Annotated in this window: 58 protein-coding genes (1 of these 58 only partly in view); 25 read left to right on the top strand and 33 right to left on the bottom strand. The window is 64.9% G+C overall.

Annotated features, from left to right (window positions below):
- Positions 1-164, top strand: the 3' end of a protein-coding gene (locus tag Q0996_RS13535; RefSeq protein ID WP_299620458.1) for a surface-adhesin E family protein. 247 nt of this gene lie to the left of the window's left edge; 164 of the gene's 411 nt are visible here — the last part of the coding sequence; its start codon lies off the left edge, out of view; it ends in the stop codon at positions 162-164.
- A gap of 126 nt (positions 165-290) precedes the next feature.
- Here Q0996_RS13535 and Q0996_RS13530 read toward each other — a convergent pair whose 3' ends face one another.
- From Q0996_RS13530 to Q0996_RS13470, 13 genes are all read right to left on the bottom strand, one after another.
- The gene (locus tag Q0996_RS13530) at positions 291-1,607 is read right to left on the bottom strand and encodes a sorbosone dehydrogenase family protein (RefSeq protein ID WP_299620455.1); all 1,317 of its coding nucleotides are present in this window, start codon (positions 1,605-1,607) and stop codon (positions 291-293) included.
- A 311-nt stretch (positions 1,608-1,918) separates the two neighbouring features.
- A complete protein-coding gene (locus Q0996_RS13525) occupies positions 1,919-2,236 on the bottom strand; it encodes a c-type cytochrome (RefSeq protein WP_299620452.1) in 318 nt (105 codons plus the stop codon).
- Between the two features lie 446 nt (positions 2,237-2,682).
- Positions 2,683-3,303, bottom strand: coding sequence for a hypothetical protein (locus Q0996_RS13520; RefSeq protein ID WP_299620449.1), 621 nt, complete (start codon positions 3,301-3,303; stop codon positions 2,683-2,685).
- 71 nt (positions 3,304-3,374) lie between these two features.
- Positions 3,375-4,508, bottom strand: a complete 1,134-nt coding sequence (locus Q0996_RS13515) for a hypothetical protein (protein WP_299620446.1) — start codon at positions 4,506-4,508, stop codon at positions 3,375-3,377.
- A 97-nt stretch (positions 4,509-4,605) separates the two neighbouring features.
- On the bottom strand, positions 4,606-6,546 hold the full coding sequence (locus tag Q0996_RS13510; protein ID WP_299620443.1) for a hypothetical protein: 1,941 nt from the start codon (positions 6,544-6,546) through the stop codon (positions 4,606-4,608).
- The gene (locus tag Q0996_RS13505) at positions 6,543-7,178 is read right to left on the bottom strand and encodes a hypothetical protein (RefSeq protein WP_299620440.1); all 636 of its coding nucleotides are present in this window, start codon (positions 7,176-7,178) and stop codon (positions 6,543-6,545) included. Before Q0996_RS13505 ends, Q0996_RS13510 begins: the two co-directional genes overlap by 4 nt.
- 427 nt (positions 7,179-7,605) lie before the next feature.
- Positions 7,606-8,241: a NapC/NirT family cytochrome c gene (locus Q0996_RS13500; RefSeq protein ID WP_299620437.1), complete on the bottom strand. Its 636-nt coding sequence runs from the start codon at positions 8,239-8,241 to the stop codon at positions 7,606-7,608.
- 12 nt (positions 8,242-8,253) lie between these two features.
- Complete coding sequence (locus Q0996_RS13495; RefSeq protein WP_299620435.1) at positions 8,254-8,730, bottom strand: nitrate reductase cytochrome c-type subunit; 477 nt, start codon at positions 8,728-8,730, stop codon at positions 8,254-8,256.
- Positions 8,703-11,198: a nitrate reductase catalytic subunit NapA gene (napA, locus tag Q0996_RS13490; protein WP_299620432.1), complete on the bottom strand. Its 2,496-nt coding sequence runs from the start codon at positions 11,196-11,198 to the stop codon at positions 8,703-8,705. The genes Q0996_RS13495 and napA overlap by 28 nt, the downstream gene beginning before the upstream one ends.
- Positions 11,195-11,515, bottom strand: coding sequence for a chaperone NapD (locus Q0996_RS13485; protein ID WP_299620429.1), 321 nt, complete (start codon positions 11,513-11,515; stop codon positions 11,195-11,197). The genes napA and Q0996_RS13485 overlap by 4 nt, the downstream gene beginning before the upstream one ends.
- Positions 11,508-11,855 carry a 4Fe-4S dicluster domain-containing protein gene (locus Q0996_RS13480; RefSeq protein ID WP_299620426.1) on the bottom strand — a complete coding sequence of 116 codons (348 nt, stop codon included), beginning with the start codon at positions 11,853-11,855 and terminating at the stop codon, positions 11,508-11,510. The genes Q0996_RS13485 and Q0996_RS13480 overlap by 8 nt, the downstream gene beginning before the upstream one ends.
- 13 nt (positions 11,856-11,868) lie before the next feature.
- On the bottom strand, positions 11,869-12,045 hold the full coding sequence (locus tag Q0996_RS13475) for a periplasmic nitrate reductase, NapE protein (protein WP_299620423.1): 177 nt from the start codon (positions 12,043-12,045) through the stop codon (positions 11,869-11,871).
- 137 nt (positions 12,046-12,182) lie between these two features.
- Positions 12,183-13,082 (bottom strand): LysR family transcriptional regulator, encoded by a 900-nt coding sequence (locus tag Q0996_RS13470; RefSeq protein WP_299620420.1) that lies wholly within the window; start codon positions 13,080-13,082, stop codon positions 12,183-12,185.
- Between the two features lie 103 nt (positions 13,083-13,185).
- Between Q0996_RS13470 and Q0996_RS13465 the strand changes: the two genes are divergently transcribed.
- The 3 genes from Q0996_RS13465 (at position 13,186) to Q0996_RS13455 (ending at position 14,799) form a co-directional block, all read left to right on the top strand.
- Positions 13,186-13,479 carry a DUF1330 domain-containing protein gene (locus Q0996_RS13465; RefSeq protein WP_299620417.1) on the top strand — a complete coding sequence of 98 codons (294 nt, stop codon included), beginning with the start codon at positions 13,186-13,188 and terminating at the stop codon, positions 13,477-13,479.
- A 107-nt stretch (positions 13,480-13,586) separates the two neighbouring features.
- Positions 13,587-14,168: a TetR/AcrR family transcriptional regulator gene (locus Q0996_RS13460; protein ID WP_299620414.1), complete on the top strand. Its 582-nt coding sequence runs from the start codon at positions 13,587-13,589 to the stop codon at positions 14,166-14,168.
- A 106-nt stretch (positions 14,169-14,274) separates the two neighbouring features.
- The gene (locus Q0996_RS13455) at positions 14,275-14,799 is read left to right on the top strand and encodes a peroxiredoxin-like family protein (RefSeq protein WP_299620411.1); all 525 of its coding nucleotides are present in this window, start codon (positions 14,275-14,277) and stop codon (positions 14,797-14,799) included.
- Positions 14,800-14,997: 198 nt separating this feature from the next.
- Here Q0996_RS13455 and Q0996_RS13450 read toward each other — a convergent pair whose 3' ends face one another.
- On the bottom strand, positions 14,998-16,068 hold the full coding sequence (locus Q0996_RS13450) for a TRAP transporter substrate-binding protein (protein ID WP_299620408.1): 1,071 nt from the start codon (positions 16,066-16,068) through the stop codon (positions 14,998-15,000).
- A 237-nt stretch (positions 16,069-16,305) separates the two neighbouring features.
- Between Q0996_RS13450 and maiA the strand changes: the two genes are divergently transcribed.
- Both maiA and bfr read left to right on the top strand, forming a co-directional pair.
- The gene (gene maiA / locus Q0996_RS13445; RefSeq protein WP_299620405.1) at positions 16,306-16,950 is read left to right on the top strand and encodes a maleylacetoacetate isomerase; all 645 of its coding nucleotides are present in this window, start codon (positions 16,306-16,308) and stop codon (positions 16,948-16,950) included.
- A gap of 86 nt (positions 16,951-17,036) precedes the next feature.
- Entirely contained in the window at positions 17,037-17,519 is a 483-nt protein-coding gene (gene bfr, locus Q0996_RS13440; RefSeq protein ID WP_299620403.1) for a bacterioferritin, read from the top strand.
- Between the two features lie 220 nt (positions 17,520-17,739).
- Here the strand turns inward: bfr and Q0996_RS13435 are convergent, their stop codons facing one another.
- The gene (locus Q0996_RS13435) at positions 17,740-17,970 is read right to left on the bottom strand and encodes a bacterioferritin-associated ferredoxin (RefSeq protein WP_299620400.1); all 231 of its coding nucleotides are present in this window, start codon (positions 17,968-17,970) and stop codon (positions 17,740-17,742) included.
- Between the two features lie 247 nt (positions 17,971-18,217).
- Here Q0996_RS13435 and Q0996_RS13430 point away from each other — a divergent pair, with 247 nt between their 5' ends.
- The 5 genes from Q0996_RS13430 (at position 18,218) to Q0996_RS13410 (ending at position 24,012) form a co-directional block, all read left to right on the top strand.
- The gene (locus tag Q0996_RS13430) at positions 18,218-19,471 is read left to right on the top strand and encodes an imelysin family protein (RefSeq protein WP_322096708.1); all 1,254 of its coding nucleotides are present in this window, start codon (positions 18,218-18,220) and stop codon (positions 19,469-19,471) included.
- A gap of 61 nt (positions 19,472-19,532) precedes the next feature.
- Entirely contained in the window at positions 19,533-21,041 is a 1,509-nt protein-coding gene (locus Q0996_RS13425) for a di-heme oxidoredictase family protein (RefSeq protein ID WP_299620397.1), read from the top strand.
- Between the two features lie 16 nt (positions 21,042-21,057).
- Positions 21,058-22,161, top strand: coding sequence for an imelysin family protein (locus Q0996_RS13420; protein ID WP_299620394.1), 1,104 nt, complete (start codon positions 21,058-21,060; stop codon positions 22,159-22,161).
- On the top strand, positions 22,148-23,269 hold the full coding sequence (locus Q0996_RS13415) for a DUF1513 domain-containing protein (RefSeq protein ID WP_299620391.1): 1,122 nt from the start codon (positions 22,148-22,150) through the stop codon (positions 23,267-23,269). Before Q0996_RS13420 ends, Q0996_RS13415 begins: the two co-directional genes overlap by 14 nt.
- Positions 23,270-23,352: 83 nt before the next feature.
- Positions 23,353-24,012, top strand: coding sequence for a Fe2+-dependent dioxygenase (locus tag Q0996_RS13410; RefSeq protein ID WP_299620388.1), 660 nt, complete (start codon positions 23,353-23,355; stop codon positions 24,010-24,012).
- Between the two features lie 27 nt (positions 24,013-24,039).
- Here Q0996_RS13410 and Q0996_RS13405 read toward each other — a convergent pair whose 3' ends face one another.
- Both Q0996_RS13405 and Q0996_RS13400 read right to left on the bottom strand, forming a co-directional pair.
- Entirely contained in the window at positions 24,040-24,792 is a 753-nt protein-coding gene (locus tag Q0996_RS13405) for an anti-sigma factor (RefSeq protein ID WP_299620385.1), read from the bottom strand.
- The gene (locus Q0996_RS13400; protein WP_299620383.1) at positions 24,789-25,355 is read right to left on the bottom strand and encodes a sigma-70 family RNA polymerase sigma factor; all 567 of its coding nucleotides are present in this window, start codon (positions 25,353-25,355) and stop codon (positions 24,789-24,791) included. The genes Q0996_RS13405 and Q0996_RS13400 overlap by 4 nt, the downstream gene beginning before the upstream one ends.
- Positions 25,356-25,958: 603 nt before the next feature.
- On the opposite strand from Q0996_RS13400, the gene Q0996_RS13395 reads away from it, so the two are divergent.
- The 9 genes from Q0996_RS13395 (at position 25,959) to Q0996_RS13355 (ending at position 35,199) form a co-directional block, all read left to right on the top strand.
- Entirely contained in the window at positions 25,959-27,614 is a 1,656-nt protein-coding gene (locus Q0996_RS13395) for an ATP-binding protein (protein ID WP_299620380.1), read from the top strand.
- Between the two features lie 398 nt (positions 27,615-28,012).
- Entirely contained in the window at positions 28,013-28,459 is a 447-nt protein-coding gene (locus Q0996_RS13390) for a helix-turn-helix domain-containing protein (protein WP_299620377.1), read from the top strand.
- A 224-nt stretch (positions 28,460-28,683) separates the two neighbouring features.
- Complete coding sequence (locus tag Q0996_RS13385; protein WP_299620374.1) at positions 28,684-29,454, top strand: LuxR family transcriptional regulator; 771 nt, start codon at positions 28,684-28,686, stop codon at positions 29,452-29,454.
- A gap of 145 nt (positions 29,455-29,599) precedes the next feature.
- Positions 29,600-30,220 carry an acyl-homoserine-lactone synthase gene (locus tag Q0996_RS13380; RefSeq protein WP_299620371.1) on the top strand — a complete coding sequence of 207 codons (621 nt, stop codon included), beginning with the start codon at positions 29,600-29,602 and terminating at the stop codon, positions 30,218-30,220.
- 38 nt (positions 30,221-30,258) lie between these two features.
- Positions 30,259-30,519, top strand: a complete 261-nt coding sequence (locus Q0996_RS13375) for a hypothetical protein (RefSeq protein WP_299620368.1) — start codon at positions 30,259-30,261, stop codon at positions 30,517-30,519.
- Between the two features lie 75 nt (positions 30,520-30,594).
- Entirely contained in the window at positions 30,595-31,995 is a 1,401-nt protein-coding gene (locus Q0996_RS13370; protein WP_299620365.1) for a cytochrome P450, read from the top strand.
- Positions 31,996-31,999: 4 nt separating this feature from the next.
- Entirely contained in the window at positions 32,000-33,160 is a 1,161-nt protein-coding gene (locus Q0996_RS13365) for an MFS transporter (protein WP_299620362.1), read from the top strand.
- A gap of 35 nt (positions 33,161-33,195) precedes the next feature.
- Complete coding sequence (locus Q0996_RS13360; RefSeq protein WP_299620359.1) at positions 33,196-34,734, top strand: class I adenylate-forming enzyme family protein; 1,539 nt, start codon at positions 33,196-33,198, stop codon at positions 34,732-34,734.
- Between the two features lie 117 nt (positions 34,735-34,851).
- Positions 34,852-35,199, top strand: coding sequence for a hypothetical protein (locus Q0996_RS13355; protein ID WP_299620356.1), 348 nt, complete (start codon positions 34,852-34,854; stop codon positions 35,197-35,199).
- Between the two features lie 84 nt (positions 35,200-35,283).
- Here the strand turns inward: Q0996_RS13355 and Q0996_RS13350 are convergent, their stop codons facing one another.
- From Q0996_RS13350 to cysG, 6 genes are all read right to left on the bottom strand, one after another.
- Positions 35,284-36,039, bottom strand: coding sequence for a cell wall hydrolase (locus tag Q0996_RS13350; RefSeq protein WP_299620353.1), 756 nt, complete (start codon positions 36,037-36,039; stop codon positions 35,284-35,286).
- A 603-nt stretch (positions 36,040-36,642) separates the two neighbouring features.
- A complete protein-coding gene (locus Q0996_RS13345; RefSeq protein ID WP_299620350.1) occupies positions 36,643-37,440 on the bottom strand; it encodes a phosphoadenylyl-sulfate reductase in 798 nt (265 codons plus the stop codon).
- A 12-nt stretch (positions 37,441-37,452) separates the two neighbouring features.
- Positions 37,453-37,992, bottom strand: a complete 540-nt coding sequence (locus tag Q0996_RS13340; RefSeq protein ID WP_299620347.1) for a DUF934 domain-containing protein — start codon at positions 37,990-37,992, stop codon at positions 37,453-37,455.
- On the bottom strand, positions 37,979-39,634 hold the full coding sequence (locus Q0996_RS13335; RefSeq protein WP_299620344.1) for a nitrite/sulfite reductase: 1,656 nt from the start codon (positions 39,632-39,634) through the stop codon (positions 37,979-37,981). The genes Q0996_RS13340 and Q0996_RS13335 overlap by 14 nt, the downstream gene beginning before the upstream one ends.
- 25 nt (positions 39,635-39,659) lie before the next feature.
- Positions 39,660-39,989 carry a DUF2849 domain-containing protein gene (locus tag Q0996_RS13330; protein ID WP_299620342.1) on the bottom strand — a complete coding sequence of 110 codons (330 nt, stop codon included), beginning with the start codon at positions 39,987-39,989 and terminating at the stop codon, positions 39,660-39,662.
- A 14-nt stretch (positions 39,990-40,003) separates the two neighbouring features.
- Positions 40,004-41,440, bottom strand: a complete 1,437-nt coding sequence (gene cysG / locus Q0996_RS13325) for a siroheme synthase CysG (RefSeq protein ID WP_299620339.1) — start codon at positions 41,438-41,440, stop codon at positions 40,004-40,006.
- 307 nt (positions 41,441-41,747) lie between these two features.
- Between cysG and Q0996_RS13320 the strand changes: the two genes are divergently transcribed.
- Complete coding sequence (locus Q0996_RS13320; protein WP_299620336.1) at positions 41,748-42,104, top strand: hypothetical protein; 357 nt, start codon at positions 41,748-41,750, stop codon at positions 42,102-42,104.
- A 39-nt stretch (positions 42,105-42,143) separates the two neighbouring features.
- Here the strand turns inward: Q0996_RS13320 and queG are convergent, their stop codons facing one another.
- From queG to Q0996_RS13280, 8 genes are all read right to left on the bottom strand, one after another.
- Complete coding sequence (queG, locus tag Q0996_RS13315; protein WP_299620333.1) at positions 42,144-43,277, bottom strand: tRNA epoxyqueuosine(34) reductase QueG; 1,134 nt, start codon at positions 43,275-43,277, stop codon at positions 42,144-42,146.
- Positions 43,278-43,406: 129 nt separating this feature from the next.
- A complete protein-coding gene (gene tgt, locus Q0996_RS13310; protein ID WP_299620330.1) occupies positions 43,407-44,564 on the bottom strand; it encodes a tRNA guanosine(34) transglycosylase Tgt in 1,158 nt (385 codons plus the stop codon).
- On the bottom strand, positions 44,561-45,598 hold the full coding sequence (queA, locus tag Q0996_RS13305; RefSeq protein WP_299620327.1) for a tRNA preQ1(34) S-adenosylmethionine ribosyltransferase-isomerase QueA: 1,038 nt from the start codon (positions 45,596-45,598) through the stop codon (positions 44,561-44,563). Before queA ends, tgt begins: the two co-directional genes overlap by 4 nt.
- Positions 45,599-45,676: 78 nt before the next feature.
- Positions 45,677-46,300 (bottom strand): hypothetical protein, encoded by a 624-nt coding sequence (locus Q0996_RS13300; protein ID WP_299620324.1) that lies wholly within the window; start codon positions 46,298-46,300, stop codon positions 45,677-45,679.
- A gap of 40 nt (positions 46,301-46,340) precedes the next feature.
- Positions 46,341-46,793: a hypothetical protein gene (locus Q0996_RS13295; RefSeq protein WP_299620321.1), complete on the bottom strand. Its 453-nt coding sequence runs from the start codon at positions 46,791-46,793 to the stop codon at positions 46,341-46,343.
- A gap of 124 nt (positions 46,794-46,917) precedes the next feature.
- Positions 46,918-47,460: a thermonuclease family protein gene (locus Q0996_RS13290; RefSeq protein ID WP_299620318.1), complete on the bottom strand. Its 543-nt coding sequence runs from the start codon at positions 47,458-47,460 to the stop codon at positions 46,918-46,920.
- 19 nt (positions 47,461-47,479) lie between these two features.
- Entirely contained in the window at positions 47,480-47,968 is a 489-nt protein-coding gene (locus tag Q0996_RS13285; protein ID WP_299620315.1) for a helix-turn-helix domain-containing protein, read from the bottom strand.
- 310 nt (positions 47,969-48,278) lie between these two features.
- A complete protein-coding gene (locus tag Q0996_RS13280; RefSeq protein ID WP_299620312.1) occupies positions 48,279-48,674 on the bottom strand; it encodes a metalloregulator ArsR/SmtB family transcription factor in 396 nt (131 codons plus the stop codon).
- Between the two features lie 91 nt (positions 48,675-48,765).
- On the opposite strand from Q0996_RS13280, the gene Q0996_RS13275 reads away from it, so the two are divergent.
- Positions 48,766-49,005, top strand: a complete 240-nt coding sequence (locus Q0996_RS13275) for a sulfurtransferase TusA family protein (RefSeq protein WP_299620309.1) — start codon at positions 48,766-48,768, stop codon at positions 49,003-49,005.
- 21 nt (positions 49,006-49,026) lie between these two features.
- Here Q0996_RS13275 and Q0996_RS13270 read toward each other — a convergent pair whose 3' ends face one another.
- Positions 49,027-52,230 (bottom strand): efflux RND transporter permease subunit, encoded by a 3,204-nt coding sequence (locus tag Q0996_RS13270; RefSeq protein ID WP_299620306.1) that lies wholly within the window; start codon positions 52,228-52,230, stop codon positions 49,027-49,029.
- Entirely contained in the window at positions 52,230-53,366 is a 1,137-nt protein-coding gene (locus Q0996_RS13265; RefSeq protein WP_299620303.1) for an efflux RND transporter periplasmic adaptor subunit, read from the bottom strand. Before Q0996_RS13265 ends, Q0996_RS13270 begins: the two co-directional genes overlap by 1 nt.
- Positions 53,367-53,622: 256 nt before the next feature.
- On the opposite strand from Q0996_RS13265, the gene Q0996_RS13260 reads away from it, so the two are divergent.
- The 3 genes from Q0996_RS13260 to Q0996_RS13250 form a co-directional block, all read left to right on the top strand.
- Positions 53,623-54,552 carry a histone deacetylase family protein gene (locus Q0996_RS13260; RefSeq protein WP_299620301.1) on the top strand — a complete coding sequence of 310 codons (930 nt, stop codon included), beginning with the start codon at positions 53,623-53,625 and terminating at the stop codon, positions 54,550-54,552.
- An 86-nt stretch (positions 54,553-54,638) separates the two neighbouring features.
- Entirely contained in the window at positions 54,639-54,890 is a 252-nt protein-coding gene (locus Q0996_RS13255) for an exodeoxyribonuclease VII small subunit (RefSeq protein ID WP_299620298.1), read from the top strand.
- A gap of 28 nt (positions 54,891-54,918) precedes the next feature.
- Positions 54,919-55,512 (top strand): polyprenyl synthetase family protein (locus Q0996_RS13250; protein WP_322096707.1); only part of this gene is annotated, 594 nt, incomplete at its 3' end.

Below are 55,512 nucleotides of genomic sequence, written 5' to 3'. Positions count from 1 at the left end.
AGATCGACTGCTCCGAGCGCACGGAGAGAGTATTGCAGAGTACGTTTTTCACAGACAGGCACTGGAAGAAGCCTGCGATGATGACGGACACGACGGAAAGGCCGAAGCGCCGGATCGCGGCGGGATCAGAGACGGAGCGCCTTGTTGAAATCCTGTGCGATTAGAAAAGCGTCTATTCGCTGATCCGTCTTTATCGGGTTTTGTCACCGAAGGTGTTTGCAAGAAAGTGCCCGCACTACCTTTGTAGCACGGGCACTTGATCCTGGAGAACTGCCTCGGACGTTGGAGGCTTACTTCATGCTTTCGGCTGTCACTTTGTAGATCTCGCCTGAATCAACGGCAACGTAAAGCGCGCTATCCGGTCCCATGACGAGACCGCGGAACCTCTTCGAAAATCCAAGAGGCATGCGCGTGATTCCATTGATTCCCAAGCCATCGGGCGTGATGCTGATCATGTCAATTCTTTGGCCCGGCGGTGTGCCACCAAAACCAATACCCATGATGCCGACCGCCAAACGACCCTCGTAGATGCCCCAGTTGCTGCCTTTGAGGAACGCGGCAGAGCCAGTTCCTTGGGAGTAGCCATTGTTGTTCCACGTTGCCGGCATCAAATCTGCGAAGCGGGTGTCACTCATCGGGGTGTAAGCAGCACGAAGTGCCGGGTCCATCCCGTCCATCTGATTTGGCTCGTAGCCGCAGTACTTGTCCGGGCATGCCCCTCGACCGCCTGTGTTCTCTGCGGGGTCCCACCCGGCATTGCCGCCGTTGACAAGCGCGGTGATCTCATCGTTGTGCCATGGGCCATGTTCTGCCGTGAACGCCTTGCCGTCGCTGGGGCGGAAATCGATGCCCTGCACGTTTCTGTGCCCATAGGTGTAAATGCGCTTGTCAAAGCCTTCGGGAGGACTGTTGTCCGGGTGAGCATTCCCGTCGCCATCGATCCGCAGAACCTTGCCACAGAGGAGCGTTCCGTCCTGAGGGCAGACTCCCCTGTGACGATCGCCACCGGCAACCCAGAGGTAACCCCCGGGCCCAACGCGGAGCCGGCCGCCATTGTGGGCACCCGGACCGCCGAACGGCTGATTGGATTCGAACGGCTTGTACTGAATATCCGTGACGATATCGGTCCGGTCCGAGACGCTCTGAAGGTCTTCGCTGACCGTGAACCTCATCACGATGTTGCCGTCGCACTTTTCAAAGTTGGTCTTGCAGCCAGAGCCGTGATACTTGGTTGAAGACGAGTAGACGTAGAGGGTGCGGTTCTTTGCGAAGTGCCTATCTGGAACGACCCCAAGCATACCTGCTTGTCCTTCACAGAAGAGATCATCGCCGCTATCAGCGAAGCCCGTGGACCCCTTCATTCCATACAAGGCATGCACGGTTCCATCACTGGTTCTTACCGAGAGCCCTTTGCACTTTTCAGTGAAGAACATTGTGCCGTCGGCCAAGAAAGCCATGTCCCAAGGGTTCTCGAGGCCTTCCAGGACAACCGATGCCGCGATCTTGGGCACGTCCATGCCTTCGTGACCATCCGCAAGAGCGGGCGTATAGAGCACGGCGGAGGCCATGACGGCACCGAGCGACCATAGAGTCAGATTTCTTCTCACTTCAGAGTCCTCCCATAGTCTTTATGCTTTTTTCCCATTTGAGTCTGGGGGGAGAAGATCGTAACTCAGACGGAATACACTTCAACTGCTTTCGTCGGCGAGGATCGACATCACCGGCTCAAGATTGCGAGACAGAGTTGAAAGTCAGGCCGCTGAGGAAACGGATGGCGCGCGCGCTGGTGCCCTGCGATCCATCTTGTTCACCGATGACGGCGGCATCCGGCAACGCGCAGCGTTGCTCGTCGACCCGGACCACATGGCGGTCGCCCGCCAGGCGCCCGTCGATGTCGAAACCCGTGCCGGACCGCGGTCTACTGAAAGGTTTTCGAGATGTAGGCGGCCAGATTGGCGATCTCTTCGTCGGACAGCTTTTCGGCCCAGGACATCATGATGGCGGAATTGGGCCCCACCTTTTCCCGGGCGCGGTACTTCATCAGCCGCCCCGCGACGTAGTCTGCATCCCTGCCGACAATCGACGGGAAGCTCGCCATGCCCTTTCCTGCCTTACCGTGGCAGTTGATACAGGTTTCCGCATAGCGCGCCTCTCCGGCGGCGGCGTCCCCGGCCGCGGCCTCCGGCGCTGTGAGCGCGAGGGCCGCGCAGACAGTGAGCAGGTGCAGCGTCTTCATTCAGGTCCCCTTCCGATCCGCTTTGATTTTTTTGTTTTGGACGTAACGGGGAGACTACGGCTGGTTCACGGCTTGTCAATTGCGCTCCATGGCCGAACCGGATTGCGTCGTCCCGGTGTGCGGAGCCAGAGGATGCCGCAACGCTGTCCTGGGAGCGGCAGGGGAGGGGCCAACGCCGCGAGGGCGCCCTCACCCGTTCGCAAGCGTGGTCGCCCAGGTGCTTTGCCGATGAATGCATGTAATTCTTCGAGAGTCACGATCCACCAATCGGACGGTTGCACTGACCGCTTCGATCTCGATGCTGACGTTAAAGCCAGCGTAGGGACGGGAGATCTCGGCTCACTCCAAACACAGGTGAGATTTCATGATAACGAGCCGCAGCATTATTCAAGCACTGATGTGCCGTACGAGTACCGCCAAACCACAAGCGAGCCGGTCAAAATTTCTTACTTCGAATCTGATGGTGTTCGCACATTACCTGGCACCCGCATTACGAGCGTCGTTCGATCCTCTTCACCCTCAATTTGGCGGCTGGTAACTTCGAAACACTTGTCTATGTGTGGGACACCAGGGGGGCGATCAGAAAGATCGAGCACACCGAGCACCCCCAAGCGTATGTCCGCTTGGCTGTATGCGACGGTTTGGGTGAGAAAAGGTTTCAGAGTTTCATCATTCCACTTAAACACCCTTTTCAATTCAATGATCAATCTAAAAGAAGTTCGTGGAATGTAGATGTCGGCGCGACCCGAACTTATGTCTACTTTCTCTACCTCTGAGGCCAAAATAGAAAGCAAATAGTTATGGAGATCGTCCTGAAGCGCGCTCTCCTTTGGTGCCTTCGAGCTGTTTGAGATCCGCTTCAAATAGGGAAATCTCTTACTCTCACCGTCGATCCTCTCGGTCAGAAATTTGACTAACAAAAGGACCAGTCGATCAAACTCGGCCTTGACTTCACTTTCGTAGTCCGGCGCATTTTCGAGCTTCTCGACGATCTTGCGAAAGAGTTTTTGTTGAACAGCTGTAATGTCAGTACGTATCCAGAAGGTATTCTCAACCGATGCAACCAAATGTCTGCCATTAGATGAGAGCCCCTCCAGCAACGTCTTGGGGGTGGACGTAGGACCAGCTGGACCACCCCTCAGAGCTTTTTTGGCGGGTCATGATCCTTCGAATACCTTTCGACATTTGCTTGGAGGCGTTCGGCGTCTTGTCGTCGTATGTGATCTGGTGGGGCTGCATCCAGCCAGTCTCTCAAATGCGCCGCAAGTCCGAATTCCCGGACAAAGGCGGATTCTATGATCGGCTTAAAGTACATCCCTAGACTAGGGGATCCGGGCCGCACAGACCGACTAACACTGTAGAGATGATGTACATGCTCAAGAACACCAGACGCATCAAGCCAGCTTGGTTTGCTGAGCTGATTTGCTATATGGCCAAGACTCTCAACAACTGGTACCCACGCCGACAATGAGTAAGACGGCGAAACGAGCCACTCCATACCTGGCGATGGTCGGTCCCAGAGGTCGCCCACGAAAGCTTCAGTTCGGAGTTCATCGACCAACTGGCTCAAATCAGATTTCTCGGAGCTTTGTAGGCTCAGAATAGACTTGACCAACAAGTGATAACTACGTGTGTCGCGCCGCTCATCATCGGCTTCGACCGCCCGCGCCAACCATCTTTCCGCTTCGGCTAATCGCTGCTCAATATCTGGTAAGGAAGCACTCGACAAAGCGAGCGAAACCTCAACAAGTCCGCGTTCAAGTTTTGCTTGTGCCGCAGAGGTTTGAAGCTTTGCAAATTCTTCAAGAAGCGAAACGGCATACGTGAAGTCGAAGAAGTCGTGAGCCACTGACACCAAACGGCAATACATCGGATCAGCAAGGGGATCGGTCCCAGGTTCGTAGGCCTGCAGAGCGGCGCACGCGTTAACACTCCAACGATGATCTACCAAAGCAAAGCGGACAAGCCCTGCAGATGCTTCCGCCTGCATAAGAGGGTGCTCAGATGCATCACGTGTTCGGCCCTCAAGTGCTAAGACGAACATACGAAACGTATCTTGAGGCAAAGACTGAAGGGCTTGAACGCTTTCGCGCAAGACCAAACGATCAGCATTGAGTTTGAGGCCGTCTGCAAGGCGCTCCAGCATGGGTCCGTGATCGCTAATTGTACTCCATTCATTGCTTATAGCCGCAGAAACGACTCCAAATGTAGATGTCGTGTGAAAATCAGACTTCAGCAGGCTATCAATTCCACCTAAGGCAGTAATCGTCACGGGTTGCCCTGCCGCTTCCAAGTCTATAATGGCTTGGCCTAGCTCGCTCACAATGACGAACCGCACCTTGGGTGCCGACGTCTAACTAAACCGGCCTCTACCATAGGGAGCTGCCCTTTTCTGCATAACGAATGCGACTACTCGGAACTCCATCCAGATCAGACGGAACTCCTGTCATGGATATGAACATCTGATAATCGGGATAGTCGGCAGTTAGCTTTACAAGCTCGGAAATGATCTCGTGAAGATGCTCGGGTTGAATTTCTTCGCGTCCGGGCGAGTCAATCAGAAGAAGCCCGGGGTGGCGCCCCATACCGAGCGATTGGGCACCGCGCGATAGGGCGATGACCGTTGCGATGCGAAGGCGTAGCTTTTCGCCGGGAGAGAGGTCTTTCCACTTCGACAGGCTTCCACCCTTGACAACATCAACATGAGCGTTTCGCTTTAGAGTCACGGACTCCACATCACGTATTCCGAGCCCCTTGCACAGTCGCGTAACCTCGGAGGAAACCTCAGCCATGATTTCGATGGAAGCTTGCTTTACGCGGTGCTCTGCTTCGTCTCGAGCTGCACGGACGACCAACAAATCATTGGCCGAGTCGTTCTCAGCTTCAAGGATGGCAGTAGCTGCCTGGATCATTCCCTCTAGGTGGTCTCTTTCGGACTGGAGAATACCAGCATCTGCTGCAGTGCCCGCTGCAGCGAGCTGATTGAGTGTGAGGCCGACGTCATTAAGTCGATTGCGACTCTCTTGAAGCTTCGTCTCAAGTCTCTTCACGAAACGCTCCGCATCGCGATCAGTCTTTTTCGCATCCTTTAGCCGCTCTTCAGCTTGCGCTCGTTCAGCCTCCAGCTCTTTTGGATCCACTTTCACGAGTTTTTCGGCACAAACCGAACACTCGTTGTCTTCCTGCTCTTTTTTGAACCGTACGGCCTCAATCTTCGCGCTGCAGCGCGGACATGAGTGCGGCTTGAGAAGTCCGAAGAAGTGCGATGCTGCGCTTTCTTCTGCAAGTGCGTTGACCACTTGCTCTGCGACAATTCGGGATTGCCGGCAAGTCGCTGCCGTGTCCTTCGCATCTGTCAGTGAGTTTGAAAGCGCCTGAACACGCGTTGTCAGATCATCCCGTTCGGTGCGAGCGGAATTTAGTTGTTGTGAGGCGAGATTGTTCGCACCCTCTTCTTGTAATTTGGCGTTGATCTCCATGAGTTCAGCTTCGAGATCATCGAGGGACCTTCCACCAAGACCTTGCAGTTTACGTCGGCGGGCAGCGCTATCTTGCTCCAGTAGGCGTGTATGCCTCTTAGCCTGAAAATAGGTTCTTACCCAGGGAATTCCAATGTAGACTTGGAGTAACCGTTGGATAAGATCTCCGCCTACATTTTCCCCAATTATGGCATCACTCTCCGCATCGGTTAGAAAAGCACCGGTGTAGGCAGCCCATCCATCATCGTAGGGCACAATGCGACCAGCTGCGACTTGGCTTGCCGGAATCGGCTCCAAGCCCAAGGCGGACAACATGATCTCTTGCATTACATCTTGAAACTCTTCGGTACCGTCAAACACGCGATCAGTCGCAGTATCAGGTGAGCTACCATAGCGAACTACTCCCAGCGGCTCCCCGTCTTCGACATCAAACTCTACACGAAGGAACCGGCCGTCGACGCGAAACGTGACGTCTACGTGTTCGATCCAGTTTCTAACTGTTGCGGTTAAGCTCTTGTACCGACCGCGCAAAGCCCAAAGGACAATCTGAAGAATGGAGGACTTGCCGACAAGATTTTCTGCAGCAAGAATTCCCCACACGCCATTTCGATCAACCTCCCATTCAAACGAAAACGGTTCGAACTCGCTGTTGATTTCTTTTTGGCCAGAAAATGCAATCCGTACGACACGAAGAGGGCGCGCTGAAGGCGCTGTACCGGCAGGCTCAATCGAATACTGTGCAAGTATTTCGTTGACTTCCTTCACCGAGCAGCCTGTAGCTGCGGAAACGGCCTTTGGAAACGGCAGTTCTTTAGCTCTCCTATCGGTCATGCCGACACTTGCAGCTTTGCGAGGCGTTCTTCAACTTCGGCGCGGATGGGTGCGATGAGCGACCCGTGCCTTGCATCGTTATACTGTGCGACTTGATATTGCAGTGATTTCAGCTGATTCCCTGTACGAGTGCCGGCTATCTCTGCGACGACTTCTGCGCGTTTGGCATACCAATCGAGTGGTTCGACCTTCTCCAACTCTGCCGCTTTCGTTTTGCCTTCGACCGTAAGATAATAACTAGTCTGCCGGATCTTAGATCCATCGGCCGAGTACTTTCGTTCCATCTTTACCAGACCAGGAAGTGACAGCGTGGCTATGGCGTCATCAAGTGCTTCCCAAGCACCGAACAGAAAGCGTTGCATAGCCAATCTGCGAATATCGGGTTCATCCCCGTCCATCACGGTTTCGGCAATCTTCAGAAGCTTTTTCTGGGTCGGATCGGCATCGAACTGGTTTAGGATTTCAGATGCAAGATAATCAGGATTGCGCATCCAAAAGTCTAGCGCTTGCAACCTTTTCTCGGCATGCACAACAAGACATGTATCCGCGGGCGCCGATCGCTTGACTGGCTCGCCAGCCTTAGCAAGGATAAACAGAATGCGTACCGCATTGCGCTTTCCCTGAATGTGCAATTCTATGAGATCCTTCAGAATTCGTTCGATTGGAACGTATGAACTTATTTTGGTGCCTAACGGCGATGCGCGTATTTATGGCGAATCTTTTCACCAAGTAAGAGTGTAACAGATTTGCGTCGGGAGCGAATGCCCGCTTTTCGCCCCTTCGAGGCCTTCAGCCAACGTTTGCGCAGTCCGATTCCCGGTCATATCCGGCTGCGAGATCTATCCTTGCTGACCGCGTGACTCAAGCGCTGCGAGGAGTTTTCCCCTTCGGAGCGACGCTGGCGCGGAGAGGCCCGTTTTGCGAGCATCACATCCAATGCTTCACAGTCGCGTGGCGTCCCCTGGTGAACAGCGGGGCGGAAGGGAGGCATGTCGAAACTTGGATGGTCGATGCCATGCTGAGTTGCTGGCGACGGCGTAAGCCCAGATTCAATACGCGCTACTGGCTCAGGTAGGTCTTGAGGTCCGCTGCCTGATCGCCGCGGTCTTGCGGATAGGTCGTCGCCACGCCCTTGGGCAGTTGGTGGGCGATGCCTTTGTGGCAGTCGATGCAGGTCTTCTCTCCGGTCACCAGAAAGCGCTGATGGGCTTCGGCGGCGCGCAGGCTTTGCCGCGTGAAGTCCATGGACTGTTCGCTGTGGCAGTTGCGGCACTCCAGGGAGTCGTTGGCCTTGAAACGGGCCCATTCGTGCTGGGCCATGGTGAGGCGATGGGCGTTGAACTTCTCCGGGGTGTTGATGGTGCCGAAGATCTTGCCCCAGACCTCCTTGCTCGCCGCCACCTTGCGGCCGATCTTGTCGGTCCAGCCGTGGGGCACGTGACAGTCGGGGCAGGTGGCGCGCACGCCGGAGCGGTTGGCGTAGTGGATGGTGGTCTTCAACTCGGCGAAGACGTTCTCCCGCATCTCGTGGCAGCCGACGCAGAAGGTCTCGGTGTTGGTCAGTTCCATGGCGGTGTTGAAGCCGCCCCAGAAGATGATGCCGGCGACAAAACTGCCGATGGTGAGGAACCCCAGACTGAAATAGGCGCTGGGGCGGCGCAGGGTCGTCCAGATCCGTTTCGCGAAGCTCCACATGGCGCCGGGCTCCTACTGTCCGTCTTGCAGGAGGGAATCGACGTCGACGAAGGTGTTCTCCACCGGGTCCCTCACCTCGTGCTGGGGCACGTGGCATTGATTGCAGAAGTAGCGCCGCGGCGAGATCGAGGCCAGGAACTGGCCGTCGCGGTCCATGAAGTGGGTGATGGAGATCATCGGCGCCTGGGATTCCTCGATCGCCGTGCGGCTGTGGCAGGTCAGGCACTTATTGAAGCTGGCGTCGACCTGATAGCCCTCGATCTTATGGGGGATGACCGGCGGCTGCTCCGGGTAGTTGCGCACCTGGCGCAGGTCGGTGTTGCCCTGGGGGCGCATGACAGGCGGCTCGGGATTGTCGACCACCGCCGTTTTGCGCAGGGTCGCCAGGTCGTCCTCGGTGATGCCCTGCCCGACGGCCGCCGTCGCCACCCCGGTCAGGGCGGCGAAGGCAAGCGCCAGGGCTAGGCGGCTTCGATCGTAACCGCGCATTTCTTGAAGTCCGTCTGTTTGGAGATGGGATCGGTGGCGTCCAGGGTCACCTTGTTGATGAGCTGGCTGGCGTCGAACCAGGGCACGAAGACCAGGCCCCGGGGCACGCGGTTGCGCCCGCGCGTTTCAACCCGGGTGACGATTTCCCCGCGGCGCGACTTCACCCGAACACTTGAGCCGCGGCGCAGGTTCAGCGCCTCCGCGTCGTCGGGATGCATGAAGCAGACCGCGTCGGGGAAGGCCTTGTAGAGTTCCGGCACGCGCTGGGTCATGGAGCCGGAATGCCAGTGCTCCAGCACCCGCCCGGTGACCAGCCAGAAGGGATAGTCCTCGTCGGGCGATTCCGCCGGCGGCTCGTAGGGCAGGGCGAAGATGCGCGCCTTCTTGTCCTTATGGCCGTAGAACTGGATCTCGCTGCCTGCCTCGACATAGGGGTCGTGGCCTTCGCGGAAACGCCAGCGGGTCTCCTTGCCGTCGACCACCGGCCAGCGTAGGCCGCGGGTTTCGTGATAGACGGCAAAGGGCGCGAGGTCGTGGGCGTGGCCTCGGCCGAAAGAGGCGTATTCCTCGAACAGGCCCTTCTGGATGTAGAAGCCGAAGTCCTCGGACTCGTGGTTGGCGTAGTCGGGGCTCGACTCCTCCAGCGGGAAGGCGTCGACCTGGCCATTCCTGAACAGCACCTCGTAGAGCGACTTGCCCTTGTAGCTCGGGTTGGCGTCCAGCAATTCCGGCGGCCAGACCTCGTCGGTGGTGAAGCGCTTGGAGAACTCCACCGTCTGCCAGAGATCGGAGCGGGACTCGCCCGGCGCATCGATGAGCTGGTGCCAGAACTGGGTGCGCCGCTCGGCGTTGCCGTAGGCGCCTTCCTTTTCCACCCACATGGCCGTCGGCAGGATCAGGTCGGCGGCCTGGGCCGTCACCGTGGGATAGGCGTCGGAGACGACGATGAAGTTCTCCGGATTGCGGTAGCCCGGGAAACCCTCTTCCATCAGGTTGGCCGCCGCCTGCAGGTTGTTGTTCACCTGGATCCAATAGGCGTTGAGCTTACCGTCCTTCAGCATGCGGTTCTGCAGCACGGCGTGATAGCCGGGCTTCGGCGGGATGGTGCCTTCAGGCAGCTTCCAGATCTTTTCCGCGGTCTTGCGGTGCTCCGGATTGGCAACCACCATATCCGCCGGCAGGCGGTGGGCGAAGGTCCCCACCTCCCGCGCCGTGCCGCAGGCCGAGGGCTGGCCGGTCAGCGAGAAGGGGCTGTTGCCCGGCTCCGAGATCTTCCCGGTCAGCAGGTGGATGTTGTAGACGAGGTTGTTGCACCAGACGCCGCGGGTGTGCTGGTTGAAGCCCATGGTCCAGAGCGACATGACCTTGGTGTCCGGGTCGGCATAGAGCTCGGCCAGGGCCTCCAGCCGGTTGGCCGGTACACCGGAGAGATCGGAGGCATACTCGAGCGTGTAGCGGTCGACGAACTTGGCGTAGTCCTCGAAGCTCATCTCGCTGGAGCCGCCGGCTTTCGTTGCATTGGCCGCCGTCTTCTCCAAGGGATGCTCGGGGCGCAGGCCGTAGCCGATGTCCGCGTTGCCGAGACGGATGTTGACGTGCTTGCGGAGGAAATCCTCGTTCACCCGGCCGGTGGTGATGATGTGGCGGGCGATGTAGTTGAGGATCGCCAGATCGGTCTGCGGCGTGAACACCATGGGGATGTCGGCCAGATCGAAGCAGCGATGCTCGAAGGTCGACAGCACGGCGACTTTCACGTGGGGCGCCGAAAGCCGGCGGTCGGTGAGGCGCGTCCAGAGGATCGGATGCATCTCCGCCATGTTGGAGCCCCAGAGCACGAAGGCATCGGCATGCTCGAAGTCGTCGTAGCAGCCCATGGGCTCGTCGATGCCGAAGGTGCGGATGAAGCCGGCGACGGCGGAGGCCATGCAGTGGCGCGCATTGGGCTCGATGTTGTTGGAGCGGAAGCCGGCCTTGTAGAGCTTGGAGGCGGCATAGCCCTCCCAGACCGTCCATTGGCCGGAGCCGAACATGCCGACCGCCGTGGGGCCTTTCTCGCGCAGGGCCTTTTTGAACTTCTCTGCCATGACGTCGAAGGCTTCGTCCCAGCTCACCGGTTCGAAGGCGCCCTCCTTGTGGTAGGCGCCGTCCTTCTTGCGCAGGAGCGGCTGGGTCAGCCGGTCCTTGCCGTACATGATCTTGGAGAGGAAGTAGCCCTTCACGCAGTTCAGGCCGCGGTTGACTTCGGATTTGACGTCGCCGTGGGAGGCCACGACGCGGCCGTCCTTGGTCGCCACCATGACGCTGCAGCCGGTGCCGCAGAAGCGGCAGGGCGCCTTTGACCAGGTCAACTGGGTCAAGGCCGAGTCGGTGACCAGGTTCTGGGCGGCGGCGGGGGTTGCCATGCCGGCTGCGGCGGCCGCTGCGGCGACGGCATTGGCCTTCATGTATTCGCGTCTGCTCAGCTTCATGGCGCTGCGTCCTTTGCGGGTTCGGACCTGGAGGCGGACTCCCCTTCCGATCGGGCGACGCTGTCGTGTGCGCCCGTGTCGTCCACCTCGTGGTAGACGAGCGCGGCGGAGAGAACCCCCGGCAGGCTCTGAATGGCGTTCAATCGGTCGGTAATGGTCTGTTCGTTGCCGGCTTCGACGACGACGATGATCTTGCCTTCCGGACTGCGGCCGTGCAGTTCACTCGCCGGCATGCGTTCGATCGCTGTCGCCACCGCCGCTGCTTTCTCCGGCAGCGCATGGACGAGGAGGCTCGCGACGTGGAATTCGTCAGCCATGGCCGCCCTCCGCGGGTGCATGCGCAGGCTCTGCCGGCCGGCTCGCGGCAGTCAGTGCGATAGCGCCGGCCGGGCAGATGTCGAGGCAGTCCCCGCAAGCGGTGCAGCGGCTCTCCTCCACCGTCACCTCGGCCCTTCCGCCCAGCAGCGGGCGGAAGCGAAAGGCGCCAGTGTCGCAGGTATCCTCGCAGAGCCGACAGGCGATCCCCCGGGCCATGAAGCAGGCCGAACCGACGCTGGCGACGTCCTCTCGCGGCGCATCGGCAGCGCGCCCCAACAGCAACCGGCGCCGGGAGAGCAGTTCTGCTCCGGCTTTCGGTTCCCTGGCGTCCTGGCCCATGGCGCGCGCCCCCTCAGCTCGTTGGAGGACCGAAGATCATGTGATGGATCCAGACCAGCAGGCCGTAGCCCCCGACGATAATGACGGAAAGCAGGGGAGCGAGAAAAACCGTTAGGAGAATGAAAGCCGAGGTCTCGTCGCGCTTGCGCGAGGGAGTCTCTTCTTCCTGCTTCGACACACTTGCGGACATTGTCCTGCTCCTGATCCATCGACCGGCCGTTCTAAGCGGCGGCTTTGTTCGTACAGGTACAAGATGTCGCGACAACGATCCTTGATCTTTATCAGTTGTAATCAAAACGATAAAGAGAATGTTCGATTGCAGCAGTGTCAGGCCTGGGGCAATTGGCCCATGAACAGCGGACGCATGGGCTTGATGGCCTCTGCCGCAAAGCGCATGAACAGGCGCACGCGCTCGACCTTCGCCAGATCCGGATGGGTGAGCACCCACTTGTCGGGATAGGGAACCAGGGGAAAGCCCGGCACGCGGCGCAGCTCCGGCTCGCTGTCGCCCTGGAAGCAGGGCAGGCGGCAGAGCCCGAGCCCCGCCCGCACGGCGGCCATGGCCGCCAGCTTGTCGTCCATGCAGACCGAAGTGCGCGCCTTGGGGAAGACGGCCGTCACCTCCGGGGGCGGGCGTTCCTGGTCGTTGCGGCCGATCCAGTCGATCGGCAGGTCGCCGGGGGCCTCGGCGATGGCCGCCGCACGGCGCTCCAGATAGCCGCGGGACGCATAGAGTGCGGCGCGTTGCTCACAGAGGCGCAGGCCGAAGAGGCTCTCGTCCGGTGCGTCGGTGGCGCGAAGGGCCACGTCCGCCTCCCGGCGGTGCAGGTTCAGAAGGTCGGTGGTGGCCAGCACCCGCACCTCGATCTCTGGGTAGGTCTCGCGAAAGCCGGCGAGTGCCTTGGCGAAGGGCCCCATGACGATCATCAGCGGCGCGGTCACCGTCACCACGCCACTGGGCCGGCGGTCCCGTGAGGCGACGGCCCGCCCGAAAAGAGCCGCGGAGCGCTCCATCTCTTCCGCTGCGATGAACGCGTCCTCACCGGCCGCCGTCGGGCGGTAGCCGGTGGGCAGGCGGTCGAACAGCCGGGCGCCCAGGCGCTCCTCCAGCGCCGTGATGCGGCGCGACACGGTGGAATGGTTCACACCAAGGGCTCGGGCCGCCCCGGTGACGCCGCCGCCACGGCACACCGCCAGCACGTAGCGCAGGTCGTCCCAATCGTGCATCCGTGCAGATTTGCACGAGAGTTGTGCAGCATTCAACAATTCTCGCACAGCCTTCCGGCACCCATATGCCGGTCATCGCAACCGCAGAAAGGACACCCAACCGATGACCACTTACGCTGTCGCCTACCTGAACGTTCAGGACAGAGAGACGTTCCAGGCCTACCGCGAGAAAGCTGGCGCGGCGCTGGCCAAGCACGGCGGCCGGATCGCCGCGGTGGCGCCCCAGCCGCTGCGCCTGGAAGGCTCCCTCGTCGCCCCGGACAGTCTGGTGCTGCTGGCCTTCGAGACCGCCGAGGGGGCCGAGCAGTGGCACGCCGATCCCAGCCTGGCGGAGACCCACAAGCTGCGCCGCGACGGCGCCGACGTCTCGATCTTCGTGATGAAGGAGGCGGCGTAGAGAGCGCGACGCGCGGGCGGTTGGACACGAGACCGTGACAACCGCCCGCCGCTTGACGGACGGGGCTTCATCGATTATAGAACGTTCGTTCAAAAATGGAGAAGGCGGTGGCACGGCCGCGCGAGTTCGAAGAGGAAGAGGTGGTGAAGGCGGCGCTGGCCGTCTTCTGGCGTCAGGGCTATCAGGCCACCTCGATCCAGGACCTTGTGGAGGCGACCGGGATCAACCGTGGGTCGCTCTACGACACCTTCGGCGACAAGCACGGCTTGTTTCTGGAGGTGGTCGCCTACTATCGCCGGCAGGTGACGGCCCGCCGTCTCGCCCTCCTGGAGGGGCCGGGTAGCGTGCGCGAGCGCTTGGCGCGGTTCTTCGACGAAGTGATCGAGTTCTCGGTTGGCGAGGGCCGCCTGCTGGGCTGCCTGATGACCAATGCCGCCGTCGAGCTGGCACCCCACGACCGGGATACCGCGCTGGCGGTGGCCGCCAACATGGGCGCCATGGAGAAGACTTTCCGCCGCCTGCTGACCGCGGCCCGGAAGGAGGGCGACCTCGCGCCGGAGAAGTCGCCGCGCGACCTGGCGCGCTTCCTGACGGCCACGGCCAACGGCCTTCGGGTCATGGCCAAGGTCTCCCCGGAGCGTGCGGCCCTGAAGAGCGTCGTGCGCATCGCCTTGCAGTCCCTGGACTGACAGTACCGTTGTTTGCTTGCCCTTATGCCAAGTAATTGAATGAGCGTTCTAAAATCCCCTTCAACACTGTCAAGAACCAACACAGCAAAGAAAAGGAGTTCCCTCGATGCTGAAGCCGCGCGAAGCCGCCCCCGAAATGTCCTTTCCTACCGTCGATGGCGGGACCTGGACCCTGTCGGAGCGCAAGCCGGAGAATCTCTCCATGGTGGTCGCCTATCGCGGCCTGCACTGCCCGGTCTGCCGCGGCTACTTGAAGGAGCTGAACGACCGCGCCGACGAGTTCGCCGAGCGCGGCGTGGAGCTGGTCGCCGTCAGCACCGACGGTGAGGAGCGGGCCCGCGCCGCCAAGGCCGACTGGGAATTGCCGAACCTCGCCATCGGCTACGACCTCGGCATCGACGACGCCCGCAGGATGGGACTCTACATCTCCACCAGCCGCGGCAAGACCTCCATCGGCATCGAGGAGCCGGCGAAGTTCAACGAGCCGGGCCTCTATCTGGTGAAGCCCGATGGCACCCTCTACTCCGCCTTCATCCAGACCACGCCCTTCGCGCGCCCGAAGTTCGAAGAGATCCTGAAGGCCATCGACTTCATCAACGCCAACAACTACCCCGCCCGCGGCGAGGCCTGAGGGACGCCTGAAGCAAAGCGCCCCCTCACCTTCCCGCTGACGCGGGCCCCTTCCTCTCCCGCCAGGGGAGAGGAGAAAGAAACTGAAGCCGCTTCGATCAAACCCTCTCCCCAGCGTGGGAGAGGGCTGCGCAGCCTTGGCGAGCCTGCGGCGAGCTTAGGCGGAGCTGGGTGAGGGGGCGTCCCGCGAAGCGGGACGCTACTCCGCGGCGTATTTGGCGATGAGGGCGCGGGCTTCTTCGAGGAGGGCCTTGCCGTCCTTGCCGGCCTTGTCCATCTCGGCGATCCAGGTATCGGCGACGCTGGCGGTGGCGGCCTGCCAGCGGGCCAGCTCTGCGCCCTCGATGGTGAAGAAGCTGTCGCCCAGCTTCGCTGCCGCCTCGCGGCCCGGCTGTTCCGCCTCGTCCCAGAGGCGGCCGATCTTCTTGGCCAGGGGAATGCCGGAGTTGTCGTCGATCACCTGGCGCAGGTCGGCGGGCAGAGACTCGTAGCGCGCCTTGTTCATGGCGAAGAGAAAGACCGCGGTATAGAGGCCGCGCTCGCCGCCGATCTCGGTGTGGCTCTGGGTCAGTTCGTGGACCTTCAGCGGGCGGGTCACCTCGTAGGGCAGGATGGTTCCCTCCACGACGCCGCGCGACAGCGCCTCGGGGACCGCCGGCACCGGCATGCCCACCGGTGTGGCGCCCAGGGTCTTGAGGGCGATGTTGGTCATCCGGGTCGGTGCGCGGACCTTCAGGCCCTTCAGATCTTCCAGGCTGCGCACCTCGCGCCCGCGCATGTGGAAGGTGCCCGGCGCGTGGACATGGACCATCAGGGGGTGGACGTCCGCGAACTCCTCTCGGGCATGCTTTTCGTAGAATGCGTGGGCGGCCTGGCTGGTGGCCTCGGCGGAGGCCGCCATGAAGGGCAGCTCGAAGACCTCCACCGTGGGAAAGCGCCCTGCCGTGTAGCCCGGCAGGGTCCAGACGATGTCGGCCACGCCCTCGCGCACCTGGTCATAGAGCTGCGGCGGTTTGCCGCCGAGCTGCATGGCGGGATAGATCTCGATCTTGATGCGGCCGTCGGACTCCGCCTCGACCGTCTCGGCCCAGGGGACGATGAAGTCCTTGTGGGTCGTCGAGGGCGGCGGCAGGAAGTGATGCACCCGCAGGGTGATCTCCTGAGCCACGGCGGGGGCAGTGGCGAGAGCCGCCCCGAAACCCGCCAGAACGCCGGCAACAAGGGCCATGGGCAGCGCCCGCCGCGCCCAGCCGTCAATGATCCTCAGCATCTTGAGACCTCCCTGTTCAGCCCCTTCCGTGGCGTTAGACTATCGCCTGTCCACGTGCCGTTCCGGCGGCTTTGCTCCGGCGGTATGGATGGGCGATCTTATGGACGCAACGGGCGAATGACAAACGTAGAACGGCGGTGCCATGGCCGGTGTGGAGGCAGTGTCGGGCGGGCCCCGCTCAGCTAGGCCCGAAGTCCTCAAGACGGTTTGTGGAGGGCGGGCGCAGAGAGGAGTCCCATGAAGCTGCACAACTACTTCCGAAGCTCCACCTCCTTCCGGGTGCGCATCGCCCTGGGTCTGAAGGGGCTGTCTTACGACTATGTCGCCTACCACCTGCGCAAGGGTGAGCAGCGCGACAAGGTCTACCTGGCGCTGAACGCCCAGGGCCTGGTCCCGACCCTGGAGACCGAGGCCGGCGACCGCCTCGCCCAATCGCTGGCCATTGTCGAATATCTGGAGGAGGTCTATCCCGACCCGCCGCTGCTGCCGGCGGAGCCTCTGGCCCGGGCGCGGGTGCGCGGGCTGGCCTATGCCATCGCCTGCGACCTGCACCCCCTCAACAATCTGCGGGTGCTCAAGTATCTGGTCGATCCGCTGGGCCACGACGCCGGTACCCAGGCGGACTGGTTCCGCCACTGGGTGGCGGTGGAGTTCGCGGCGATGGAACAGCGCCTGAGCGAGGAGCCGGAGACCGGGCGCTTCTGCCACGGCGACCGGCCTGGCCTGGCCGACCTCTGCCTGGTGCCTCAGGTGGTGAACGGACGGCGCTTCGACTGCGACATGACGCCCTATCCGACCATCATGCGCATCCATGAGGCCTGCATGGCGATTCCCGCCTTCGCCGAAGCGGCGCCGGAGCGCCAGCCGGACGCGGAGGGCTAATCACCGCGTTCGCTGGTCAAGGCAGAGGGCGGTCACTAGGATGGTGTTCTTAGTGAACGAGGAACGATTCGCGGAGAGATCAGCCGATGAAGGGCGACAAGACGGTCATCGAACACCTGAACCGGGTGCTCAAGAATGAGCTGACGGCCATCAACCAGTATTTCCTGCACTCGCGGATGCTGAAGGACTGGGGCCTTACGCGGCTCGGCGAGTACGAGTACCACGAGTCCATCGACGAGATGAAGCATGCCGACAAGCTGATCGAGCGCATCCTGTTCCTCGAAGGCCTGCCGAACCTCCAGGATCTGGGTAAGCTGCTGATCGGCGAGGACGTCAAGGAGATCCTGGAGTGCGACCTGAAGCTCGAGATGGCGGCAATCCCCGATCTGCGCGAGGCGATTGCCCATTGCGAGTCGGTCAGCGACTACGTCTCCCGGGAGATCTTCGTCGACATCCTCGAGTCAGAAGAAGAGCACGTGGATTGGCTGGAGACCAATCTCGGCCTCATCGACAAGATGGGCCTGCAGAATTTCGTGCAGCACCACAGCGGCCACGAAGAGAGCTCATAGGGATTTCTGCAAAGGGACGGCGGCCGGACCGAAGGGGAGGCTAAGGCCGTTCGGGCGGAAGCTCTCTCAGCTTATCAGGCTTTTCCCGGGACCTTTCGGCTGAGGCGATGGTCGCCCTGGTTTCCTTTGCAAAGCGCCGGCGGAAGAAGATCCACTCCAGCACCGCCGCAAGCTGGCCTTCGGGAAGATTTCGCCAGAGGTACATCGGGCGACCGGAGCGCTATTCCGCGGCGAGGAGCGTAGGCGGGCGCTGTGCGGGATCGTTCTCCGCGGCAGGGCGATCCGCATCGTCATGGACCGCGTCGACGATGCCCTGGGCATGGGGCAGGCAGGTCCCGCAGCAGGGGCCGTTGCCCAGCGTCAGATAGGCTTCGCGCGCGCAGCGGACCCCGCTTTCCGCCACTTCGCGGATTTCGCCGTCGCGATAGCCGTTACAGACACAAACGTACATCAGCTCCTCCTCCCCGCAATATGATGAGAATGATAATGATTGTCAATTGCGGATCTGCGTGTAAGATCGCCCTCTCACGCGGGATTTGAGGCGAAGCTTGGCCCGGGGGACCCTGTCATGGAGCGCTTTCCGGCCAGTCTACGCGAGTGAGACGCATTCGCGTCACGGCGACCGTTTTGCCTGCCATGCGGCGATGGAATCGACGAAGAGAGGGGATAGTCTGATGAACAGAATAGGAAAATTTACCTTGACCGCGTGCGTCGCTTTGCTGCCGGCGGCCGCGCTTGCGGATGGGCATGCAAACAAGCTGGCGGTGCTGGAGACCTACTCCGACATTGCCCATGCCGGCTATGAGGATTCCCTGATCACCGCGCGGACCTTGCAGCAGGCGGTCGATGCCCTGGTCGCCAATCCCAGCACCCAGACTCTCAAAGCGGCGCGGGCGGCCTGGATCGCCGCGCGGGTGCCCTATCAGCAGACGGAGGTCTATCGCTTCGGCAATGCCGTGGTCGACGACTGGGAGGGCAAGGTCAATGCCTGGCCGCTGGACGAGGGGCTGATCGACTACGTCGAGACCGCCAGCTACGGCAATGAGTCCGACGAGAACCCCATCTACACGGCCAACGTGGTCGCCAACACCTCGCTGAAGGTGAGCGGCTCCATGGTCGATGCCTCTTCCATCACCAAGACCCTGCTGTCGGAGGTGCTGCATGAGGCCGAGGAGGTCGAGGCCAACGTGGCCACCGGCTACCACGCCATCGAGTTCCTGCTCTGGGGCCAGGATCTGAACGGCACCGGCCCGGGCGCCGGCGACCGTCCGGCCAGCGACTTCGATACGGCGAACTGCACCAACGGCAACTGCGACCGCCGGGCCGAGTACCTGAAGGCGGCCACCGATCTGTTGATCGACGACCTGGAGGAGATGGTGGCGCTCTGGGCGGACAACGGGCCGGCGCGTAAGGGCCTCTTGACCGGCAATGCCAATGCCGGCCTCACCACCGTGCTCACCGGCATGGGCTCGCTCTCCTACGGCGAGCTGGCCGGCGAACGGATCAAGCTCGGGCTCATGCTCCACGATCCCGAGGAGGAGCATGACTGCTTCAGCGACAACACCCACTACTCCCACTTCTACAATCAGGTGGGCATCATCAACGTCTATCTCGGCCGCTATAAGCGGGTCGACGGCAGCCTGGTGACGGGGCCCAGCCTCTCCGAACTGGTGGCCGCGACGGATGCCGCGGTGGACGCGGAGATGAAGGAAAGGCTGGGGGCCAGCCGGGTCGCGATGCAGGCCATGGTGGACCGCGCCAAGTCTGTCGAGGCCTACGATCAGATGATCAGTGAAGGCAATGACGCGGGTAACGCGGTGATCGAAACCGTGGTGCAGTCCCTGACCACGCAGACCAAGTCCATCGAGCGGGCGGTCGCCTCTCTGGGCTTGAGTCAGATCGCCTTCGAGGGCTCCGACAGCCTCGACAATCCGCAGGCGGTGTTCCAGTAAGCCACAGAGAAAGGCCGCCGCCGGGCTGGGGTAGGGACGGCGGCGGCTGAGGATTCCAACGATGATCAGACGTGCCCTATCCCTGTTTTCCTGTTTTTTTGTTGTGTTCGGTTCTGCGGCTTCGCTTGCCGGCCCGACGCCTGAAGAGGCCGCGCGCATCGCTGAGGTGACGCGGCCCACCGAGGACTTCAGCCGTGCCGAGCCCTTCGAGTTGCTTCCGGCCGGCGCGGCCACCTCCAAGAAGCGCAGCCTGGACTCCAACGCCTTTTCCCAGAGTTCGGGCAACATGACCTTCGAGCGGGAGCTGGATTTCAAACTCGGCAATGCCCTCTTCCGCCGGCTCTGGGTGTCGTCGCCGGCCTCGACGGACTCCGCCGATGGCCTGGGGCCTCTGTTCAACGCCCGCTCCTGCCAGCGCTGCCACCTGAAGGACGGCCGCGGCCACCCGCCGGTGGCCAACTGGCCGGGCGATTCAGCGGTCTCGATGTTCCTGCGCCTCAGCATCCCCCCCCAGACCGAGGCGGATCGGGCGGCACTGGCAAGCCACCGCCAGAACGTCATTCCCGAACCGACCTACGGCGGCCAGCTCCAGGACCTGGCGATCCAGGGCCATGCGGCGGAAGGCAAGATGCACATCCGCTACGAGGAGCAGGAGATCATTCTGGGGGACGGCACCGCGGTGAGTCTGCGCAAGCCGCACTACAGCGTCACCGATCTGGGCTATGGACCGCTGCACCCCGACGTTCTGCTGTCGCCCCGGGTGGCGCCGCCGATGATCGGGCTTGGCCTTCTGGAAGCCATCGCCGAGGACGACATCGTCGCCTGGGCCGACCCCGACGACCGTGACGGCGACGGCATCTCCGGGCGCATCAGCCGGGTCTGGGACAAGGAGCGCGAGGCGGTCGCCCTCGGCCGTTTCGGCTGGAAGGCGGGCGAACCCAGCCTGCTGCAGCAAGGCACCCATGCCATCAACGGTGACATCGGCCTCTCTGCGCCCCTGGCCCCGGCGCCCGCCGGCGACTGCACGCTGCGCCAGGAGGCCTGCATCGAGGCGCCCCACGGAAACAGTCCGCGACACGACGACCTGGAAGCCTCGGCGGAGATGATGCGCCTCATCACCTTCTACAGCCGCAATCTGGCAGTGCCGGCGCGGCGCAACCCCGAGGATCCGCAGGTCCTGGAGGGCAAGAGGCTGTTCTACGAGAGCGGCTGCATCGCCTGCCACAGGCCGAAGTTCGTCACCCGGCGCGACAGCCTGGGGGCCGAGCAGTCCTTCCAACTGATCTGGCCCTACAGCGACCTCCTGCTGCATGACATGGGCGAGGGGCTGGCCGACGGCCGCCCGGAGGGACGGGCCAGCGGACGCGAGTGGCGCACGCCGCCGCTCTGGGGGATCGGTCTGACGGAGACGGTCAACGGCCACAGCCAATTCCTGCATGACGGCCGCGCCCGCAACCTGCTGGAGGCGATCCTCTGGCACGGCGGGGAAGCCGAGGCGGCAATGGAGCAAGTGAAAGCCATGCCGCGCGACCAGCGGGAAGCCCTCCTGGCGTTCCTGAACTCGCTCTAGGCGGAAAGGGAGAGCCATGAAAGCGAAGGTCGTAGGGATCGGTCTTGGACTTCTGGCCTGCGCGGTGCTTGTTTGCGGGCAGGGCACGCCGGCCTCCGCGGCCCCGTCCATGGAGGACTTTGCGACGCTCAACGACGGGGCTGTAGATGCCCATCTTGTGCCGCGCTATGCGGCCTTTGCCGCTGCCGGCGAAGGCCTGGATGAAGCGCTGCGCCGAGACTGTGCCGATGGCGCCCTCAACGACCCGGCGAGCCGCGAGGCCTATCACGGGATGACGGACGGCTGGATGGCGGTTCAGCATTTGCGGTTCGGGCCCAGCGAACTCTTCCTGCGCGCCGACCGCGTGCAGTTCTGGCCGGACAAGCGCGGCAGGACCGGCCGGCATCTCGGCCGGCTGCTGTCCGAAGCCGATCCGGCGGTCTTGGAGCCGGACCGATTTGCCAAGGGCTCGGTGGCCGTCCAGGGACTGCCGGCGCTGGAGCGTCTGCTCTTCGCGCTGCCGATGGGCAGCGATCCCGCCTTCGCCTGTCAGGTCGCCCTGCGTATCGGTGCCAACCTCAAGGACATCGCCGGCGGCCTGCTGGCCGATTGGCGCGACGGCCCTTCCGCCTATGCCGCGGTATTGCGGGTGCCTCCCGGGGGCAATGCGCACTACCTCGATGCCAAGGAAGCGTCGCTGGAACTGGTGAAGGCCCTGCGCTCGGCGCTGTTGCTGGTGGCGGACTTCAAGCTCGACCGGCCGCTGGGGAAATCCCAGAAAGCCGCAAAGCCCAAACGCGCCGAGTCCTGGCGCAGCGCCCGCTCCCTGCGCAACGTTAGGATCAACCTCGCAGCGGCCGAGGCGCTCTATGCGGGCGGCTCCGGCGGCATCGCTGCGCTCGTCCGAGGTCAGCCGGGCGGTTCCGAAATCGACGCGCGGATGGTGGCCGGGTTCGAGCGGGCGGAGGAAAAACTCACAGCCTTGCCGGAGTCTCTCATGGCGGCTTTGGACCAGCCGGACGGCTGGCAGCGGCTCGACGCGCTGCGGCAGGAGGTGCGCGGCCTCCTGGACCTGGTGAGCGGTCCAATGTCGCAAGCCCTCGATCTGCCGCTGGGGTTCAACAGCTTTGACGGGGATTGACCGCCGCAGCCTGCTGCGCGCGGCCCTGGGGCTGCCGCTCATCCCGCGGGCGGCTTTTGCCAACGCCGATGCGGGGCCGTCCAGGCCCGCGTTCATCGGCGCCGGTGGCGACCGCGACGGCGGCTACTTCGCGCGCATCGTCGATGCCCGGGGGCGCGACTGTGCGCGTCTGCCGCTGAGCGCCCGCGGCCACGGCGCGGCTTGGCGTCCAGGATCCGGGGAGCTTGTGATTCTGGCGCGCCGGCCCGGCCGCTTCGCGCTGGTGGTGGATGCGGCAGAAGGCGCAGTCACCCGACGCATCGCGGCGCTGCCGTCCCGCCACTTCTACGGCCACGGGGTGTTCAGCCGGGACGGGCGTTGGCTCTTTGCCAGCGAGAACGATTTCGCCGCGGGCCGCGGGGTCATCGGGGTCTACGATGCGGCGTCGGGCTATCGGCGCGCGGGGGAGTTGCCATCCCATGGCGTGGGTCCGCATGAATTGACCCTGCTGGCGGATGGACGGCAGCTTGTCGTCGCGAATGGCGGCATCCGCACCCACCCTGAGAGCGGGCGGCGCAAGCTGAACCTCGACAGCATGGCGCCCAACCTCGCCTACATCGATAGCCACGGCGGCGCGCTGCTGCATCGCCACGCGTTGCCGGCCGAATTCCACAAGCTTTCGATCCGTCATCTGGCGGTCGCTGCCGACGGCCTTGTCTGTCTCGCCTTGCAGAACGAAGGTCCGCGCGACCGGCTGGTGCCGCTGGTCGGCTTCCAGCGGGGCGAGGGGGAAATCGCGCTGGCCGCGCCATCCCAAGAGGTTCTGAGGCGCATGCGCCACTACTGCGGCAGTGCCGCCGTGGACGGCAGTGGCGCCTACCTGGCGGTCTCGGCCCCGCGGGGCGGCCTGGTCACCGTCTGGTCGACGGCGGAACAGCGCCACCTCTCGTCCCTTGCGGTCGCGGACGGTTGCGGCCTGGCGCCCGCCGGTGGTACCGGGCGCTTTCTCATTTCCAGCGGCCGCGGTCAGCTCTTGATCCACGATGTGCGACGCGGCGCGACCCTGACCCTGCGGGACGATGGCGCCGAGGGCCTTGCCTGGGACAATCACCTGACGGCGCTTCGGTAAATCGAGGCGGGGCTGCCTCGTGCCTGATCATGCCTGGGCCGGAGGGTTCGGGGCATGCTATAGCTCTCGCCATGATTCTGACCGTGGATAACCTTCTGGCGGGCGAGCGGCTCGCCCAACTGAAGGGCCTGCTCGATGACGTCGAGTTCATCGACGGGCGCAAGACCGCCGGCTGGCACGCCAAGCTGGTGAAGGCCAACGAGCAGTCCGACGGCCGGAACCCCAAAACGCAGGAGGCCCGCAAGCTGGTGCTGGAGGCGCTGCAGGCAAATGCCACCGTTGCCCTGGCAGTGATGCCCAGCCATTTCCGCCCGATCCTGTTCAGCCGCTACCGCGAGGGCATGTCCTACGGCGCCCACATCGACGACGCCATCATGGGGCGCGGGCAATTGGCGCGCAGCGACGTTTCGATGACCCTGTTCCTGAACGCGCCGGAGGACTATGACGGCGGCGAGCTGGTGATGGCGATGGGCGGCAGCGAGTTGACCTACAAGCTGCCCGCTGGCTCGGCGGTCTTCTATCCCTCCACCACCCTGCACCGGGTGGCGGAGGTCACCCGGGGACGGCGCGACGTGGCGGTGACCTGGATTCAGAGCATCGTCCGCTCCGCCGAGCAGCGCGAGGTCCTTTACGACATCGACCGGGTCCGGCGCGGCCTGTTTCAGGAAAAGGGCAAGACCCAGGAGTTCGATCTCCTGAGCAAGACCCACGCCAACCTGATGCGGCTCTGGTCGGACGTGTAGCGACGCCCGGCGTTCCGCGCGCCGTGCTCAGGTGTCGCTGGCCTCCCAGAGATTAATGCAGGGTCCCGAGAAAAGAACCGGGCCGGTTGGCGCTGCCGGCGCCGCGCCGCTGGCTTCCAGGGTCACCACCAGCGACTCCGAGGTCTTGACCGCGTCCCACCCGGCCTGGTCCAGCGGGATGGTCGGGCTGTCGCCGCCGGCCACCTGCAGCAGCGGGCGGGTGGTTCCCTTGCCGCGCTCGACCGCCCAGATCTGGAAGGCCTTGCCCTCGTAGGCACTCAGGCTGCGCAGCGGCTTCACCGAAAGCCGCCAGGGGCCCTTGTAGGCCGTGACGACCAGCACCGGTTCTTCGCCATCGTCTGCCAGGACGGCGACATAGCTGGGCAGGACCTGCTGTGGCGCGGTTTCCGCCACCTGCGGTGCCGGGCCCGGCTGGGAAAGGATGAAGCCGGCATAGCCGCCGACCAGGACGACGAGGACCGCCGCGGCGGCGCCGAAGGGCCGCCAGAACGCGAGACTGTGCCAGAAGCTCGAGCGTTCGCTTTCATTCTGCGGATTGATGCGCTGCCTGAGTGCGCGCAGGACGCGGGCAGGGGGTTCGCGTGGCGGTGTTTCCTCGGCCAGCGAGGTCAGGCGGTCCTCCCAGGCCTCGACCCGCCGGCGCAGAGCGGGGCGCGTGCGCATCAGCGCTTCGAAGCGCCGCCTGGCCGGACCCTGCAAGGCGCCGACGACATATTCGCCGGCCAGCGCTTCCTGCAGTTCTGGGTCGTCGTACCTCATTGGTCCAAGCACTCCCTGACCTTGATCAAGCCCCTGCGGATCCAGGTCTTCACGGTCCCGACCGGACGCTCGATCCGGGCCGCGACCTCGCTCGGCGTATAGCCCTGATGGTAGGAGAGCAGGATGCAGTCGCGCTGCTCTTCGCTCAGCCCGGAAAGACAGGCCATCAGGCGCTGCAATTCCTGGCTGGTCTCGGCCATCGCTGCCGGGTTGTCGCCGCTCATGCGCGCGTCCTTTTCAGGACTCCACTCCTCTTCAGCGGCGCGATAGTCGGCTTTCCTCAGGAGATCCAGCGACTGGTTGCGTACGACATTGATCATCCAGGTCATCGGCCGCCCCCGACCCGGATTGTAGCTGTCCGCATAGCGCCAGATCTTCATGTAGGCCTCTTGCAGAGCCTCCTCCGCCCAGGCCTCACGTTTCAATATACGAAAGGCAACACCAAAGAGTTTCGCCGCCGTGGCCTCGTAGAGTTCGGCGAAGGCGGATTGGTCTCCCAGGCTGCATCGAGACAGCAGAAGATCGAGCCTTTCGGAAGAATCCTGAATCGCCGTAGGCTTCATAAACGAACCTTACAGAGTCAGTTCACGCGGGCCTCAACGAAGCGCCTCCGTCATCCGACGCCGGGCCGCTCCGGTTCGAAGCCCGGGCGGTACGGCAGCAAAAGGGTCTCGCCGAAATGGCGGGAACGTGGTTGGACGACGGTGATGCTCGGGATGCTGCGTTGGCCAGAGTGTACCATTTGCGCGGCGACGTCGATGCGGACCTTATACCAATCGGCGCCCGGCGTTCCACTGCCATTCCCGCAAGGCTGCTTCGCGGCAACGTTCTCCCGGCGGTTGTTTGGTTCAGGTCCGGCCGAAGACGGCGCCGCTGTGCGGATCAAAAACGCGAGACCTCACGCAAAGGGAGAGTTTGAACTCAAGTTTCGCGTAATTTGAGATTGAGTCTACGAATCTCGATACTAGTCGAAGGATTTTGCCGCATTGCGGGTATTCTGGGTGCAATTTCGCGATTGACGTGCTGTGTCGTTCACAATTTAGCAACTATAGTGGCGCCACTTAGACGGAAAGGTGGTATGGACTGAGCGAATCGAGGGGGCTACCCAGTCGGGGGCGCTCCTGAGGCCGGCGGAGGGGATTCGGCGGCGTGACGGCAAGCGGCGAATGACGGCAACCACAAGCGCGGACAATCGGACACTGCGCGTCGACAAGACGCGCCGCCTGGTGGCGCATCGGCGCCGCGGCCTGCTGTTGCCGATCCTGATGCTGGTGATCCTGACGCTGGTGGCCATGGTGGCGGTGCTCTATTGGAGCGCCGACGCCCTCAACCGCCGCCAGGCCGAGACCGAGGTGATGCTTGTCACCTCGACCCTCGAAGCCCGGCGCGCTGCTTTTCGCACCCTGGTGATCGACTATGCCTGGTGGGACGAGGTCATCTATGTCCTCGATCAGGAGCTTGACGAGCGCTGGGCCAGTGAAGAGCTGGGCGCCTATCTGCTGGAGGCCTTTGGCATCCGCTGCCTCTGGGTGGTTGGCCCCGACAACGAAACCAAGATCGCCTTCGTCGACGGCAGGCCGACCGATGTGCCGATTTTCGATCGGCTGCCGCCCAACGTTTCCACGCTGCTCGACGCGGCCCGCCAGGGCCGGACCATCGACGCGGTCCCGGAGGCCGGGTTCATCTCCTTGAACGGTCAGTTGGAGGTGATCGCCGCCAGCATCGTCGCCCCCTTCGAGCAGGTGGGAGATCCGCCGGCCCCTGAGGACGCTTCGGTCGTCGTCTTCACCCGCCCTCTGGCCAACGACTTCTTCGCCGCCTCAAGCCTCGGCAGCCTGCTGGAGATGCCCAAGTTCGTCGATTCGCCACCCGACCCTGGTCTTGCCGGTCATCAGGTTATGGGGCTCGACGGAGTCCCCGTCGGCCATGTGGTCTGGCAGGAACGGCGGCCGGGTGACGATCTGCTGTGGCGCGGCGCGCCACTGCTGATCCTGGCCTTGCTGATCCTGCTCGTGCTGATGGTGCTCACGATCCGCAGGGTCGATGCACTGGTCGTCCACGAAGGGCGCCTGGCCCTGTCCCTCGACCACGAACGCCAGCGGCGCGAGGACAAGTCACGCTTCGTCTCGATGGTCTCTCATGAGTTCAGGACGCCGCTGCAGGCGATCAGGTCGGCGGCGGACATGCTGGAGCGCCGCGGCGAGAAACTCAGCCAGGCGGAGTGGCGCGAGGAAACCGAGACCATTCGCGAGGGCGTGTCCGCGCTTTCGAACCTTGTGGACGATGTGCTCCTGGTTGGCCGCGTCGATGCACCGGGCAAGACCCGCGAGGGCGAGGCGGTCAATCTGGCCGACCTCTGCTCCGCGGTCTGGCGGGAGGCATCCCTGGCGCTGCGCGCCCGCCAGACCCTGAAGCTGAGCGACCGAATTGCCCTGCCGGCGGAGGGATGCCAGCCGGTGATGCTCCACACGATCCTGTCCAATCTCTTTCAGAATGCGATCAAGTATTCGCAAGGCGCCCCAAGTGTTGAAGTCGAGCTGTCGCTGGTCGAGGACAGCTACCAGATTTCGGTGCGCGATTTCGGCCCCGGGATTCCCAAAGAGATGCGCGAAGCGGTCTTTGAGCCCTATTGGCGCGGGGCGTCTACGGTCGCCGTCCAGGGCGCCGGCCTGGGTATGTCGGTGGCCCGCTCCGCTGCCCGCTCCATGAACGGCGATATCACCATCGAGGACGACGACCTTCAGGTCGGAACCCGCTTCGTTCTGCGCTGGCCCACCCCGGCGAAGGTGTTGCGGGTGGTCTCTCCGCCGATCGGTGACTGACGGCGCGCGCGTTCACCTGTCCGATAAGCGCGCGTGTCCTGTTGGCCGGGCCCTGCCGCACTCTCCTTCCCGCATCGATAATCCGCCTGCGGACGGCAGCCACGACCGCCGCCCCAGGCCCCACTTTCACCTCCTGTGGCGGCGGCGTTTCCAGGGCGAATACAACCGCTACTCGCTTTAAGGTTGTCTAAGTGAAATAAATTGACGGAATAGTATAAGTTTCCACTATTACTTACAGAATCAGTCGGTTAACCCGCGTTTGTCGATAGTTCCACATATATGCAAACCTAGAGACAAATTTTTACCATCTTTGCGAGAGATTTTCCTTTGTCGTTTCCCCCGGCTATCGAATATAATCATCGCGGGGTCACGGAATCACTGAATAGTAGGGTGAAATGATGCTTGCTCATCAACCAGCGGGGAAAGCCAGACAGGCACATCCCGTTGACGTTCATGTCGGCGGACGCGTTAGGCTTCGGCGTGTATTTCTAGGGTATTCTCAAGAGAAGCTTGCCAACGCGCTCGGCCTGACATTTCAGCAGATTCAAAAGTACGAACGCGGTGCGAACCGGATTTCTGCGAGCAAGCTCTACGAGCTTTCGCGCATCCTGAATGTGCCCGTTACCTATTTCTTCGAGGGCGTGGAGTCCGAGAGTGAGGCCTCGTCCTCCGGCGCAGATGCCGGCAACGGTGCGGGCGCCCACATTCATTCCTCCGACCCCGATTTCACCAACCAGCGCGAGACGCTGCAACTCATCAGTTCATACTATAGAATTCCTGACTCCAAGGTGCGGGCGGAAGTGCTATCCTTGCTGAAGACCTTGGGCCGCGCGTCCGACGGGTAGACGGCGGTTGGCCAGATGGAGGGCTAGGGGGAGCTGGCAAGAGCGGTAGGATACACCGAACTGCATCCGCGGGTGAGCCGTCTTCGGGCACTTCCTCACCGCGGTACCCCTCCTTTTGATTTCGTCGGACCTGCTCCCTCCGACGGATCTTTCTTCGATGACAGACCGGGCCGCAGCCTGACCGCTGCCACAGGGAGGGTTGCCCTGCGGCGGCCCTACTTCTCGTGAATCCGCTGGTCGAACGCTATGTCGATGCCCTTGCCGGCGTCGGCAGCATTTCCGAGATCGGTGCCGGCCTGCAGGACACCTTGGAAAACCTTGGGTTCGACCAGTATTCATACGTTCATGTGCGCCCGCCCCTGGGCAAGCGCATCCGCTCTTTCGTGCCTCAGTCCTCCCCCGACGGCCAGGTCGTTCATGAGTTCTTGGCGAGCTATCCGGACGACTGGGTCGAGCACTATCTCTCGCGCGGTTACGGCGACGTGGATCCCACCTTCCAGGCGGCGACCGCGACGATCCTGCCGTTCACCTGGCGGGATGTCAGCACCCGCAACGATCTGAGCAACGGCCAGCGGAAGGTCTTCAACGAGGCCGGCGATTTCGGTCTGACCAAGGGTGCGACCATTCCGATCCACGGGCCTGAAAGCGGCCTTTCCACCCTCAACGTCTCGACCAGCGGCACCCAGGCCGAATTCGAAGACGCCTACCAGAAGAGCTGCCAGGACTTGACCTGGATCGCGGCCCAGACACACGAGGCCTTCCTGCGCCTCTCCCACGATGTTCCGCTGGAAGAGCGGGTGCGGCTGACCGACCGCGAGCGCGACTGCCTGCGGTGGACCGCCCGCGGCAAGACCGCCTGGGAAGTTGGCCAGATCCTGGCGATTTCCGAGGAAACGGTGCTCTTTCACCTCAAGAACACCATGCGCAAGCTCGGGGTCTTCTCCAAGCATCACGCGGTGGTCAAAGCGATCCTGCTGGGTCACATTATCCCCTAGTTCCCTGAAAAATTTGAAGTTTTTACACTGACGACGATGCCGTCGCCGGCGTCGTCCGGCCGTGGCCCCCCAGTTCTGGGGGGCTGTCAGGCAGCCCCTTCCGCAGTCCAATCGCCGGTAGATCGGATTGCGAGAGGGTCGGCCTGTGATCGACGTCGTTACCCCAGATCTCTATGCGGAGTACGCCGGGGCGCTGAGCCAGATGTTTCGCCAGCGCTGCCGCGTGTTCCGGCAGAGGTTGGGGTGGGACGTGGCGGTTTCGGACGGCGAAGAGCGGGACTCCTTCGACAATCTCTACCCGATTTACCTCTTGGCCATGGATCCGGAGGAGCGGGTGCTCGGCAGCTGGCGATTCTTGCCGACCACCGGCCCCTACATGCTGCGGGACGTTTTCCCGGAGCTTCTGGAAGGTGAGAGGGCCCCCTACCACCCCTTGATCTGGGAAGGCAGCCGCTTCGCGGTCGAGGGTAGGGGAAACCGGGGGCGGGTGAGCAGCGAGCTGCTCTGCGCGGTGACCGAAACCTGCATCGCCATGGGCATCCGCGAGCTGATCACCGTCTACGACGCCCGCATGGAGCGGCTACTGCCGCGCCTCGGCTGTCCCCCGAAGCAACAGACGTGCCCCGTGTGCATCGACGGCGAAATCGCCTTCGCCGGGCACTTCGACATGAACCACGCAACCCTGGCCAGCCTGCGGTCCACCGCCGGCATTCAGGGATCCGTCATTCGCAATGCCTTCTTTCTGGATCAGCCGGCAGTCGCCTAGGCCGGGAAGAGGCAGATCACATCAACGAGGAGAAAGTTATGAGCGAAGAGAAAAAGCCGATCGAGTTGAAGCTTTGCGACCCCCTGCAGGACGCCGAGGCCATCAAGCGCTGCCTGGACTACCTGCGAATCGAAGCCAAGCGCACCGGGCTTTCGTTCGCCGCGCATCTGATCGGCGTTGCCGCCGAGGCCGTGTCGGACTCGATCGCCCTGACCGAGAAGTCGGTGGCCCAGGTCGAACAAAAGGGCTCGGCCCGGCTTTCTGGCGTCGCCGAAGTGCCGATGCAACAGCGCCACTAGGCTGCCGGCCGCCCGTGGCTTGATCCGGCAGGCCACGGGCCGGGAAACACTGCCACTGGAACGGAGGGGGAAGCCATGAGTCTGGCTGTCCAAGAGTTTTCTACGCTCGACCATCTGCAAGGCGGCGAGCGGCCGCCGGAACTCAAAGGCTGGCCCCTGGTCGGGGTGTTGCCGGCATTGCGCCGCGACCCCTTGCGCTTCTTCACCCGTGTCGCGCGGCAGCACGGCGGTGCCGTGACCCTGCGGTTCGGGCCGGACCGGGTGGTCATGCTGAACGATCCGGCAATGATCCGCCACGTTCTGCAGGACAACCGGCTGAACTACGAGAAGAGCAAGTTCTACGACATGATGCGCTCGGTGCTGGGCGAAGGCATCTTCCTCGCCGAGGGCGACGACTGGCTGCATCAGCGCAAGACCGCCGCGCGCGGGTTCCAGGGCTGCCAACTGCGGCGCATGACCGAGGCCATGCAGACGGCGGTCGACGAGATGCTGGCGCGCTGGCGGAAGCAGGCGGCGGTGGAGGCACCGCTCGATGTGGTGCCGGAGATGATGCGCCTGACCCTGGACATCGTCATGCGCACGCTCTTTTCGGTGCATCTGCAGGGCGAGCACGAACAGGTCTATGTTGCCATGACCCGGGTCCTGCGCGATGCCGAGAGGCGGATCTGGTCCCCCTTCGTCCTGCCGCGCTGGCTGCCGACGGCCAACAACCGCGCCGTAAAGGACGCTCTGGCGAGCCTCGACGACTTCGTCTACGGCCTCATCGCCCGGCGCCGCGCCGCCGCCCGGTCTGCCGAGCATGATCCAGAGTCGGAGGGCGATCTTCTCGACCTGATGATGGCCAATCAGAACGGCCGTTCGGACAAGGCGCTCCGAGATCAGGTGCTGTCGATGATCCTCGCCGGGCACGAAACGACGGCCAACGGACTGGCCTGGACCTGGTACCTCCTGTCGCTGCACCCGGAATCGCGCCGGCGCGTGAAGGCGGAGGTGGAAAGCGTTCTGGGCGGCCGCGCGCCCGATTTCGCCGATCTGTCGAAGCTGACCTATACGCGCTGCGTGCTCGACGAAGCGCTGCGGCTCTATCCCCCCTTGTGGACCTTTTCGCGCACGGCGGTGGCCGATGACCGCATCGGCGAGCTGGATATCCCCGCTGGCACCAACGTCATGATGAACATGTTTGCCGTGCATCGCCGCCCGGAACTCTGGGACAACCCGGAAGGTTTCGATCCGGGCCGCTTCGATCCCGAGACCGGTGACCCGCGCCGGCGCTTCGCCTACTTCCCCTTCAGCGACGGACCGCGGAGCTGTCTGGGCGAGCGCTTCGCGATCCTCGAATCGCTGATCGCCATGGTCGGCATCGTGCAGAACTTCGATCTCCATCTGCTGTCCGGCCAGGAGGTCAAGCCGGAACCGATGATCACACTGCGCCCCAGCGGGCTGACGATGCAGCTCGTGCCGCTGCGCGAAAGCTGAGACCATGGCCGGAGCGGTCGTCGTTACCCTGGTCTATCTGATCGGTCTTGGGATCGTTTATCCAGCCTTGCCGTTCCAGGCCCTGGCCCTGGGCGCCAGTCCCATCCAGGTGTCGCTGATCCTGGTCACCGACACGGCCATGGTGCTGCTGCTGGCCCCGGCGCTGGGACGGCTCAGCGACCGCTTCGGCCGCCGCGGCGTCACCTGCCTGGCGCTTGCCACGGCGCCCTTCGCCTATCTGATGCTGGCCTATGCCGACTCGCTTCTCTGGCTCTTCGCCGCGCGCGCGCTGGCCGGTGTCAGCAACGCGGCGATCCCGGTCATCCAGGCGCTGATGGCGGACTCGACCTGCGACCGGCGCCGTGTCTGGGGCATGGCCAATGTCAATTCGGCCTTTGCCATCGCCTTCATCATCGGCCCGCTGCTGGGGCGCGAGTGGCTGCTGGGGCCGGAGGGCACGGACTATCGGGCCGGGGCCCTGGGCGCGGCCGGCTTTGCCGTCCTCGCGGTGATCCTGGCCGCCGCCCTGTTGCGGGAGGCCCGGCGCCCGGCGCCTGTCCAAAGGCTGGTGGTCCACGATCCCGCCAGCGTCATTGCTGCGCCGCTCTGCCTGGGCCCCATCGCGGTGATGGCGGTCTTGGCCTTTGCCTATGCGTCCATGGAGACCACGCTGGGGCTCTGGTCGGCGCGGATCCTCGCCTGGGGGGCGGCGGACGTGGCGCTGGCCTTCATGTGCGCGGGCATCGCGGCGCTGTTCAGCCTCTGGGTCCTCATCCCTGTGCTCTGCCACCGCCTCGGCGAAGAGGTGGTGGCGGCCGGGGCGGCCCTTTCCATGGGGCTCGGCATGTCGCTCTTCGTCGTCTGGCCGAGCGACCTGGCCATCGCCATCGCCCTGATGCTGCTGGGTGGCGGCATCGCCACGAGCCTTTCCTGCCTGCAGGCGCTGCTCTCGAAGGCGGCCCCGCCGTCCATTCAGGGGACGGCCATGGGGCTGAACCATGCCGTGCTGAGCGCCGCACGGATCGTGGGTCCGGTCTGGGGCGGCTTCGCCCTCGGCAGCCTGGGCAGCGGCTGGCCTTACCTCTCCGGCGCCGCCCTGGCGCTGATGGCCCTGCTGATGACGATCTGGATCTACCGCCCCCGGCCACAGACGGCCGGGCGATGACGTTCTGATCAAGTACGCTCTGGAGGAGACTTGCCATGTTGAATGTCGCTTTCTTCCTGGACGCGACGGCGGCTCGCGCACCCCAATCCACGGCCTTGGTCTTTGATGGCAGGCACATCAGCTATGCGGCGGTGCTGAGCCAGGCCAATCAGGTCGCCAATGGCCTGCGCGCCCGCGGTTTCGGCCCGGGCAGCCGCATCGCCCTGGCGTGCAGCAACCGCCCGGGTTTTCTCGCCGCCTACTACGGCATTCTCAAGATCGGCGCCTTGGCGGTGGTGCTGAGCACTACCCTGCGGCAGCGCGACATCGCCTTTCAACTGCGGGATTCGGGGGCCGAAGCGCTGCTCACCTTCGACGGCCGCGGCGACCGCGCCTACGCCGACCAGGCCCTGCCCGCGGCAGCCGAAGCGGGCATCTGCGATAAAGTCTGGATCATCCCCTCGGAGATCGCAGCAGCGTCCACCATCGCCGGCTATCCGGCCCTCTCGGACCTCATGGAGGGACAGTCGGAGAGCTGCCACAGCCATGGTTACGGCGCCGAGGACACGGCGGTGTTGCTCTATACTTCCGGCTCCACCGGCCGGCCCAAGGGCGTCGAACTCACCCAGGCCAACCTGGCGTCCATGGTGATGATCAACTCTGCCCTGGCGGACCGCGACGCCACGGCGGTGCGTCTGGTATCGACGCCGCTGTTCCATGTCATGGGGCAGATCTGCGGTCTCAATCTCGCCGTTCTGAACGGTGAGACCATGGTGCTGGTCGACGGCTTCGATCCGGCCTTGATCTGGCGCCTGATCGTCGAGCATGCGGTGACCTACTTCGTCCACATGCCGATCTTCTACCAGTACATGCTGGAGCGCGCCGACGGCGTCGACACCCAGGCGGTGCGCCGCAGCCTGCGGCTCTGCGCGACCGGCGGGGCACCGCTGCAGGCGGAACTGGCGGAGGCCTTCCGCAACCGCTTCGGCCTGGAGATCGTGCCGGGCTACGGCCTTACCGAAGTCTCCTCCATCGTTGCCTGGGGCGACGCGACGAAGCTGACGCGCTCGACCATGGTCGGCCGTGTGGTGCCCGGGGTCGAGGTGAAGCTGATGGACGAGGCGGGACGCGAGGCCGGGCTTTACGACCAGGGCGAGATCCTCGTGCGCAGCCCCGGCGTGATGAAGCGCTACTTGAACCTGCCGGACGAGACCCGCAAGCGTCTGCGCGGCGGCTGGTTCCGCACCGGCGACATCGGCCGCTTCGACGAGCGCGGCGGCCTCGAGGTGCTGGGGCGGGTCGACGACAAGATCCTGCGCGGCGAGGAGCACATCTATCCCGCCGAGGTGGAGGCGGTGCTGAAGGACCATCCCGCCGTCCGCGAGGCGGCGGTGATCGGCGTGCCGGACGACTACCTGGGCCAGGAGGCGAAGACCTTCGTGGAACTGAAGGAGGGCTGTTCGCTGGACGCCGAAGACCTGCTCGGCTGGCTCTCCCGGGAGCTTCCCGACGGCAAGTGCCCGGGCCTTCTGCAGTTCCAGTCCAACCTGCCGTTGACGCCCACGGGAAAGGTCGCGCGCCACCTCCTGAGCTGACGCGTCCATTGGGCAAAGTGGGCGGTAACCCTTTCTATACCAAGGCTGGCTAGGCTGCTTGCGCTTCGCCCGGAGGCGGGCGAATCCGCTTTGCAGAACCAGTCATCGAGGCCGGATGTGAACCGCAACATCAGCGTCAAACCCATGGACCGCCGCCGCGACCGGCGCCGTCCGTTCGACCTCTCGGCGGAGATCGAAGGGCAGGCGGTTTCGCTGGTCGACCTTTCCGTGGTCAGCTTCGGCGCGGCCATCGACCCCACGCTACCGACGCCTCTGAGCCTTCCCGTGGGCCACCGCACCAAGCTGGACATCTGGCTGGACGACGGCCGGCAACTGCGGCTCGACGCCGAGATCGAACGCGAGGTGGCGGAGGACGGTGTCTTCGGCGGGCGCTTCATCGAGCTATCCGACGAACAGTACCGGCTCGTGGAAGCGCTTCTGACCGGGCGCGCGCACCGCCTCTAAGGACCCTCGCCGGAATGCAACAGGGCTGCGCCGTGACGCAGCCCTTTTCGTTTGCCCGCTTGGGCGCTTTGCCGGACGGGGGCGCTACTGGCTCTGAGCCACCTGGGTCGGTGCCAGCTTGGCCTTGCGTGAATAGAAGATGTGGCGGCCGTACTTCGGCCCGCGAGCGAAGGCCGTGCGCCAGCGCGGCTTCACATAGTCCGCGTGGTACCAGAGCGCGCCGCCGGAGTTGTCGCTGACGCTGCCCCAGAAAACCTGGCCGGCCAGATGCAGGCTCTCCTCCCAGGCCCGGGCGTCGTTCACCTCGTCGGCTTTGCCGTCGCAGTACCAGGAGAACTGACACTTGTGCAGGCCCTGCTCTTTGCCGTCGTGGATCACCCCGCAGACCGATTCCGGATAGTAACGCGAGGCAACGCGGTTCATCACCACATGGGCGACCGCCAGCTTCCCTTCCAGGGGTTCGTTGCGCGCTTCGAAATAGATGTTCTGCGCCAGGCAGGTCAGCTCTTCCTGGAGCTTCTCCGGGTTCGGCGTAAAGGTCGCCGCGATGTGGTTTTCCAGGTCCAGCGGGGTGATGCCGACCTGGCGGATGTAGAGATGGTCCGCGTCGACGTGCTTGATGTCCACCGGAACGAAGCTCTCGGCGCCGATCCGCAGCCAGGCGCTGTTCACCCGGTCGCTGGTGCCGACGAAGGCGAGCGCCGTGCCGGCGATCACGCAGGCCATGGGGGCGCTGAGCGCAGAGGTCAGGGCGGCGCTCGAGATACCCCGGCGCGTCAGGCCCAGCCTGATCCGCAGCCTCAGCAGGCCGCGGCGCGCTTGCGCGAACCGGCGTCCCAACTGAGCCCCCTGGGGGGCGTGTGTGTCTTCAAACTGCCGCATCAGTCTTTTAGATCCCTGTGAACTCACTGCGGCCCGCGTCCTTGTCCTGTCTTCCGTGGCGGGCCCCCCTGGGTGGCCCCTTCAGGGGCCGCTCGGGCTTAACACTTCCGACATACGCTTTAGCCGCTCATAAAGGTTTACACAATCTTAATACCGGATATCAAGAACTTTCGTCTGAATTTTTAGATAAATTTGCACTAAAGTTAAGGAAAATTAACTATTTATACTGAATATATTTTGAAAGAACTTGCTATTCGCACGAAATAAAATTGCCTGGTCCTTGATGTTGACCAAAATGGTAGTGATATCTGGGTATTATTATTTAGAAATAGCCATTAGTGGCGCCGTGAATTCTAAGGGAGTGCCTGCCGATTACATTCGATTTCGCGAATGCAAAACCGAAGATATGGCACCGTTTATTGCCGGCCGGGGCCACGAGTCCTTCGCTTGCCGGGCGGGCCGGCGATCATTACTGGGCGATGCTCCGGCGGGGCCACCCGTCAGGGTGGCGGGGCGAAATTTGTGACATGGCCGCGGCGGGGCCCGCAGGGGCCAGCAGGGTTAAGAAACGCGCTTAACGCCGATGCCGCGGGGGCGGCCAGCCCAGGGGGCATTGTGGATGCCGCACTCGGTCTTCTCCTGGCCCTGCCAGCGGCCGCTGCGCGAGCCGGCCTCGCCGCCGCCCTGGGTCGTACAGGGTGCGCAGCCGATGGAGCTGAAGCCTGCTGTGGCCAGGGGATGGGCCGGCAGGCCGCGCACCCTGAAGGCGTCCTGGATTCGGGCCGGATCCCAGCTTGCCAGGGGGTTCACCTTGATCCGGCTCTCCGCCGCCTCGAAGATCGGGATCGCGCTGCGCTGGGCGCCCTGGAAGCGCTTGCGCCCGTTGATCCAGGCGGAAAAGCCGCTCAACGCGCGCTCCAGCGGCAGCACCTTGCGCAGGCGGCAGCAGAGATCGGGATTGCGCTTCCACAGCGTGCCGTCGGCATCGGCCCAGGCGAGGTCCTCGGCGGCGGGCGCCACCGAACGCAGGTCGGTGAGGCCAAGCCGTTCCACCAGGGTATCGCGGTAGGCCAGGGTCTCGGGAAAGTGCTTGCCTGTCTCCAGAAAGATCACCGGGGTCGCCGGGGCGACCCGGGCCACCAGGTCCAGCAGGACGGCGGATTCGGCGCCGAAGGAGGAGACCACGGCGATACGGCCTGGGAAAACGTCGTTGATCGCGGCGGCCAGAACGCGCTCGCTGTCATAACCGCCGTAGCGGCGTTCCAGCAGGCGCGCCCGCTCCGTGAGGCGAAGCGCCCGGTCCTGGTTGGCCGCCGGCCGCACCACCAGGTCGGATCTGCTCCGTTTGGGGGCCAGCATGGTGGGGCTCCGCTACTCGGCGGCGACCGCCCGCGCACGGCCGAGGGGTCCGCCCAGTACGCCGCCGGTCGCCGGTCCGCTGCCGGCGGGCTGATAGAGCACGGTGACCTCGGAGATGGCTGCATGCCAGGCGGCGATGCTCTCGTGGCTGGCGACCTCGAAGGAGTCGAAGCCGCAGCGCAGCATGAAGAAGAGCTGGTCGCGCAGCACGTTGCCGACGGCGCGCAGTTCGCCGCTGAAGCCATGGCGCTCCCGCAACAGGCGGGCATAGGAGTAGGCCCGGCCGTCGGTGAACTTCGGGAACTCCAGGGCGATGAGGTCGAAGTGCGCCAGATCCGAAGCGATCTCCGCCGGCGACTGGTCGCTGCGCAGTCGCAGGCCGAGGCGACCGTTGCGCTGCAGCAGCGCCTCGCGTTTTGCCCGCCACTGGTCCAGCGTCACGATCAGGTCGACGTCGAGCGCGGGCTCCGTGGTGCCGTCCTGCACCGGCGCTGTCTCGGGCAGCGCCGCCCAGGGATCGTCGATGGCCTGGCCGTCCTTAAGCAGCGGCATAGAGCTTCTCCTTGAAGGGCGTGATGCCGACGCGGGCGTAGGTGTCGTTGAACTTCTCGTTGTCCTGGCGCAGGCCCAGGTAGGTGTCGACGATGCTGTCCACCGCATCGACCACGTCGTCGTAGGAGAAGGCGGGCCCGACGATCTTGCCGATGGCCGCGTTTTCGTCGGCGCTGCCGCCCAGGGTGATCTGATAGAACTCCTCGCCCTTCTTGTCGACGCCGAGGATGCCGATGTGGCCGACATGGTGATGGCCGCAGGCGTTAATGCAGCCGGAGATCTTGATCTTCAGATCGCCGATCTCGTGCTGCCGGTTGAGGTCGCGGAAGCGTTGGGAGATGCGCTGCGCCACCGGGATGGAACGCGCATTGGCCAGGTTGCAGTAGTCGAGGCCCGGGCAGGCGATGATGTCGGAGACCAGGCCAATGTTCGGGGTTGCCAGCCCAAAGGCCACCAGCTTGTCCCAGACCTTCGGCAGGTCGCTCAGCTTGACGTGGGGCAGCACCAGGTTCTGCTCGTGGCTGACCAGCACCTCGTCGAAGCTGTAGGCCTCGGCGAGGTCGGCCACCGCCTCCATCTGCGCAGCGGAAGCATCGCCGGGGGCCTCGCCCTCGGGCTTCAGGGAGATGCTGACGATGGCATAGCCGCTTTGCTTGTGGGCGGCGACGTTGCTGCGCACCCAGCGGGCGAAGTCGCGGTCCTCGAAGCGCCGTACGTCGAAGGCCGGATCGCTCGGCGGAAGGCCCTCGAAGGCCGGCGGCGCGAAGTAGGCCTCGATGCGCTCGATCTCCTCGGCCGGCAGGGTCAGGGCCCCGTCCTTCAGGTGGACCCATTCCTCCTCGACCTGGCGGGCGAACGCTTCGGCGCCGGTCTGCTGCAGCAGGATCTTGATGCGTGCCTTGTAGAGGTTGTCACGCCGGCCGAGCTGGTTGTAGACGCGCAGGATGGCTTCCAGGTAGCTCAGCAGGTGGGCCTTGGGCAGGAACTTGCGGATCGTCGTGCCGATGATGGGCGTGCGCCCCTGGCCGCCGCCGACGATCACCTCGAAGCCCACCGCGCCGGCGTCGTTGCGGCAGAGCTGCAGGCCGATGTCGTGGAGCCGCACCGCGGCGCGGTCGTTGGGCGCGCCGGTAATCGCGATCTTGAACTTGCGCGGCAGGAAGGAGAACTCCGGGTGCAGGCTGGACCACTGCCGGATGATCTCCGCATAGATGCGCGGGTCCTCGATCTCGTCGGCGCTGGCGCCGGCGAAGTGATCGGCGGTGACGTTGCGGATGCAGTTGCCGCTGGTCTGGATGGCGTGCATCTCCACCTCGGCCAGCTCTTCCAGGATCTCCGGCACGTCCTCCAGCTTCGGCCAGTTGTACTGGATGTTCTGGCGCGTGGTGAAGTGGCCGTAGCCGCGGTCGTAGGTCCGCGCGATGTGGGCCAGCTTGCGCATCTGGCGGGAGGAGAGGGTGCCGTAGGGGATAGCCACCCGCAGCATGTAGGCATGGAGCTGCAGGTAGAGCCCGTTCATCAGGCGCAGCGGCTTGAACTCGTCCTCGCTCAGCTCGCCCGCCAGGCGGCGTGCCACCTGGCCGCGGAACTGGGTGACCCGCTGCTTCACGAAGGCTGAATCAAATTCGTCGTAGCGGTACATCGTCTATTGTCCTCTAGGCGTCCGCTCAGGCGACCAGCGGCGCGGTGCGGTAGTCGGCCCGCACCGTCGGCCCGGCAGCCCGAATGATCTCCCGGGTGGAGAGGGGGCGGAGGATGCCGTCCACCTCGGCCAGCTCAACCAGATAGGGCGCCACGATCTTGCGCGCGGCGACGTCGGCCTCGGCCCGCTGCAGCAGGGCCTCCTGAACCGCAGCGTCATCGCTGACGGCGGCCTGGTTCAGCCAGGGCGACCAGAGGCCGCTGCCCGTCAGATAGACCACATCGCCCTCGCGCAAGCGGTTGGCGGTGACCGCTTTCAGGGCCGGTGCTTTGGGCGTCTTTGCGTTTTGCGGCATCTTGCTCTCCGATCTCAGACGGCCAGGGCGCGGGCCGGCTCGCGCGCCAGCGCGGCCAGTTCGGCGGCCAGGGGCCCTTCGGCGTCGGTCATGGCCTTGCGCGCCACCTCGCCGACGATGATCAGCGCCGGGCCCTCGATCCCCGAGTCCTGCAGCCGCGTGCCCAGCTCGTCCAGGCGGGCCGTGACGATGCGTTGATCCGGGCGGGTGCCGTTCTCGATCACCGCCACCGGCGTGGCCGCGGAAAGGCCGTGCGCGATCAGGCGCTGCGAAACCGTCTCTGCGGTGGAGACGCCCATGTAGATGGCGAGTGTCTGCTTGCCGCCGGCGAGGCTCGCCCAGTCGAGATCGGGTTCGCCGTCACGGGCATGGCCGGTGAGGAAGGTGACCGCCAGGGCGGTGCCGCGCAGGGTCAGCGGGATGCCCGCTGCCGCGGCGCAGCCGGCCGCCGCCGTCACGCCGGGAACCACCTCCACGGCGATGCCGCGCTCTTCCAGATAGTCCATTTCCTCGCCGCCGCGCCCGAAGATGAAGGGATCGCCGCCTTTCAGGCGCACCACCCGCTTGCCGGCCAGGGCATGCTCCGCCATCAGGGCGTTGATCTCGTCCTGGCTCTTGGAGTGGTTGGCCTTGGCCTTGCCGACGTAGATGCGCTCCGCATCGCGGCGGGCGTAGTCGACGATCTCCGGGCCGACGAGCTTGTCGTAGAGAATGACATCGGCTTCCTGCAGCCGGCGCATGGCCTTGAAGGTCAGCAGGTCCGGATCGCCGGGGCCGGCGCCGACGATGGCGACGGAGCCCGCTTCGCGGTCCTGCGCGGCGCGGCTGTTGATCAGGCTCAGCATGGTTTCCCGGGCGGCAACCTCTTCGCCGGCCAGCACCTGCCGGGCCACCGGGCCGGTGAAGAAGCGCTCCCAGAAGCGCCGCCGCGCGCCGCCCGCCGGGACGGTGGCGCCGACCGCGGAGCGGAAGGCGCCGGCGAAGCGGGCGAGCGCCCCCAGACGCGCCGGCAGCATAGCTTCGATCCGCGCGCGCAGTTGGCGCGCCAGGATCGGGGCGTCGCCACCGCTGGAAATGCCGATGACCACCGGGTCGCGGTCGACGATGGCCGGCATGATGAAGCTGGAGAGGTCCGGCCGGTCCACCACGTTGATGGCCACGCCGGCCGCTTCGGCGGCGCCAGCCACGGCCTCGTCGACCGCTGGCTTGCCGGTTGCGGAAATCACCAGGGCCCGTCCCAGAACGTCCTGGGCCATGAAGGGGCGGCACATCCATTGGACCCGCTTGTCGGCGGCCAGTTCGGCCATGTCCCCATCCAGCCGGGGGGCAACCAGGGTCACCTGGGCGCCCGACTTGAGGAGCAGACGCAACTTGCGCAAAGCCAGTTCGCCGCCGCCCACCAAAAGGCTGGATCGGCTGGCGAGATCGAGGAATGCCGGGAAGTACCGCATCGTCCGCCTTCTTGCTGCCCTCTGTCTCGGCTCCCCGACAGCTTCGGGTGCGAGATCAGTTTCCTTAAAATTCAAAGCCTTGCGGGCTTTGTCCCGCCGGTATCCGCCCTCTGCGGAACCCCATGTCCGGCAGGAGCCCAATTTCACAATGAAGGTAGGGTGATTGGTTTTAATTGTCCACATGAAATTGTATAAATCTATTATTATGCGGTTTGTGAATGTAAATTAAATCCCATAGGTTCCGAGGGGTGACAGCGCGAGCGGCTCTGCGTATCAATGCACGAGCAATCCTTGGGAGGAGTCGCCGATGAACCGCGGTCTGCAGATCCGGCCCCTGGCCGCCATTGTGCTCGTGATCGCGCTTGCCGGCTGCTCCAGCGCGCCGTTCCGGGTCGACGGCTCCGACGCCGCGCAGGAAGCGGCAAAGGCGCAGGCGGGCGATCTGCTGCCACGGCTCCAGCCCTATGCCTTCGGTCTTTGCTACAACGCGACCCTGGACGAGAACCCCGGCCTTGAGGAAGAGGCGGCCTACCAGTGCGACGGCGGCCGGCTCGAGCGGCAGGACGAGGACTTCTTCTGGAACGGCTGCTCGCTGACCAAGCCGCACCGCGTGAGCTATGTCTGCCATCCGCCGGACAAGGCCAAGCGCTGGCCGGGCACCTGAGCGCCTGACCCTAAGCTAAGCCTGATCCTTCAGGGGGCTCTAAGCGCCGGTCTGGCGCCACTCTTCCAACACCTCGGGGTCCTGCTCCGCTCCGGTATGCCGTAGACGCAGTCCGGCCAGGGCCTCTTGGGACAGCAGTTGCGCCAGGGCCCAGACCGCCATGGCCCGCACCAAAGGCGAGGGGTCGCTGAGCAGCGGTTCGATCCGGTCGGCCGCCTGTGGATTGCCGGCGTTGCCGAGGGCGATCAGCACGTTGCGCAGAAAGCGGTCGCGGCCGATGCGCTTGATCGGTGAGCCGGCGAAGAGCTTGCGAAAGCCCGCATCGTCGAGGTCGAGAAAGTCGGCCAGCCGCGGCGCCGTCAGTTCGGCGCGGGGCAGGAAGGCCGCTTCGCTGGTCGGCTGCGCGAACTTGTTCCAGGGACAGACCGCCAGGCAGTCGTCGCAGCCGTAAACCCGGTTGCCCATGGCGGCGCGGAATTCCCGCGGGATGTGGCTCCTATGCTCGATGGTGAGATAGGATATGCAGCGCCGCGCGTCGAGCTGATAGGGCGCGGGAAAGGCCTCGGTGGGGCAGACGTCCAGGCAGCGCCGGCAGGTCCCGCAGTGATCGCGCTCGCGCGCGTCCGGCGCCAGGGCGAGGGTGGTGTAGACCTCCCCCAGAAACAGCCAGGAACCGAGATCGCAGGAGACCAGGTTGCTGTGCTTGCCCTGCCAGCCGAGGCCGCCAGCCTGGGCCAGGTGCTTTTCCATCACCGGCGCGGTGTCGACGAAGACCTTTACGTCCGCTCCCAGATCCTGGTGCATCCAGCGCGCCAGGGCCTTGAGGCGCTTCTTCATCAGGTCGTGGTAATCGGCGTTGCGCGCGTAGACGGAGACGGCGGCGCGCTCCGGCTGGTCCAGCAGGGCCAGGGGATCTTCCCGGGGGCCGTAGTTCTGGCCCAGGACCACGACGCTGCGCGCTTCGGGCCAGAGCACTTGCGGGTCGGCCCGGCGCTCGGCATGGCGCGCCAGCCAGTCCATCTCCCCGTGGTAGCCGGCGGCGAGAAAGGCGGCGAGGCCGGCCCGGGCCTCCGACGACACCTCCGCCTTCGCGAAGCCTACCGCATCGAACCCGAGCGCCAGCGCCTGCGCGCGGATCGCCGATTTCGGCTCCTGGATTGCCGGCGCGCTCACGGGTTTTCAGAGTCCTTTGTGTTTTGACGGCACCGGCCCGCTCCCCCACCCGGCCACCCACCAGGATAATCGTATTGGGTGGCCGGGTGGGGGAGCGGGCTGGAACCGCTTCGACGCATGTCGAAAACGCTAAAGGGCCGGCAGGTCGCCCGCCGCCTGTTGTTGCGCAAAGTCTGCCGCGAAGTCGTCAAGCCTCTGCTCCTCGATCGCTTGGCGCAGTCCGGCCATCAGTTCCTGATAGTAGTACAGATTGTGGCGGGTGAGCAGGATCGGGCCCAGCATCTCCTTGACCCGGAAGAGATGATGCAGATAGGCGCGGGAGTGGTCGGCGCAGGTTGGGCAGGGGCAGTCGGGGTCGAGGGGGCGGCTGTCCTCCATATGGCGGGCGTTGCGCAGGTTGACGCTGCCGCGCCGGGTGAAGGCTTGGCCGGTGCGCCCGGAGCGGGTCGGCAGCACGCAGTCGAACATGTCGATGCCGCGCTGCACGGCCCCCACAATGTCTGCTGGTTTACCCACACCCATGAGATAGCGCGGGCGGTCGGTGGGCAGGGCCGGGACCGTGGCATCCAGAACCTCGAACATCGCCTCCTGCCCCTCGCCCACGGCGAGGCCGCCGACGGCATAACCATCAAAGCCGATGGCGGTGAGGGCGGCGGCGGAGGCGAGGCGCAGGTCCGGGTAGACGCTGCCCTGCACGATCCCGAAGAGGCCGTAGCCCGGCCGGCGGGTGAAGGCCTCCCGGCAGCGCGCCGCCCAGCGCATGGAGCGTTCCATGGATTCCCGGGCTTCGCCCTCGCCGGCGGGAAAGGGCGTGCATTCGTCCAGCACCATGGTGATGTCGGCATCGAGCAGTTCCTGGATTTCGACGGCGCGCTCCGGCGTCAGGTCGTGGCGCTCCCCGTCGAAGTGGGAGCGGAAGGTCACGCCCTCCTCGGTGATCTTGCGCAGCTCCTGCAGGGACATCACCTGGAAGCCGCCGGAATCGGTCAGGATCGGGCCCGGCCAGTTCATGAAGCGGTGCAGCCCGCCGAGCCGAGCCACACGTTCGGCACCGGGGCGCAGCATCAGGTGGTAGGTATTGCCGAGGATGATCTCGGCGCCGCTGGCGCGCACCGCTTCGCTGGTCAGGCCCTTGACGGTGCCCGCCGTGCCCACGGTCATGAAGGCGGGGGTCTGCACCGGGCCATGAGCGGTGGTGAGAAGCCCGCGCCGCGCCGCGCCGTCTTCGGCCAAGAGGTCGAAAGCGATGCCGGGGTTGTCCCCGGGCAGGGGCGTGGCTTCGCTCATCGCGGCCCCTCCGGTTCCAGCAGGCAGGCGTCGCCATAAGAATAGAAGCGATAACCCGTGGCGATGGCGTGGGCGTAGGCCGCCTCCATGCGCGCCTTGCCGGCGAAGGCGCAGACCAGCATGAAGAGGGTCGAGCGCGGCAGATGGAAGTTGGTAAGCAACAGGTCCACAGCCTTGAAGCGGTAGCCCGGCAGGATGAAGAGGTCGGTTTCGCCGGCGAAGGGTTCGATGCGCCCGTCCTCCGCCGCGACGCTTTCCAGCAGCCGCAGGGCGGTCGTGCCCACCGCGACGATGCGCCCGCCGGCGGCGCGGACACGGTTGATCGCCTCGGCGGCGGCCGTGCCGATCTCACCCACCTCGCTGTGCATCCTGTGGGCGCTGGTGTCTTCGGCCTTGACCGGCAGGAACGTGCCGGCGCCGACGTGCAGGGTGACGGCGACCCGTTCGATGCCGGCCTCGGCGAGCTTCTCGAGCAGCGGCTCGGTGAAGTGCAGCCCCGCGGTGGGTGCGGCGACCGCGCCTTCCTGCCGTGCGAAGACGGTCTGATAGTCGTGCCGGTCGCGTGGATCGCCCTGGGCGCCGCGCTGGATGTAGGGCGGCAGGGGCATCACGCCGTAACGTTCCAGGGCCGCCAGAAGCTCGCGCCCTCCGGCATCGAAGGTCAGCGTGATCTCCCCGGCCTCGCCCTTGGCCTCCACCGCGGCGCCGAAGCCCTCGGCGAAGTCCAGACGGTCACCGGCCTTCAGCTTGCGCGCCGGGCGGGCGAAGGCCCGCCAGCACTGGCCGTTCACCGACTTGTGGAGCGTGACCTCGATGCCCGTGGTGCCGCGCCGCCCGGTGAGGCGCGCCGGGATGACCTTGGTGTCGTTGGTGACCAGCAGATCCCCGGGCCGCAGCACGTCCGGCAGGTCGGCGATCTTGAGGTCCGCGAGCCCTTGCCCGACGTGCAGCAGCCCGGCAGCCTCCCGCGGCTCGATCGGGTGTTGGGCGATCAAGTCGCGGGGCAGGTCGAAGTCGAAATCGTCGGTGTGCATTGGCCGATAGCAAGGAACGGATCGGCGGATGTCCTATCACCCGCCCGCCCTAAGGCCAAGGTCCACGGAGCGGCGGTGTCAGGCCGCGATCCGGCGGTCATAGCGCAGGCCGACGCTGATCCGCGCCTCGGCAAAGCGGTCGACGAAGTGAAAGGGCCGGTCCTGCAGGCCGTAGAGGTCGGGACCGCGCATCAGCACCAGCCAGCCCGGCGGGGCCGGCACGGCGCGCGCATCGGCGCCGCCGCGGTCCCGGCAGACCGCAAAGCGGCAGCGGCCGCTCAGCGTGATCACCGAAATCAGGCCGCGGTAGGCGATGTGGTCGCGGTGCGGCGTGATGCCCTCGGAGCCCTGCCGGTAGCGCTGGTAGATCAGATCGTTGATGCGATAGCCCTGGGGCAGCGGATCGGGCGCTAGAAGGGCCAGAGCCGCCGCGAAGTGGGCGTCCAAGGCTGCCGCGCACTCGCCGAGCGCGCCGTCCGGGGGAACCGCGCAGCTCACCTCGCAGTCCTGCCAGACCCGCTTGTCGCCCTCGCCGATGACCGGCTGCGCCGGGCGGAAGTTCAGGATCGCGGCCTCTTCCAACAGTGCCCGGCAGCTTTGCGCGTCCAACAGCGGCAGGGAGACAGCGTCCTCCTCCGGCAGGCGGGCAATCGCCTCGGCCAGGTCCCGGGCATCGCTCTCGAAGGACCAGCGCGCCGTCACGGCTGCAGGCTGAATTGGGCTGACCACTGAGGTGCCGGGCCTAGCGCGGCTCGCTCTCTGCCGGCGGGGGCGCGTCGGGTCCCGCCGCCGTCGGCAGAGGCGGTTGCAGATAGAGCGTGTCGGCCACCGTCGGCACCTGGGCGCGCGAACGCGGGGCGGCAAGCTGGGTTCCTGCCGGCAGCGGCTTGCGCAGCGGGATCGGGGTCTCCGCGGCGGCGAACGCGGTGGCCCGGTAGGTGGAGAGGCCTTTGCTGTCGATGACATAGACCAGCCCCTCGGGGTCGCCCTGGGGGACCGAACCGCGTGGCACGTCGCCGGTGGTGCCAAAGGTCCGGGAATAGACCCCGCTGTAGGGCGACCCTTCCGCCGAGGTGGCGTAGGTGGGGGAGAAGAAACCGTCAGCCGTAGCGGCCGCGGACAGAACGAGCAGGACGCAGACCGACAGCACGGCGCCAAGCAGGCAGCGCGGACGCAATCCCTTGGGGTAGGCCATGGTCAGTTCCTTCGGCTGTGCGGGACAAATCCGTCGCATCACTGCTTAGCGCCCACGGGCCCCTGCCGTCCAGAGCGGTTTGGTCAGGAGCAGCGATCAAGCGCCGTGGAATGCAGGGGCCGCCCTACTGGGTCTCCAGCGGCAGGCGGGCCCCTTTGCGCCACTCCCAGGGCTTCACGAAACTGCCCTTCCAGAGTCCGCGCTGCTTCTCCGCGGCCTTGTCCTGGATCGTCTCGAAACCCGCGATCCTGCCCCCGGCCTGGGGGCCCGGCGGCATCAGCGCCCAGCCCGTGTAGACCATGCCCTCGGAGAGGTCGTAGCCGCCGGCACTGCAGCGTGCCAGGGGCGGCGCGGCGGTCCCGGCCGGGGCGGCGGCGAGCAGCCGGCACGCCACCTCGGTTCCGGCGGTCAGGTCCATCAGCGCCGCCTGGGCCAGGCGGCCGCAGTCGTAGAGGCGATTGCGCCGCTCGCAGCGCTGCTCGATCTCCGGGGCGTCGACGCCGGCCAGGTCGAGGGTTTGGCCGGCGACTTCCAGGCTGTCGCCGTCGATGATCCTGGCCTGGCCGCGGATGTCGTCGGCCGCTCCGGCCATGGCGGCGGGCGGGACCGAAAGCGCCAACACGATCAGCGCAATCAGCACCGATGACCGGGGCGCCGGGGCGGTCATGCCGTGGTCCCCCCGGTCCCTAGGAACCGTGATCGCCCGGAATGGAATTGGCCGAATTGGGATTGACCGGATTGGGACTGGCCATATTGCCGAGCGTCTTGACCAGGGCGTAGACCTGCCGCCGAACACCTGCGTCCTCGATCCTGTTGTAGGCCTGAATCAGGCGAATCGTATCACGCTGGGTCAGGAGGTCCGGAACACTATCGGGTGAGGAGGGGGCGTCGCGATGATCGCTGGCCGCGATGGGCAGGTGGTCCTGGGCCACGAGATCCTGGAAGAAGTACTGGACCGGGACCTGAAGCACCCGTGCGAGGTGGAACAGACGGCTGGCCACGATGCGGTTGCTGCCACGCTCATACTTCTGGATCTGCTGGAAGGTGATGCCAAGGGATTGCGCCAAGGTGTTTTGGCTGAGGCCCAAGGACAGGCGGCGCAGCCGCAGCCTGGACCCTATGGAGAGATCAATAGGGTCGGGTTTGGCCGCTTCAGCCGTGCGGAAATCAGACACGCTGTTCGATCTTTCATCAAATAAACCCTGCGGCGAAGGGCAGTTGTGCGGCGACGTCGCGGAGCTTTGACCGGGCAGACTTACTGCGCAAACTTTCCAGCGATCAAGCGCGTGATTTGTTTATAACTTCCAAAGCAAGCTTCTCGCCACGCATCTTTAGGGTTGTGTGCAACCCTGGCATTCGCCGCTGCGGCGCGCCACCGCCGGTTGCGTGCGACCCTCAGGCGGCAGGACACCGCCCCGGAAAGACAGGCCTTTTCCGGGGCTCCGGGGTGCGAATTCCCTTCAGATGGTGAGATTGGGCGCGGCTTCAGGCGCTGGGCTTGCGCAGGGCCGCCCCTTCAGCCGCCGTTTCCGCGCCGCCGGAGCGCTCGGCGCCCTGGTCCGCCGCGGAAAGCGGCCGCGCCGCGGCACAACTGGCGAAGAGATCGCTCAAAGCGATCAGCATCTTGCCCACTTCCGGGCTGGATACGGAATAGAACACCGTCTGGGCGCTGCGCCTGGTCTTGACCAGATTGTCGCGGCGCAGCTTGGCGAGGTGCTGGGAGAGGGCCGATTGACTCAGGCCCACCAGCCGGCAAAGCTCGGTCACCGAGTGCTCGCGCTCGGACAGGTGGCAGAGAATGATCAGCCGCCGCTCATTGCCCATGGCCTTGAGGAGGCGGCTCGCCCGACCGGCGGTCAGAAGTAGTGGTCCGTATGGCATATTAGCGAATCTTAGTCGATGGCCGGCGGGGTCAAGCCTTGTGGTGAACTTTTTTTAGCGAGTGATTACATAAGAATGGTGTGGAACTGAAATGACAGCGACCAAGCCCTCCGCGGTTCTGGATGCCACCGGGTTGCGCTGCCCGCTGCCGGTGCTGCGCGCGCGCAAGGCCATGAAGACCGTGGATCCCGGGGGCGTGCTGGAGGTGATTGCCACCGATCCCAGCGCCGTGGCGGACTTTCAGTCGTTTTGCGAGACCACCGGCGACGAGCTGCTGTCCTGGAAGGAGCGGGAGGGCCGCTTCACCTTCCTGATCCGCAAGGCCGGATAGCCACCGTAATCTTCGTGGATGTTACTCGCCGGGTACGGGGCTCGGCGGCTCGGCAACCGGTGCCCTGGCCCGCCGTCCTTCCACCGCGTCCACCAGCATCGCCATCATCGGCGGAATGATCAGCAGGGTCAGCACGGCGGAGAGCGAGAGCCCGCCCACCACCACCGACCCCAGGCCGCGATAGAGCTCCGAGCCGGCGCCGGGGAAAAAGACCAGCGGTAGCATGCCGAACACCGAGGTCAGGGTCGACATAAAGATCGGCCGGATTCGGTTGCGCGTCGCCTCCACGATGGCCGCCGCGGCGCTCATGCCCTCTTCGCGCAGATGGTAGAGGGTCTGGTGGACCAGCAGGATGGCGTTGTTCACCACGATGCCGATGAGGATCACGAATCCCAAGAGCGTCAGCATGTCCAACGGCTGGTAGGCATAGAGATTCAGAATCGCCAGACCGGCCACCCCGCCGGCGGCCGCCAGTGGCACCGAGAGCATGATGATCAGCGGGTAGATGAAGCTCTCGAACAGCACCGCCATGACCAGATAGACGATGGCAAGGGCCAGCAGCAGGTCCACCACCATGGCTTCCCAGGTCTGGGTCAGCTTGTCGGCGGTCCCGGAGATGCCGAAGCGCACGCCCGGCGGCAGTCCCTCGGCCTGCATCGGCTCCATCACTTCACTGCGCAGCAGGTCCAGCGCCGCTTCCAGCGGAATGCCCTGGGTGGGGCGGATCTCGACGGTCACGGTGCGCAGGCGTTCGCGGTGGCGGATCTGGGTCGGCCCGGAGGTGAGGACGACATCGGCCAGGGAAGAGGCGGGAATGATATCGCCGTTGGGGGTGACCACCGGCAGGCTGGCGATGCCCTGGGTTTCGACGACGTTCAGGTCCGGCCCCTTCAGGGTCAGGTCGATCCGCTCGGAGCCATCGGTCACCTCGGCGACCCTGAGGCCGTCGTTGAAGGTGTCGATGGCCTCGCCCAGTTGGCGCGCCGTCACCCCGTTGTCGGCCAGCCGCAGGCGGTCCGGGAACAGCCTGACTTCCGGGGCGCCGAGTTCCAGGCCCGGCTTGGGCCGGATCTGATTGCCCTGGTCGCGCGGCATGATCTCGGAGATGCGCCCCACCGCCTGCTGGGCGACGCTGAGGATCTGTTCCAGGTCCGGACCGGAGATGTCCAGATCGATCTTGCGGCCGCCGCCCAGTCCGCGGCCGAAGATCGACGGCTGGCTGATGAAGCCGAAGGTCCCCGGTTCGCGGAACACCGGCCCCTCCAGGACGGGGATCAGTTCCGATGCGCGCTGCGGATCGACCGAGGTGGCGCCCAGGAAGGTGTTGGCGCGCCGGGCCACGAAGAAGAAGCGCTCGATCTTCGGCGGTTCGCCGGGCGCCGATTCGGGGCCGGACTCGGTGGCCCAGAGATGGCGGATGGCGCCTTCGATCTCCTCGGCGATGCCTGTGGTGGTGTCGAGGTTGTAGCCGGGGGGCGGGATGATCACGCCGAAGACGAGGTTGCGGTTGCCTTCGGGTAGGTACTCCAGCTTCGGCAGATAGTGCCAGGCACCGAGGGAGGCGGCGAGGGTCACCGAGGCGACGACCAGCAGAGCGGCGAGCCGGCTGCGCACCACCATGCGCACGAAGCCCATGATCAGCTTAATGAACAGGGACGCCAGCTCGTCGATCACCGGCAAGCGCAGGCGCGTCACGCTGTCCTCGCTCAGTTTGTTCCCGCCACCGCCCAGCAGCCAGCTCGAGAGGGCCGGCAGCACCGTGATGGAGACGATCAGCGACAGCATCACCGAGACCGAGATGGCGACGGCGATGTCGCGGAAGAGCTGGCCGACCTCCAGCTTCATCACCAGGATCGGAATGAAGACCATGACCGTGGTGAGGGCGGAGACCAGCACCGCGCCCCAGACCTGCTTGGCCCCGCGGAAAGCGGCTTCCCGGCGCGAGTAGCCCTGTTCGCGCATGCGGTAGATGTTTTCGAGCACCACGATGGCGGCGTCGACCACCATGCCGACGGCAAAGGCGATGCCGGCCAGGGAGATCACGTTGATCGAACGGCCCATGGCGGCCATGGCCACGAAGGCGCCGATCACCGAGACCGGAATGGCGATGGAGACCACCAGCGTGGCGCCGATGGAGCGCAGGAAGACCAGCAGAATGATGGCCGCCAGGCTGCCGCCGATCCAGATGTTCTGCTGCACCAGATCGATGGCCGAGTTGATGTAGACCGTTTCGTCGTAGACCTGGCGCAGTTTCAGGCCGGAGTCCGGAATGATGCCTGCGTTCAGTTCCGCCACGGCCGCCTTGATGCCCTCCATGGTCTCGATGACGTTGGCCCCGGTCTCGCGCTGGGCATTCAGGGCCATGGCGTTTTCGGAGAGCATGCGGATCGAGGCGCCCGGCTCTTTGTAGGCGAAGGCGACGTCGGCGATGTCGCCGACCCGCACCCGCGCGACACGCCCGCTGTCGTCGTCGGAATCGCTGCGCACCACAACGTCGCGGATCGCCTCAAGGGTGTTCAACTCGCCCTCGGTGCGCACGACATAGCGGCGCTTGCCCTCGTCCACGTCACCGGCGCTCAGCGAGGCATTGGCGCGGCGCAGGGCGTCCACCACTTCGCTCACCGTCATGCGGTACTGCGCCAAGACCCGCGGCTCGACGGTGATCTGAATCTCGCGCTCCGTGCCGCCGTAGACGTTCACTGCGCTGACCCCGGGCACCCGCTCGATCCGCTCGCGGATCACGTCCGATGCGAAGTCGCCGTACTCGTGGATCGGGCGGTCGTTGCCGTCCAGGCGGGTCAGGATGAACCAGGCAATAGGACTGTCCTCGCTGCCCGCCGTATCCAGGCTGGGTTCGTTGGCCTCGTCGGGATAGCCGTTGACCCGGTCGAGCCGGTTGGAGACCAGCAGCAGGGCGCGGTCCATGTTGGTGCCGACGGAAAACTCCAGCGAGATGCGGGCGCCGCCCTGATTGGAATTCGAGGTGATGTTCTCCAGGCCCTCGATGCCCTTCAGTTCCTCCTCCTGGCGGTTGACGATCTCGCGCTCCACCTCGGCGGGGGCGGCCCCCGGCCAACTGGTGCCGACGGAGATCACCGGACGGTCCACATCGGGGGCGAGCTGGATGGGGATGGTCTGCAGGGCGACGATGCCGAACATCACCACCATCAGGACCGCGGCGATGACCGCGATGGGCCGTTCGATGGCGAGTCTGATCAGGTTCATCAGGTCTCCCCGTCTATGCGCACTTCCGTGCCCGGGCGCAGGCGTTCGTTGCCGCGCACCACCGTCTGCTCACCTTCGGTCAGGCCCTGGATGACCTCGTAGCGGTTGCCCACCGGCTCCCCCAGGACGATGGGCCGCGGCTGAGCCTGCCCCTCGGAGACGACGAAAACGATGGTGCCGCCCGGCTGTTTGATGATCGCGTCCTTGTGCACCGAGACCACCTGGCGCGGTGCGCCGACCGGCACCATCACCGTCACCGATTGCTCGTTGGCCAAGGGGGTCTTGTGGTCGCCGAAGCGCGGGATGAAGCGCACCGCCCGGGTGCGGGTCAGCGGGTTCTCGTCGGGGATCACTGCGCGCACGGTGGCACCGATCAGGGTGTTGTCGTCGAGCAGCACCTCCACTGCCGCCCCGCGCGTGAGGCCCAGCAGGCGGTTCGCCGGCACATCGGCCTCCACCTCCAAGGTCTGGTCGGCGATCATGCGGACCAGCGGGTCGCCGTCGCTCGCATAGGCGCCAGCCTCGCTCAGCCGCTGGGTGATCACACCATCGTAGGGAGCGTGGACCTGGGTGTCTTCCAGGTTGATTTCGGCAAGCCGCAGGCTGGCGTTGGCGCTGGTGACTGCGGCTTCGGCCTCGCGCGCCGCGGCCTCGGCGATGGCGACCTCCTGGCGGGCGTCTTCGAAGCGCGCCTGGCTGAAGGCCGCGGACTTCTTCAGTCGCTCAAGCCGTCGCAGTTCCTGGCGCGACAGGATCACTTCGGCCTCTTTGGTCTTCAATTCGGCGCGCGCCATCGACAGACCCGCCGCCGCCAGGTCGCGCTCCGCCTGCATGGTCGCACTGTCGAGCACGGCGATGACGTCGCCGGCGGTGACGCGGTCGCCGACCTCAACCCGGTATTCCAGAATCGGCCCGCTGATTTGGGCGGCCACCGAGCCCGCCTGCCGTGCCACCAGGCGCCCGACCACGGGCACCGTCTGGCTCATCGGCTCGCTGCGCACGGAATCCACACGCACCAGCGAGGGGTTCTGTTGAGCCGGCGCCGACGAGGGCGCCAAGCCGCCAAGCAGGCACAGGCAGGCAACGGCCACCCAGCGACGCGCCGTTTCGAGGCACATGTTCAGCTTGACCTCCATGGCACCGCCTGACCGAGCGCTTCGTCTCCGCCGATGAAATCGGACCAAAAAATCCAGCGAGATCACTGATTTGGCGTCTGGCATCGGGGGAGTCAATGGACCCGATCAACCGAAGAGGCAGCATAAGCGTTCACTTTGTGCCTGTCGCGCGTCAATTCGCACGTTTTTGCGAGCGCCGCGACCACCGCGCAATAGCGGTTAATTTAAGCGGCCGGCGTCTCTATGATGGGTGGATTCCCAACCGTCAGAGTCCCTCATGACCACCCTCCTCTACAGTCATCCGGCCTGCGAAGAGCACGATCCCGGCCCCCTCCATCCCGAGAATCCGGGCCGTCTGAAAGCCATCAGGCAGGCCCTCGATGCCCCGGAATTCTCGCCGCTGCTGCGCCGCGAGGCGCCCCCTGCCGAGCCGGCGCAGATCGCCAGGGTTCACCCGGAAAGCTTCGTTCAGGAGGTGCTGGCCGCCGTTCCGCAGCAGGGCGAGCGGGTGCTCGATGCCGACACCATCATCTCACCGGGCTCCGGCGAGGCGGCCCTGCGGGCGGCCGGCGCCGTGGTCGCCGCGGTCGACGCGGTGATGGCCGGCGAAGCGGACAATGCCTTTTGCGCGGTCCGGCCGCCGGGCCATCACGCCGAACCGAGCCAGGCCATGGGCTTTTGCATGTTCAACAACGTCGCCGTCGGCGCCCTGCAGGCCAGAGAGGTTCACGGCTGCCACCGGGTGGCGGTGGTCGACTTCGACGTGCACCACGGCAACGGTACCCAGGCCATGTTCTGGGACGATCCGGACCTCTTCTACGCCTCGACGCATCAGTTTCCGCTCTATCCCGGCACCGGCATGGCCCAGGAACGCGGGGTCGGGAACAACATTGTGAACGTGCCCCTGCCGCCGGATGCCGGCTCGGCGGCCTTTCGCGATGCGATGCGCCATTCCATCGTTCCGGTGCTGACCAACTTCCAACCGGACTTCCTATTCATCTCGGCCGGTTTCGATGCCCATGCCGACGATCCCCTGGCGGGGCTGAACTTCGTCGAGGAGGACTATGCCTGGGCGACGGAGCAGCTTATGGCCCTGGCCGAAAGCGCCTGCGGCGGCCGGCTGGTCTCGGTGCTGGAAGGCGGCTACGATCATCACGCCCTGGCACGCTCCGTGGCCGCCCATGTCCGCACGCTTATGCACCTTTGACCTCACCCCTGCGCTGCGCTAGAGGGATGCGGTGTTGTTTGCGCCGGGGGCGGTTCCGGGCCTGAATAATCTGAGAGAGGCGGCCGATGGCAAAGAACGCGATTCCGGAAGATATCCAAAAGCTCACCTTCGAGGAGGCTTTGGACGCGCTCAAGGAGATCGTTGCCAAGCTCGAACAGGGCCAGGGCGCCCTGGATACGGCCATCGACGACTATGAGCGGGGGGCGGCCCTGAAGCGCCATTGCGATGCCAAGCTGCGCGAGGCTCAGGCCAAGATCGAGAAGATCAGTCTTTCGGCCGACGGGAGCGCGGAGACCGCTGCCCTGGACGTCGAATGATCCATTAAGTTTCTCCGAGACGAATGCAATGAAACTGCAAGATGCTCTGACCCATCAGGGCGAGACCATGTCCGCGATTCTCGATCGCCTGCTGCCGCCGGCCGAGGGTCCGCGCGGCCGGGTCATCGAGGCCATGCGCTATGCGGCACTGTCCGGCGGTAAGCGGCTGCGACCCTTCTTGGTGCGGGAGGCGGCGCGTCTCTTCGACGTGCCGGAGGAACAGGCGCTGCGGGCGGGGGCCGCCATCGAGATGGTGCATTGCTACAGCCTGATCCATGACGACCTGCCGGCGATGGACGACAGTGCGCTGCGCCGCGGCCGGCAGACGGTGCACATCGCCTTCGACGAGGCGACGGCAATTCTAGCGGGTGACGGCCTTTTGACCGAAGCCTTCGCCGTGCTGGCCGATCCGCTAACCCACGGGGAGCCTGCGGTCCGCGTGGAACTGATGCAGCATCTGGCCGCCGCCGCCGGGGCAGCCGGCATGGTGGGCGGCCAGATGATCGACATCTCGCCGGAGCGCAGCGCGCTGGACCTGGCCGGGATTTCCCACCTGCAGAGCCTCAAGACCGGAGCCCTGATCCAGATTTCCTGCGAGGCCGGCGCGATTCTGGGCCAGGCG

Origin of the sequence: Pelagibius sp., from assembly GCF_028289705.1 — a bacterium.
GTDB lineage: Bacteria > Pseudomonadota > Alphaproteobacteria > Kiloniellales > Kiloniellaceae > Pelagibius.
The sequence above is the reverse complement of the archived record's forward strand: the minus strand, read 5'-3'. Positions and strand labels throughout refer to the sequence as shown.

What these genes read in the sequence shown, in the direction of transcription:
- Q0996_RS13525 (WP_299620452.1), bottom strand. Translation starts at nt 2,236, where the DNA reads ATGAAGACGCTGCACCTGCTCACTGTCTGCGCGGCCCTCGCGCTCACA.
- Q0996_RS13510 (WP_299620443.1), bottom strand. Translation starts at nt 6,546, where the DNA reads ATGACCGATAGGAGAGCTAAAGAACTGCCGTTTCCAAAGGCCGTTTCC.
- Q0996_RS13500 (WP_299620437.1), bottom strand. Translation starts at nt 8,241, where the DNA reads ATGTGGAGCTTCGCGAAACGGATCTGGACGACCCTGCGCCGCCCCAGC.
- Q0996_RS13495 (WP_299620435.1), bottom strand. Translation starts at nt 8,730, where the DNA reads ATGCGCGGTTACGATCGAAGCCGCCTAGCCCTGGCGCTTGCCTTCGCC.
- napA (WP_299620432.1), bottom strand. Translation starts at nt 11,198, where the DNA reads ATGAAGCTGAGCAGACGCGAATACATGAAGGCCAATGCCGTCGCCGCA.
- Q0996_RS13485 (WP_299620429.1), bottom strand. Translation starts at nt 11,515, where the DNA reads ATGGCTGACGAATTCCACGTCGCGAGCCTCCTCGTCCATGCGCTGCCG.
- Q0996_RS13480 (WP_299620426.1), bottom strand. Translation starts at nt 11,855, where the DNA reads ATGGGCCAGGACGCCAGGGAACCGAAAGCCGGAGCAGAACTGCTCTCC.
- Q0996_RS13475 (WP_299620423.1), bottom strand. Translation starts at nt 12,045, where the DNA reads ATGTCCGCAAGTGTGTCGAAGCAGGAAGAAGAGACTCCCTCGCGCAAG.
- Q0996_RS13470 (WP_299620420.1), bottom strand. Translation starts at nt 13,082, where the DNA reads ATGCACGATTGGGACGACCTGCGCTACGTGCTGGCGGTGTGCCGTGGC.
- Q0996_RS13465 (WP_299620417.1), top strand. Translation starts at nt 13,186, where the DNA reads ATGACCACTTACGCTGTCGCCTACCTGAACGTTCAGGACAGAGAGACG.
- Q0996_RS13455 (WP_299620411.1), top strand. Translation starts at nt 14,275, where the DNA reads ATGCTGAAGCCGCGCGAAGCCGCCCCCGAAATGTCCTTTCCTACCGTC.
- Q0996_RS13450 (WP_299620408.1), bottom strand. Translation starts at nt 16,068, where the DNA reads ATGCTGAGGATCATTGACGGCTGGGCGCGGCGGGCGCTGCCCATGGCC.
- maiA (WP_299620405.1), top strand. Translation starts at nt 16,306, where the DNA reads ATGAAGCTGCACAACTACTTCCGAAGCTCCACCTCCTTCCGGGTGCGC.
- bfr (WP_299620403.1), top strand. Translation starts at nt 17,037, where the DNA reads ATGAAGGGCGACAAGACGGTCATCGAACACCTGAACCGGGTGCTCAAG.
- Q0996_RS13435 (WP_299620400.1), bottom strand. Translation starts at nt 17,970, where the DNA reads ATGTACGTTTGTGTCTGTAACGGCTATCGCGACGGCGAAATCCGCGAA.
- Q0996_RS13425 (WP_299620397.1), top strand. Translation starts at nt 19,533, where the DNA reads ATGATCAGACGTGCCCTATCCCTGTTTTCCTGTTTTTTTGTTGTGTTC.
- Q0996_RS13420 (WP_299620394.1), top strand. Translation starts at nt 21,058, where the DNA reads ATGAAAGCGAAGGTCGTAGGGATCGGTCTTGGACTTCTGGCCTGCGCG.
- Q0996_RS13405 (WP_299620385.1), bottom strand. Translation starts at nt 24,792, where the DNA reads ATGAGGTACGACGACCCAGAACTGCAGGAAGCGCTGGCCGGCGAATAT.
- Q0996_RS13400 (WP_299620383.1), bottom strand. Translation starts at nt 25,355, where the DNA reads ATGAAGCCTACGGCGATTCAGGATTCTTCCGAAAGGCTCGATCTTCTG.
- Q0996_RS13395 (WP_299620380.1), top strand. Translation starts at nt 25,959, where the DNA reads ATGACGGCAACCACAAGCGCGGACAATCGGACACTGCGCGTCGACAAG.
- Q0996_RS13390 (WP_299620377.1), top strand. Translation starts at nt 28,013, where the DNA reads ATGCTTGCTCATCAACCAGCGGGGAAAGCCAGACAGGCACATCCCGTT.
- Q0996_RS13375 (WP_299620368.1), top strand. Translation starts at nt 30,259, where the DNA reads ATGAGCGAAGAGAAAAAGCCGATCGAGTTGAAGCTTTGCGACCCCCTG.
- Q0996_RS13370 (WP_299620365.1), top strand. Translation starts at nt 30,595, where the DNA reads ATGAGTCTGGCTGTCCAAGAGTTTTCTACGCTCGACCATCTGCAAGGC.
- Q0996_RS13365 (WP_299620362.1), top strand. Translation starts at nt 32,000, where the DNA reads ATGGCCGGAGCGGTCGTCGTTACCCTGGTCTATCTGATCGGTCTTGGG.
- Q0996_RS13360 (WP_299620359.1), top strand. Translation starts at nt 33,196, where the DNA reads ATGTTGAATGTCGCTTTCTTCCTGGACGCGACGGCGGCTCGCGCACCC.
- Q0996_RS13345 (WP_299620350.1), bottom strand. Translation starts at nt 37,440, where the DNA reads ATGCTGGCCCCCAAACGGAGCAGATCCGACCTGGTGGTGCGGCCGGCG.
- Q0996_RS13340 (WP_299620347.1), bottom strand. Translation starts at nt 37,992, where the DNA reads ATGCCGCTGCTTAAGGACGGCCAGGCCATCGACGATCCCTGGGCGGCG.
- Q0996_RS13335 (WP_299620344.1), bottom strand. Translation starts at nt 39,634, where the DNA reads ATGTACCGCTACGACGAATTTGATTCAGCCTTCGTGAAGCAGCGGGTC.
- Q0996_RS13330 (WP_299620342.1), bottom strand. Translation starts at nt 39,989, where the DNA reads ATGCCGCAAAACGCAAAGACGCCCAAAGCACCGGCCCTGAAAGCGGTC.
- cysG (WP_299620339.1), bottom strand. Translation starts at nt 41,440, where the DNA reads ATGCGGTACTTCCCGGCATTCCTCGATCTCGCCAGCCGATCCAGCCTT.
- Q0996_RS13320 (WP_299620336.1), top strand. Translation starts at nt 41,748, where the DNA reads ATGAACCGCGGTCTGCAGATCCGGCCCCTGGCCGCCATTGTGCTCGTG.
- tgt (WP_299620330.1), bottom strand. Translation starts at nt 44,564, where the DNA reads ATGAGCGAAGCCACGCCCCTGCCCGGGGACAACCCCGGCATCGCTTTC.
- queA (WP_299620327.1), bottom strand. Translation starts at nt 45,598, where the DNA reads ATGCACACCGACGATTTCGACTTCGACCTGCCCCGCGACTTGATCGCC.
- Q0996_RS13295 (WP_299620321.1), bottom strand. Translation starts at nt 46,793, where the DNA reads ATGGCCTACCCCAAGGGATTGCGTCCGCGCTGCCTGCTTGGCGCCGTG.
- Q0996_RS13290 (WP_299620318.1), bottom strand. Translation starts at nt 47,460, where the DNA reads ATGACCGCCCCGGCGCCCCGGTCATCGGTGCTGATTGCGCTGATCGTG.
- Q0996_RS13280 (WP_299620312.1), bottom strand. Translation starts at nt 48,674, where the DNA reads ATGCCATACGGACCACTACTTCTGACCGCCGGTCGGGCGAGCCGCCTC.
- Q0996_RS13275 (WP_299620309.1), top strand. Translation starts at nt 48,766, where the DNA reads ATGACAGCGACCAAGCCCTCCGCGGTTCTGGATGCCACCGGGTTGCGC.
- Q0996_RS13270 (WP_299620306.1), bottom strand. Translation starts at nt 52,230, where the DNA reads ATGAACCTGATCAGACTCGCCATCGAACGGCCCATCGCGGTCATCGCC.
- Q0996_RS13265 (WP_299620303.1), bottom strand. Translation starts at nt 53,366, where the DNA reads ATGGAGGTCAAGCTGAACATGTGCCTCGAAACGGCGCGTCGCTGGGTG.
- Q0996_RS13260 (WP_299620301.1), top strand. Translation starts at nt 53,623, where the DNA reads ATGACCACCCTCCTCTACAGTCATCCGGCCTGCGAAGAGCACGATCCC.
- Q0996_RS13255 (WP_299620298.1), top strand. Translation starts at nt 54,639, where the DNA reads ATGGCAAAGAACGCGATTCCGGAAGATATCCAAAAGCTCACCTTCGAG.